Source organism: Paenibacillus polymyxa (assembly GCF_018614975.1).
Classification (GTDB): Bacteria; Bacillota; Bacilli; order Paenibacillales; family Paenibacillaceae; genus Paenibacillus; species Paenibacillus polymyxa_E.
Genome location: NZ_JAGGNR010000019.1, coordinates 1 through 57,671 on the forward strand (window position 1 = coordinate 1; position 57,671 = coordinate 57,671).

Consider the following 57,671-nt stretch of genomic DNA (forward strand, 5'->3'; position numbering starts at 1 on the left):
CCTTTGTGCTAAAAACAAGGCTAGTTTTAACCATGCGGAAGGATTCACTTCATGTTACGGCCTGTGGATTTGCTCGCACTTCGTGTTGAAGTTACTTTGTCACGGGGCTTCAACCTTAGGATTTCTCCACCAGCTGCCCGTCAGCTACGAGGCGACTTGGCTCTTACCTCGACCGGACTTTCACCGGCTAGTTGTGTCTAGCTTGGCTAGGCGCGCAAGCAGAAAAAACCCCTTGCATAGCAAGGGGTTTAAGAGTATGGGCCCTACAGGACTCGAACCTGTGACCAATCGGTTATGAGCCGACCGCTCTAACCAACTGAGCTAAGGGCCCTGAACAAAAATGTATAACGTGCAGATGATGGCTGTAAATCATCCAGTAAAACTAAATTGCGGGGGCAGGATTTGAACCTGCGGCCTTCGGGTTATGAGCCCGACGAGCTACCGGGCTGCTCCACCCCGCGTCAGTAAGAAATATTAAAACAGCGACTTAATTAATATACACCATTCTATCCTAATAAGTCAAGGGGTAATGTCAGGGAATAAAACGCACACCATAACGACCTTTACGTGAACGATAAACTTCGACTTCTGCCGGTTCATTGTGACCGTAGATCCACCCGTCCTGCTCCATTCGTTTGGCCAAACATCCTGCCTGAAATTTGGTTGCATACAACTTGCTGAAATATACCCAGTGCATACCGCTCGTCCTTTCCGGAGTCGTCATTTATTCCTGCTTTTTGTAGAATACCCCATTTTCATAAAAATAGCCGGCTAAAGATTAAAATCTTCAGCGGCTATCCATAACTTATGATATGACTACTTCATCCAATCTCATTGAAACGTAGCTTTAGGATCCTTTTTCAATTTTTCCAGCATCTCGTTTCCTTTAGCTGCCCACTCACCAAGCGCTTCTTTTGGTGTCTTTTTGTTCTCTAGTACTTGGTTGAAATATTCCATACCTTTTTCATTTACTTGCCATAAGCCTGGGGATTTTTGATACATTTTATCCAGATTGGTATTTGTTGGCGGAACCGGCTTCAGCGCATAGAATGCTTGAATGTTATAATCCAGGCCATCTTTGGGCTTAATAAAGCTCTTTCTTGATACCATCTCATAGCTGCTACGTGCCTTGATCTTGGCCCAATCTTCACTGTTCATGTACTTGATCAGTTCCCATGCATCATCCGGGTTCTGAGCCGAACTGTTAATTGCCATAAGGTTGCTCAGGTAGATACTACCTCCAATCTCAGGAGCTTCCGGGTGAACTGGAGGTGTCACCACCTCCCAATCCACTTTCGTAAAGTCTTTCATTTTATCCGCATTTTTATTGGCATCAATTAATTGATTAATATAGCTGTAATCACCAATAACCATGGCTGCCTTGCCGCTCAGGAACAGGTCACCCTGTACTGGATCATAACGTCCACTTGGATCCTGATCCTGTGGTTCGTCGCCTTTAGGGATCACTTTGTCAATGGCAAGTTTGCTGATGGTGCTCCACACTTTCTCCCATTGAGGAGAATCCACTGTCATCTTCTCCGCTTTATCATCAAACGTTTTCAGTTGCAAAGAGCTATAGTACTGTTGCATGGAGTGGTAAGGCGAACCACCCTGATATGTGGTGAAGGAGAAGCCAAATACGTGATCTTTACCCTCGCCTTTTATAAGTCGGGTACCCAGATTAAAAATATCGTCCCATGTCATGTTATCCGTTGGCGGTTCCACGCCTGCTTTTTCAAATATGCCCTTGTTATAGAACAGAGCCGAGGAGGAAAACGTTGGTGTCAATGCATAGATGCTCTGATCCCCAAGGTCCTTAATTCCCTCCAGTACACTAGGCACGATATCACTGGTATCAAACTTATCTTCCTGCATCAGTGGGTCCAACTGTTTCACCAGATTCTCCTGAATTAATGATTTCACTGTAGCGGTATCGGCCACGATAACGTCAACCGGGTTATCCCCAGTCATAATCTTCTTCAGACTCTCCATCGTATCCGGGACTTCCGGCTGTTCTTCCGTGTTACCATACCCATACATACTGCTCTGATCAACAGCAGCTACAATCTCGATTGTTACATTGGGATGTGTCAGTTCAAAAGCATCGGTAAATTGCTGACGGAAGTAACTGTCATCCTGTCCTCCCCACAATGTAGCCACACGTAATACACGCTGCTCCGTATCCTTGGCCTCACTTGCCGTACAGCCGGCAATCAGCGGCAGTGCTAGCGTTGCAGTAGCGATGACAGCCAGCACACGTTTTCCCCACATACTATTCTTCATTTCCCAGTTCCCCCTCTTAATTATCTTGGCGGTGTAATGACAATACGTTCACCGTCAAATTCCAATGTAGCCCGGTTATCAATGGATAAGGCCTCAAGATACTCTTTTGGCACCTGAAGTCGTCCTGCACGGTCAATAATGACAAATGCTTCATGGATGTCTGGCATACCCGCCTCGGACAAGTTATGCTCATCATCCAGATTCGGGTTGCGCTTCACAAACTCGGTACTGGTCAAGCCGTCCCGAATCGCAACGATCCGGTCCACCTTGCCAGCAAGCGTCAAGTCATGGGTAACGATGACAATCGTAACGCCGAGTTCCTTGTTCATTCTTCGGAAAATGCCCATGATTGTATCACATGTCTCGGAATCGACCGAACCGGTAGGTTCATCTGCAAGCAGAATTTTGGGACGATTGGATAATGAGATCGCAATCGCTACCCGTTGTTGCTCTCCTCCTGACAATTGATGCAATTTGTTATGCATCCGATCCTTAAGGCCTACCCATTCGAGCAACTGTTTCGCGTAAGCACGATCACGCTTGCCTCCCAGAATCATGGGAGTCTCCACATTTTCCAGTGCAGTGAGATAAGGCAGCAAGTTACGACCGTTATTTTGCCAGATAAAACCTACCGTATGACGTTTGTATTCGACCAATTGGGCATCTGTCATCTTGAGCAAATCCCAGTCTCCCACAACCGCGGTACCAGCCGTAGGGCGATCAAGTCCGCCCAGAATGTTCAGCAACGTGGATTTACCGCTACCGCTATTACCGATGATCGCCATCATTTCACCTTGATTAACAGTCAGGTTGAGACCCTGAAGGGCAACGACTTCCACATCGCTGGATTTAAAAATTTTGACAAGTCCTTCGCATTGGATCACGTTTACCTCTCCTCTCCCATTTTGACCGCCTGGTGAACCCGCAGCCTGCGAATCTGCCAGAGCAACATCGTTGCACCAATGACCAGCATCACTACGGTGACCCCATACAGTTGCAACATATCTTGCTGTTCAAACACAATCCGGAACGGAGGTACCTGAGCAGATACATTATCCGTCGTTTGCAGGAATGGCAGGAATAAACGACTGGATACCTGACCAATCCCAATACCTAGCAGGATCGATAGCCCCGCTGTGAATACCTGCTCCAGCAGCAGCATACCGCTCAATTGTGCCCGGGATAACCCCATGGCTCGTAATACACCAAACTGCACAACACGCCCGGATAAATTGAAGAACCAGTACAGCACGTATCCGATCAACGAGATAATAACCGATACCAGGAATCCAAGGCTCAGTATCCCGAATACGCCACCTCTTGACGGGTGTTTACCCTGTGATACCAATTCAGTGCGGACGTCACGCACAGAAGATAACTCAATTCCCTCTGCTGCAAGTTTCTCCATTAATGGAGTCACTTTGGCATCCGGTTCCATTTTCAGCCACACCTCATAAGGAATCAAAGGCACCTGATCATAGATATAATCCAGATTGGCAACGAAGAATGGCATCTGATCCGGATATTGGGCTGGCCAGTAAGGAATGATCCCGAACACGACGAATTCAATCGCCTGTCCCTGTACACCCATGGAGACGAGATCTCCCGTTTTGAGTTTGAACTTGTCAGCAAATTTGGAAGAGATCAATACAGCCCCTTCATATTTACCAAGCAAGTCAAGGTACTTGTAGGGATGTGCCGGGAACAGATCGTTGCGGAACCACGCCACTTGAGCAAAGTCCACATTATCAATTCCGACCAGCATCCCCTGCCCGCCCGATTTACCAGAGACGATAATATTGCCTTTGGTCTGCAGCACTCGTGCTGCATGTTCAACACCATCCAGGCTGCGGAAAACTTCAAAAGGAGGCTCGGAGTAAATCACTTTGCTTGGCTGCGAAGAACCGCCGCCTCCCGAGGCTCCGCCGCCATTTCCACCACCAGATGCGCCGCCACCTCCAGAACCTCCAGCACCGCCTCCTCCACCTTGCTGTCCACCACCTGAACCGCCGCCTTGTCCAGAACCAGTCGGCTTGATCTCAGGTGTTCCCTCCCATACCGTTTGCATAATTACATCAGAACCATAACGGTACAAGGTGCGCTCAGTGGAATTCAGATCAATCGTCCGAGCCGCAGCCGAGTTGTACACCCCAAGTCCCAGTGTCAATACAAGAAGGATCATCAACGGATAATAAGAAGATGATGAACGTGATAACTGCGTTAATGTCAGATACAGCGGGACCGGGAGAAACTTGCGACCGATCAACTGGATGAGCTTCAATATCCACGGAAACAAGCGCAGGAAGAATAGTCCAAGCGCAAAGATCGCGAGTGCGGGTACAAAAAACAGAAACGGCTGTACCTGCAACTGATCGGTTGTCATTCCGGTCTGGAAGGTCAGCATCTGACGTTCATAGAACAGGTAGTATCCATATCCAGCCAGACCCAGCAACACAACATCCAGGAACCAGCGTTGCCATACTGGAGCGCGGTCTGTTCGCGCTTGCCGCCGTTTGGCAGATACAATGGTTGCCCGTGCATAGGTTATTGCAGGGATAAGTGATGCGATGATCGCAACAAGCACCGCTGCTACGCCCAAGAGGATGGCTTCTTTGGATACGCCAATCGGAATGGACTTCCGATCTACGAACGAGAGAAAGCCACTTGCTGAACCGATACTCTTGGCCATAAACCAACCGAGAAACGGTCCAATAATCAACGCAATAACGCCCAGGAATATACCTTCAAGCAGGTAAAGAGAGAAGATCTGCCGAGCTGAAGCTCCACGGCTGCGCAATACCGCAATATCACTCTCTTGCTTCTGTAATGACTGTCTGGCGTTCATTGCAATAAAATAAAAGACCATCGCAATCATCGGTGCTGCCAAGGTAAACAACATGGTCTGCAATTGCAGACTCTGACTGCGGAACTGCTTGAGCAGATCACCGAAAGTAATGTCCACTTTTGTATCTTTCAGCCGCTGATACAGATCGATATCCAGCCTTTCCAGCATGGACGTGAGACCTGATAGCTGACTGGTTTGAATGTCTTTCAGGTCAAAGGCATAATACCAGCGTGAATTCTGAAGTGGAATGCCTTTTTCCTTCAGTAAAACATCATTAAAGACCGATTCATCCACATAGAGTCCATTCATCATGCCGTCAAATCCCTGTACCCAGTAAGGGCTGTTTGGATCATCTGCCTTGAAGGACCCCGTAATCTTCACACGTAACGTAATATCAAGGCCGCTATACACCGGATATTCCAGAATATCGCCGATATGCAGATCGTTACGATACATGCCCTCTTCCAACATGACTGCCTCGATAATATCGTCCTTAACCTGGTTGCCAGGTTTCACCCCGGCAGAGTAATTCACCTGTGCATCCAGCCCACTCATCGTACCCAGACTCATACTGCGCGCCCTGCTGGCATCCACTTTGGTTGGATCTTCCGGGCTCACCTCTGTGCTGCGAATAGATCTGGAATTCACATACGTATGAAAAGGAAACCCGATGTCGCGAGGAACATCCTCACGAATATAACGATCGACTTCATCCAGACCCCGTGTGTCTGTCTTGACTCCACCGGGTGCCTGATAACTCATAAGCAATGAACCGGCTGGCAATCCTTCACTGTTATCCTGCAGCGTTTGCGCGACGACCCGTTTCAACGCACCATCGGCATACATTGGAATACTGACGGTGAACGCTACCGCCACAATCAATCCGATCAGTGTGCTGAAGGTCATCCAGCGCGTGTTCCACATTTTGCGGAACAGCAGCCGAAGCAATGGCAGCCCCATTAGCGTCCCACTACTTTCTGGCCTACGGTCAGACCTTTCAGAATCTCGACATCTGTCGACGTCTGCTGTCCAACTTCAACGTCCACTTCACGCTTGCTGCCATCACTCTCCACCACTTGTACGTACGTTCTTGAACCGATGGAGCGTAAAGCGGATACAGGAATCACAATCGCGTTCTCGGTACGCTGCGTTACAATCGAGACTGATAGTGGTGTGCCACGTTCGACGCCTTTTGGCATTTTTGCAAGTGTAACGATAACATACTTATCCAGCGTTTCCTTGGTTGGAGGCGTAGCGCCTTCACCCGTCCCTTCGCCACTTCCGCTTCCCGATGCTTCCGCGGTAGGCATAACTTTAATTTTGCCAGCGACTTTACCGGCACCATTAATGTCCACTTCTGCCTTCATCCCGGCTGAGAACTTCTCCAGATCTTCCTTGGCAAAGGTTGCAGCCACAACCAGATTCGATGTATCCGCAATTGTAGCAATCGGATCATACGCTTTCACGGCTGCGCCCTTCTCAACCTGCACAGCAATTACGGTGCCACCGAACGGAGCTGTCAACGTGGCTTTACCCAGTTGTTCCTCCAGATCGGCCAGTTCCTGGCGCAGTTCCTCAAACGCAATCGTTGCTTCTTCGAACTCCACCGGGTCCATCTCATCCTTCTTGCGGAGTGTTTCTTTCATTTGAACTTCGGATTTGCGAATAGCCAGTTTCTTGCCACGAATCTCCTTCTCCACACTCTCCACATCGAGCACCGCGAGAAGCTGACCCTTTTTCACTTTATCCCCCGGTTTAACATTCAGCTCTTTGACATGCATGCCATCAAGCGTGAAGTACACTTTCTCTTCCCGCTGACTCATCATCTTGCCGCTGCCACTTACTTTTTTCTCCAACGTTTCCGTCCGGACTTCATACTCCGGTTTCTTGGAGATCGTTGGTGGTGTAATAGGCGGAAGCACTTCTTCCTCTGTTTCTGACGGCAGCAATGAGCAGCCGGACATCGTTGCAACCATTATCGCACCAAGTACAATAAGTGCTGCGCGTTTCCCCCTCTTCGGAGCGGCCCCTTTACTACTTGATAAATCTGCCGTCCGCCATTTCATAAACATGGTCCGCAACCTCCAAAATTGTAGGATCGTGTGTAGTCATACATATCGTTACTTGTTCTACTTCAATAATATTGCGGAATACGGCCATGACCTGAGCGCCCATCTTGGAATCCAGTTCCGCTGTAGGTTCATCCGCAAGCAACAATCTGGGTCTATGGGCAATCGCCTTGGCTATAGCCACCCGCTGTTGCTCTCCCCCGGACATCTCGAAAGGACGGTGCTTCACCCGTTTGGACAGTCCAACCAGATCCAGACAATGGTCAACCCTGTCCTTCCACTCCGCTCGCGGTACATCCGCCATGCGCAGCGACAGTTCTACATTTTCCCAAGCAGATAATAAGGGCATGAGTGCATACGCCTGAAAAATAAAACCGATCTCCTTGCGCCGCAAAGCGGTCCGCCGTCGGTCTCCCCAATCCTGAAGAGGCTGGCCGGAGAACAGAATGTCTCCACTTGAAGGCTGGTCCAGTCCACCGAGCATATTCAGCAGTGTAGTTTTGCCTGAGCCCGATCGCCCCTTCAGCATGACCAGTTGTTGCGGATTCACTTCCATATCAATGCCTTTGAGCACATGGATGATACGACTGCCTGTCTGGAAACTGCGATGCACGTTACGCACCTCCAGTACAGGTCCATCATATGGAGGCAGCAACTCCTTCTTTGGTTTGATCTTCTTCTGGGGTTCATCAACGGTAGTGACAGCAGCTGCAGCCACTTCATCCGAACCAATTCCACTTTCAGATAAAGATGCTTCACTTGTCGGGTGCGCTGGCTCACCTATGTATGTATTTCCCCCCGACTCCGTCGATGCCTCCAACGGTGTTTCCCCCTGTTGATGTTCATCGCCTGACTGGCTCTTGGCAGGTCTTTTTCTGAGAAATAAATTCTTCATGCCAGCAATCACGCTCATCCTTTCTTGAAATCCCGATCATTTTCTTCAAAAAACCTAAAATTAGAAATCTGTTCCATCCTACACTGAATTATAAACGACCGATCCCAACTAAAAGTTACAAGCTTTTTACAACGGTAGAGCGAAAAAGTTAATATTTTGATGAACAAACGAAAAAAGCACCCCAATGTATGGGATGCCTCTTGCATATTCGATGGTTTTGCCGCTATGACGGCAATCATTACAATTTTGATACCGTTTAACATTGAACACATATTGCATCATGCAATGATATTATTTACCAAATGAAGAAGGATCTTCACGCCAGGATTTGAGCAATTCAAAATCACTCTCCTGAATCGTTCCCTGAGCCAAAGCCACATCCATCAGAGCCGTATAATTGGACAACGTCTGAAGTGGAATTCCAGCATCTTCGAATGCTTTAACACCTTTATCCAGCTGGTAGCTGAAGATGGCAAGTACGGCGAGCGGTGTTGCACCTGCTACGCGTACGGCTTCGGCTGCTTTGATCGAACTGCCACCTGTAGAGATCAGATCTTCGATGACAACCACTTTCTGTCCTTCGGTAATCAGACCTTCGATCAGGTTCTCTTTGCCGTGTCCTTTCGCTTTATCACGAATGTAGGCCATCGGCAGATCCAGTTTCTGAGCCACCCAGGCAGCATGCGGGATACCTGCGGTTGCTGTACCTGCAATGACATCTGCATCCGGGTATTGGTTACGAATAATCGTTGCAAAGGCTTCAGCAATATCGTTACGAATCTCGGGGTAGGACATCGTTAAGCGGTTATCGCAGTATATGGGTGATTTGATACCGGATGTCCATGTAAATGGCTGCTGCGGACGCAACGCCACGGCTTTAATTTTCAACAGTTGGGAAGCAATATGATTCGGGATCTCATTTAGTTCGATCATGCGTTCAACATCTCCTTCAAAATGGTTTCTGCCGCTTCACGCGGATTGGGAGCGCCTGTAATGGGTCTGCCTACAACAATGTAATGGCTTCCTCTGGCGATGGCTTCACCCGGCGTCAAGACGCGTGTCTGATCTCCCAGACCACTACCCGCTGGACGAATTCCTGGTGTAACGGTGTGAAAAGCACTGCCACACGCTGCCCGAATGGCGGGCACTTCCAGTGGAGAAGCAACAACTCCATCCAGTCCGGCCTCTTGGGCCAGTCCTGCATAACGAACCACAGCAGCTTCCACGCTTCCCGGAATGCCAATCTCGTTATTCATCGTTTCCAGACTTGTACTGGTCAGTTGGGTGACTGCAATGATCTCGGGTCTGTGTAAGGAAGGGTCAGCAGCAATCGCCGCCTCAGCCCCTTCACGTGCAGCACGCATCATGATGGTTCCGCCCGCTGCGTGCACATTGAACATGTCTACCCCAAGACGCGTGATACTCTCAGCACCGCCACGAACGGTGTTGGGAATATCATGCATTTTCACATCCAGAAAAACGGAGTACCCTTTGGATTTAAGCTCCCGAATAAAGTCCGGTCCTGCTGCGTAGAACAGCTGCATACCCACCTTCAGATAACAGGGAATGCCCTGAAGAGCTTGTACCAATGCTTTTGCTTCTTCCGCTCCAGGATAATCCAGTGCCACCATCAGACGGCCAGCCATTTCATTGAAACTCGCTTGATTCATCACCAGCGCTCCCCTCACTTGCTCATTTTTCCATTTTTGCCCGATATAAAGGACATCCCGCCAGCCCGCAGGCTGACTGATGTCCTTCATCAGTACTTTTTATTTTATAAAAGCAGGCATGGCCTCCGAAGAGAAGTTGATCGTTTGCAGCATGATCAGCAGCGCACGAATCGTATCCAGTGAAGTCATACATACAATGCCGTTCTCTACTGCTTCACGACGGATACGGAATCCATCACGCTGTGGTGTTTTGCCTTTGGTCAGTGTGTTGAAGACAAAGTTTGCTTCGCCGCTGCGAATCATATCCAGAATGTTCGGCGAACCTTCACTTAATTTGTTCACAGTCGTTACCGGAATGTTCGCTGCTTCAAGCGCAGCTGCTGTTCCGCCGGTAGCCATGATTTTGTAACCCAGTCTGTAGAAACCTTCGAGCAAAGGAACCGCTTCGTCCTTGTCTTTGTCTGCTACAGTGACAACAATCGCTCCAGTTGCCGGAATTTTCATTCCTGCGCCGATGAGACCTTTGAACAACGCTTTAGCGTAATTCGGGTCACGACCCATAACCTCACCTGTGGATTTCATCTCAGGTCCAAGGGTTGGTTCAACACGACGCAGCTTCGCGAAGGAGAAGACCGGAACTTTGACAGATACATGGTCCGACTCAGGCCACAGCCCGTCAACATAACCAAGATCTTTCAGTTTCACACCCAGAATGGCTTGTGTTGCCAAGTTCGCCATTGGAATGTTGGTTACTTTGCTCAGGAATGGTACGGTACGGGATGAACGCGGGTTCACCTCGATAATGTATACTTGGCCATCATGGATAACAAACTGAATGTTAACCAGCCCGACCGTTTTCAGTTCTTTCGCAATTTTGATTGTAATCTCTACAATTTTCTCTTTCAGATCCTGGGACAGGTGTTGAGGCGGGTATACCGCGATGGAATCACCGGAGTGAACCCCTGCGCGCTCGATATGCTCCATGATCCCCGGAATCAATACCGTTTCACCATCACAGATGGCGTCAACCTCAACCTCTTTACCCATCATATAACGGTCGATCAGAACCGGATGCTCCGGATTGATTTTAACCGCCTGCTCCATATACGTGAGCAATTCTACATCCGAGTATACGATCTCCATGGCACGACCACCAAGTACGTAGGAAGGACGGACCAACACAGGGTAACCCAGACTTTGAGCTGTTTCTACCGCATCATCGATCGAAATGACCGTTTTACCTTTTGGCTGTGCAATCTCCAGACGGGAGAGCAGACGCTCGAACTTCTTGCGGTCCTCCGCCTCATCGATGCTTTCCAGGTCCGTTCCGAGAATGGTTACACCTGCATTACGCAGTGGTGCTGCCAGGTTGATGGCCGTTTGACCACCGAACTGTACGATAACCCCTACTGGTTTCTCCTGTTCAATCACATTCATGACATCTTCGAAGAAGAGCGGTTCAAAGTACAGACGATCGGATGTATTAAAGTCCGTAGACACCGTCTCCGGGTTATTATTGATAATGACTGCTTCATATCCTGCTTTTTGCAATGCCCATACTGCGTGTACAGTAGAATAGTCAAACTCAATCCCTTGACCGATCCGGATTGGTCCTGAACCCAGCACCACAACTTTTTTCTTGTCTGAAGGGATCACTTCATTCTCTGTCTCGTAAGTTGAGTAGTAATATGGCGTTGTTGCTTCGAACTCAGCTGCACATGTATCTACCATTTTGTACACTGGGCGCAGGTTCTCTGCTTCCCGACGAGTTCTAACTTCCGCTTCAGTTGTTAATGTGCCTCCTGGTTGACCTTGCGCACGCAGTTCAGCAATGGCACGGTCTGTGAATCCAAGGCGTTTCGCTTGATACAGAATGTCAGAAGACAATTCGGATTCTTCGCGAATGCGATCTTCGAATGCGATCAGACCTTCGATTTTGTCCAGGAACCACCAGTCAATCTTGGTCAGATCCTGTAGCTGTTGCAACGTATAACCTCTGCGGAATGCTTCGGCAATCAGGAAGATACGCTCATCATCTGCTTTGATCAGACGCTCGTTCAGGGTAGCTTCATCCAACGTTTCGGCATCCTTCAGGTAGAGGCGATGAACGCCAATTTCCAGGGAACGAACGGCTTTGTGAATCGACTCTTCGAATGTCCGTCCAATAGCCATTACTTCGCCTGTTGCTTTCATCTGAGTTCCCAGTTTACGGTTCGCCGAGATGAACTTGTCGAACGGCCAGCGTGGGATTTTGCTCACGATATAATCCAGCGTAGGCTCGAAGCAAGCATACGTTTGGCCTGTTACCGGGTTCACGATTTCATCCAACGTGTAACCCATAGCAATTTTGGCAGCCATTTTTGCAATTGGATAACCCGTTGCTTTGGAAGCCAGAGCTGATGAACGGCTAACCCGTGGATTGACTTCGATAACATAGTACTGGAAGCTGTGTGGGTCCAGTGCAAACTGTACGTTACATCCACCCTCAATGTTCAGGGCACGGATGATTTTCAGGGAAGCTGAACGCAGCATTTGATATTCACGGTCCGACAGGGTTTGGCTTGGTGCTACGACGATACTGTCGCCTGTATGAACACCTACCGGGTCAAAGTTTTCCATGTTGCAGACAACGATACAGTTATCGTTTTTGTCCCGCATAACCTCATACTCGACTTCTTTCATGCCTGCTATGCTCTTCTCGACCAGACATTGCCCAATTGGGCTGTAACGAATTCCCGCTACCACAGTCTCGCGCAGCTCTTCTTCGTTCGCACAGATTCCGCCGCCTGTTCCACCCAGCGTATAGGCTGGGCGCACGATGATTGGATAACCAATCTCATTTGCAAATTCAAGTGATTCTTCAAGTGTCGTTACGATTACACTCTCCGGTACAGGTTGCTCCAGTTCACGCATCAGATCACGGAACAGATCACGGTCTTCTGCTTTCTCGATGGAGGTCAGCTGTGTGCCGAGCAATTTCACATTTTCACGTTCCAGAACTCCCGCACGCGCCAGTTCCACAGCCATGTTCAGACCTGTCTGACCACCCAGTGTTGGCAGCAAGCCGTCTGGACGCTCCTGACGAATGATTTGGGTTACAAAATCCAGTGTGATTGGCTCGATGTAGACTTTGTCAGCCATGTTTGTATCCGTCATAATCGTCGCCGGGTTGCTGTTAATGAGTACAACTTCCACGCCTTCTTCTTTCAGTGCCTGGCAAGCTTGTGTACCGGCATAGTCGAACTCGGCCGCTTGACCGATGACGATTGGACCGGAACCAATCACCAGAATTTTTTTGAGATCTTTGTTAATCGGCATGTTATTGTGCTCCTTTCACTGCGGCTGCCAATACGGCTTGACGCGGCTTTTGCGGGTTGGTGATTTTGTGCTCTCGAATCATCTCGATGAAGCGGTCGAACAGATAACTGCTGTCGTAAGGACCCGGGGCTGCTTCAGGGTGATACTGAACCGAGAATGCCGGGAATGATTTATGTTTCAGACCTTCAATGGTCTTATCGTTATTGTTGATATGCGTAACTTCCAGATCGGTACTCTTCACAGACTCTTCGTTTACGGTAAATCCATGGTTCTGGGATGTGATGAAGCAACGTCCGCTCTCCAGTTCTTTCACCGGGTGATTTCCTCCGCGATGTCCAAACTTGAGTTTTTCGGTGTCTGCTCCTGCCGCAAGTGCGAACAACTGGTGACCCAGGCAGATGCCGAAGATCGGGTATTCGCCAAGCAGTTCACTGATCATGTTAACTGCGTGAGGTACGTCTTTCGGGTCCCCAGGGCCGTTGGACAGTTGAATGCCGTCCGGGTTCAGGCGACGAATCTCGTCTGCTGTTACATCGTGTGGAACAACAACAACGTCACAGTTACGTTTGCTGAGTTCGCGCAAGATTCCTGTTTTGGCACCATAATCCACGAGCACAATACGCTCAGCCGTTCCCGGGCTGTTGTATACATGCTCCGTAGAAGTCAATGGCACCTGGTTACGCAGCTCGGCGATAGTGGTGTCTCCCATCATCTCCAGCAGTTCTTCCACAGGCTTCGATCCTGTTGTGAGAATTCCCTTCATTGTGCCGTGGTGACGAATCCGGCGAGTCAACATGCGTGTATCAATTTCGCTGATTCCTACGATGCCGTATTCCTTGAGCAGATTGTCTACGCTATACTCCGCACGCCAGTTGCTTGGCGTTGGCTCATGACGACGCACAACGAAACCGTGTACGTATGGACGAATCGACTCAAAGTCATCACGCGTAATGCCGTAGTTTCCGATCAGCGGATACGTCATGGTTACGATTTGACCGCAATAGGAAGGATCCGAAAGCACCTCTTGATAGCCTGTAATTCCCGTATTAAAAACGACCTCACCTGTCGTTTCACCTTCAGCACCGAATGCTTTCCCGGTGAACAGTGTGCCGTCTTCCAACAATAATCTTGCCTGTGCCTGCATCCCATTTCACTCCTCTGTGTTTATCAACGTTGAATATTTTGAGTTGAACATGGTAGACGTTACGTTTGGTGCGGCTCCGTGGTCAGAAAACCTTTGATCGCTGTTATCCCCGGATTACTTTGATCCCATTCTTCAAATGGAGTAATCCGGTGATAAAGGCGACCGCTTTGCTTCTTCGGGTTCTTTCTGCCCACTCCGCAGTTACGTTGGTGTCCATGTTCAAAAGCATTATTCAACTTTTCTTTGTTTTGTATATTGGACTCTCGGCATGAGCTGCCTCGAGTTAGTTGTAAAGATGGTACTGGTGTAAAAGTTGTAAATTTAGAGTTATAAAGGCTTGTTTTTTTGAAGAATTCAAGATATAAGGTCTAATGATTTATTGAATTACTATGGTACTGTTTTATTGTTGTACAGTGTTGCTCCACACACTTTTGCCATCCACCCATGTTTGTACAGCCCAACCTTTCAGTTTCCAGCCTGTGAATGGGGTATTTCTTCCTTTGGTTGCAAACGTTGCAGGATCAACCGCTTTTTCCTCGTTCAGGTCAATCATCGTGATATCTGCTGGTGCTCCCTCTTCCAGTTTGCCAGTATCCAGTCGGAATACACGTGCCGGATCAGCTGTCATGCGTTTCACCAGGAAGTCCAAGCTCCACAGTCCTGTTTCCACAAACTTGGTGTACAGCAGCGGAAAGGCTGTTTCGAATCCTACGATTCCGAAAGGGGCCAGCTCCATGCCTTTGGCTTTCTCTTCTACACTGTGTGGCGCGTGGTCAGTTACGATCATGTCCAGCGTGCCATCCAGCAATCCTTCGATACAAGCCTGCACATCACGTGGTGAGCGCAGTGGGGGGTTCATTTTCCAGTTGGCATCCATGCCCGGGATATCTTCATCCGATAACACCAGATGGTGCGGACACACCTCAGCAGTTACTTTAATGCCGATGGACTTCGCGAGACGAATCAGTCGAACCGATTGCTCTGTACTTACGTGACAGACGTGGTAATGGACTCCCGTTGCTTCTGCGAGCAGGATATCACGGCCAACGTGAATGGCCTCGGATTCATTTGGAATTCCTTTGATGCCGTGACGTTTGGAAAACTCACCTTCCGTCACATATCCACCAACAACCAGTGAGTCATCTTCACAGTGTGCGATCACTGGCATATCCATACTTGCCGCGAGGCTCATGGCATCTTTCATCATTTGAGCGTTTTGTACGCCTACACCGTCATCGGTGAATCCAATAGCGCCTGCTTCTTTCAAGGCGGCAAAATCGGTAAGTTCACGACCCAGTTCGTTTTTTGTAATGGCTGCATAAGGCAACACTTTAACCAGATCAGCTTCTTTGGCCTTATCCAGTACCAGCTTCACAACTTCTGCTGTATCTGTTACTGGTCTTGTGTTGGGCATGCAAGCGATTGTTGTAAAACCACCTTGTGCTGCTGAACGGGCACCTGTCTCGATCGTCTCTTTGTGCTCGAATCCAGGTTCACGCAGATGCACGTGCATATCGATTAATCCCGGAATGACCAGTTTGCCTGATGCGTCTGTTACACTCTGCGCTGATTTTTCCGCATCCAGTACAGCTTGGTCTTCCAGACCAACGATCTTTTTAATTTTACCTTCATCTATAATGATGGTTTTCCGTTCAAGTTCCCCTTTTTGGTTCAAGATGTTCGCGTTTTTTATAATCTGTAGCATAATTGCCCTCCGCTTCGGTTCTGTCCGGCTTACCAGGCAAGCCGGATGATTTTCTTTATCGTGTACTCTCTTATTGCTCTATAAGAACTACCGTACCGTCAGCCTATGACCCACAGCCAGACCCTGTTACAGTTTCATCGCACGTTCCATAACCGCCATGCGGATTGGAACGCCGTTTGCCATCTGCGGGAAGATCCGCGATGCTTCACTCTCCACAACCGCGTCATCTACCTCGACGTTGCGATTCACAGGAGCAGGGTGCATGATAATGGTGCTTGGTTTTAGGCGTGATGCCCGTTCTTCCGTCAATCCGTAGTGTTCGCGATAATCCTCAGCTGAAGTAATTAAGCCATGTTGATGACGTTCAAGTTGAACACGGAGCATCATGACTACATCTGCATCCAACGCTTCTTCAAGACCGACATAAGGAGCATGCTCTGCGAGTTCCGGTGCCTGCATCGTTTGCGGAGCACAGAAGCGTACATCCGCACCAAACTTTTGCAGTGCCCACAGGTTGGAACGAGCTACACGGCTATGCAGGATGTCACCAATGATGGAAACACGCAAGCCTTTCAGTTCGCCAAATGCTTTCCTCATCGTGTAGAGGTCCAGCAACGCCTGTGTGGGATGCTCATTGTTGCCGTCTCCGGCGTTCACGAGCGGAACACTCACTTTCTTAGCCAGTTGTTGCAGAACGCCTGCCGGTTTCAGCCGGATCACGCCTGCATCAATGCCCATCGACTCAAGTGTTCGTACCGTATCGTAGATGGACTCTCCTTTTTCCACACTGGATGCGGCTGCCGCAAAGTTCAGCACTTGTGCGCCCAGGCGTTTCTCTGCCATTTCGAAGGAGAAACGGGTACGCGTGCTGTTCTCGAAGAACATGTTCGCAACGAAGCGTGATTCCAGTACAGGAACCAGTTTCTCTTTCTGCGCTTCCCAGTGATCCGCTCTGTTCAGAATGGATTCGATTTCTCCTCGACTAAGTTCCTTCAGTCCAAGCAAGCTTCGGTCTCTCAATGCTGTCTGTGTAATCATTATGCTTGCTCCCCCCGGTTCTGAGTGATTTTGACTTCGTCCTGTCCGTCCGTTTCCATGAGTGCTACTTCGATCTCCTCTGATTTGGAAGTCGGTACATTCTTGCCGATAAAATCAGGTCGAATCGGAAGTTCCCGGTGTCCGCGGTCTGCGAGTACAGCCAGCTGAATGTTCTGCGGTCTTCCACAGTCCATCAGGGCATCCATCGCTGCGCGAATCGTCCGTCCGGTATAGAGCACATCATCGAACAAAATCACTTTTTTGTTATGGATCGAAAGTGATTCAGGTGTCATAATCAACATTTCCTTGCGATTCGCTTTATTTTCATCCAAGCGGTCATCGCGGTAAGGAGTCACATCCAATTCTCCCCAGGGTACTTTGGCGCCTTCGATTTCTTCAATCTTGGCCGCGATCCGTTCTGCCAGGTAAACCCCGCGTGTACGGATACCGACCAACACACAATCGTCAATTCCTTTGTTTTTCTCCAATATCTCATGGGCAATCCGTGTTAATGCGCGGCGGATCGCCGTCTCATCCATAATGACATGTGTCTCTGTGCTCATGCGTTCAGCCTCCTCAGGATTTCCCTTCAGCATCATGGCCCCGTGACGAGGAGAACAAAAAAGACTCCTTGCCGTGTTTATTGGCAAGGAGTCTCCGAACTTCAGACCGCTCTGAAGAAAGTTTACTCTCGGGGATGCATCGCTTTATTTGCCGCAGCAAAAAACGATGTATCGTTCACGTTACCTTGCCAGTCTCACGGGACTGATTTAAAGGTGCTATTCATGTCGTTCATATTGCAGAACCTCACAGGGTTCTGTAATCAATATGTCCGTTTGTCTTCATGAATTATGACAGAAAGACAACCCTCTGTCAACACCTCACCATCGCAGGTGAAAATCCTCTGCTACGTTCTTCTTAGAATCAGCAGTTAGGCCAAAAAACATCCATACACAATACATCTCATTGGTTACTCATAATTATACAACATTTCTGCATATTTATCCATAGGCAAATGAGAAATTTGATATAACCAAAATAACCCTCTACCTGCATCCACGGATGCGGTAAAGGGTTAAGAATACTTTTAATGGACTGAGTCTGAATCTTGGAAGAGCATACGATATGACGATATATATTATTACCAGCCGTAATAAGCGCGGATAACATAAGCAGAATGATTAGTGCGTTTCTCCCCAATCCCGGACGAAGGCTGATGACAAAACCTCCACCCAACAGGAAGAACGCAAACAGATAGTGTCCCGCATACAGGTACCATTTCCTGTAGCCGGTGAGGACACCGTACTTGTTCGTGATGATAACAATTGTAATAACTCCCTTCAAAAACAACTTCTGTATATAACAAATAACGTAAAGATCTAATCATATGTTGCTTGTATAATTTTGTAAAGGGAGTAAATGAAAAAAATTTAATATGGGCATAAAAAAGAGACCGTTACCGGTCTCTTCTCGTTTTAATATGATTAATCTATAGGGTACTACAATTAAAATTCGAATTGCACGTCGCTCAGACGACGCTTGATCTCGGAAATAACACGTTTCTCTTCCTCTTCACCCTTGGCTTCAAAGGTTACGGAGAAACGAACAAAGTTACCGGCATCATCCCAAGGTACGGATGAGATCAGTTTCTCACGGATCAGGAATTGGGAGAAATCTTCGCCGGATTCGAAGCGACGTCCGCCAACCACACCTTTTGGTGCTTCAACATACAGGAAGAATGAACCTTTAGGTTTTTCTGCCTGGAAGCCCAGTTCGTTCAATGCGGCAACGAGCATGTCGTGACGACGGGAATATTTCTCTGCAATTTTTTCAGTGATCTCAGGGTGGTTCAATCCATAAGCAGCAGCCTTTTGAATCGCGATGAACTGACCGGAGTCATTGTTGTCCTTCACGTCACTGAATGCTTTGACTACAAGCGGGTTACCCGCTACAAATCCGATTCTCCAACCCGTCATGTTGTAGGACTTGGACAGAGAGTGCAGCTCAACGCCCACATCCTTCGCACCAGGTACCGACAGGAAGCTGAACGGTTTTTTGCCATCATACGTCAACGCTGCGTATGGAGCATCATGTACAACCACAACATTGTATTTCTTAGCCCACTCCACGACTTCAGTGAAGAACTCCACCGTCGCGCTTGCACCTGTTGGGTTGTTCGGGTAGTTCAGATAGAGCAACTTCGCACGTTTTGCGATGTCTTCCGGAATAGCCGTCAGATCAGGCAGGAAGTTGTTCTCTTTTGTCAATTGAATGTTGAACACTTCTCCACCCAGATACTTCGTATGTGTGCCCATAACCGGGTAACCTGGAACGGTCATGATCGTCACATCACCCGGATTGATGAAGCATGAAGGCATCATCGCCAAAGCCGGTTTGGAACCAATGGAGTGCACGATTTCAGTATCTGCATCTATATCTTCTACGTTAAATACGTTTTTCAGGTAGGAAGCAGCAGCAGCCTTGAATTCAGGAATACCATTATCGGCATAACCACGGTTCTCAGGTCTGGAAGCTTCTTCTGCAAGTGCAGCGACAATGCCTGCATCAGCCATTTCGTCCGGTTCACCTACACCAAGGTCAATCAGTTCCACATCGGGAAAATCTTGTTTGGCCGAAGCTTTGGCACGTTTGATTTTCTCGAATTTATAAATGTTCGTGTCTTTACCATAGTTGGAGCCACCGATACGGTCGGCAAAATTAGTCTGAATGTAAGTTTCTTGATATTTATCGATACTCATAACGTTGTTCATCTCCTCATTTGACGCAAATTTCTACACTTTAATATGAAGCATTTGCGTGATCAAAGCCATGGACAAAGTATCCGAACATTTGTACTTTTTTGGAACTGTTAACGACTGCGTAACGAGGCAAGCACGTCTTCCATATCTTGCGGAATCGGAGCTGAAAATTCAAGGTATTCTCCCGTTGTTGGATGCACAAATCCAAGAATGGCCGCATGAAGTGCCTGTCCTTGCATTTTGATGCCTTTATTCCGTCCATAAGTTGGATCTCCTACAAGCGGGTGACCGATAAATTTCATGTGAACCCGAATCTGGTGAGTACGTCCTGTCTCCAGTTTCAATTCCAGCAAGGTGTAATCATTAATCCGCTCTGTAACGGTAAAATGCGTAACGGCATGTTTACTGTTACGTTCTGTGACCGTATACATTTTGCGGTCATTGGTATCGCGTCCAATCGGTGCATCGATGGTCCCTTGATCATGGTTAAGATGACCATGAACAAGCGCAATATACCGTCTATTCACCGTATGTTCCTTCAACTGAGCAGCCAGTGATGCATGCGCACGATCGTTCTTGGCAGCCATAATCAGGCCAGATGTATCCTTATCGATACGATGCACAATACCAGGACGCAACTCTCCATTAATACCCGAGAGGTCTTTGCAGTGATGCATAAGTGCATTAACGAGGGTACCCGACGTGTGTCCTGGTGCCGGATGCACCACAAGACCACGCTGTTTGTTGATCACGATCAGGTCGCTGTCTTCATATACCACTTCCAGCGGAATATCTTCGGCAATGATCTCCACAGCAGCTGGTTCTGGAATCTGTAACTCAACCAGATCCCCTTCGGATAACTTGGCATTGGCTTTGACTACAGCACCATTTACCGTAACCATTCCGTCTCCGATCCACAATTGAACCTGGGAGCGAGATACGTTATCCACGGCTTCCGTAATATATTTGTCAATTCGTTCTTTTTTATGTTCAGCGGCAACGGTCCATTCCATACGTTCATTGCCATTCATTAGTTCTTCGTCGTTAATCTGTTCCTTATTCGGATTACTCATGATGTTCATTCCCTTCAATCTTCGCGGCTGCTTTTTCGCGCCGTCCTTCAAGCAATGTCTCCACTATGATCAACCCTACACCGATGCAGATTGCCGAATCGGCGATGTTAAAAATGGGAAACGTATAACTTCCAAAATTAAGTTGTACAAAATCTACAACTTCTCCGGTCAATGCCCGGTCAAGGAAGTTGCCAATTGCTCCACCAAGCACCAAACTAAGCGCCACAGGCAGCAATTTGTGTGGAGTATCTTTTACCTTTTGCAAATACCAAATTAAGGCAACGACCACAATCAACGTAACGACAATAAAGAACCAACGCTGGTCTTGCAGAATGCCAAAAGCTGCTCCTGAGTTACGATGTGATGTGATGACAAAGAAATTGCCGATGACCGGAATTTCTTCTCTGAGTTCCATCCGGGTTGCGATCAGATACTTGGTTCCCTGATCCAATAAAAATACGATAAAAGCGAGGATATAATACACCACGTTTGTTTGTCACTCCGTTCTTGTCTTTTCCAAACGATACCAGGCTTACGCCAGACTTGTTTATTGTAGCACAGCTGTTTGGAAATCGTCCACGACGCGCTACATCGCAATGCTTATGGCAAAAACGATAACATTTCCCTTCTGTAATCTTGCCCTTAATGGCACATCCTACAATAGAGTCAAAATCCGGATTCCAGCATGAAAGCAGAAAGGGGAAAATCATGTCACATTTTACTACCGAACAACTGCAATTTCTACGTTCCCAACTGATGTCCGATAAGCGCGATATTGAACATAGACTTTCGGAAAACGAGCATTATGGCCTTGGAGACTCCCTTAAACTACAGACAGGTGAATTATCACCGATTGATAATCATCCTGGTGACATAGCCACGGAGGTGTATGAACGCGAGAAAGATATTTCCCTGCTGGAACATGATGAGTTCCAATTGGAGCGAATCGATTCTGCACTGCACTCCATCGAAGAAGGACATTACGGTACATGTGCGGTCTGCCAGCAACCCATCCCTTATGAACGCATGGAAGCTGTTCCCTACACCAAATACTGCAAAAAACATCAACCGGAAACCGTTGTCTCTGAGAACCGTCCTGTAGAGGAAGAATTCTTTGCCCCGGCATTTGGTCGAACCAGTCTGGACGAGCGAGATGATCAAAATGGCTTCGATGGTGAAGACACCTGGCAGATTGTTGAGAGCTGGGGCACATCGAACTCACCAGCCATGGCTGAAGGACGTGATATTGACAGCTATGATGTTATGGCTATTGAAGCCACAGATGAAGTGGAAGGCTGCGTTGAAGCGTACGAAAGCTTTGTTGCAACAGACATCTATGGTCATGACGTCTCCATCGTGCGCAATCGGCAATATCGCCAGTACCTGGAGAACCGTGAAGGTGACGGCCTGCTGGAACCCGATATGGAGACGGATGACATGTATTAATTGCACCTTGATACAATCGCTACATGGCTTAGTAGGTGGTCAGTTCCAGCTGCCGTTGTACAATTCGAACAATATCAGCGATGTAGTCACCAACAATAGGGAGATTAAGTGCCCCAAGCAGCTGCAAAACATAGATGATCGTCGCTGCGAAAAAGGTAAACCCAATCGCAATCCCCACACCACGGGCTGCTCCAGACAACAAGTTTAATCCAATCAGCTTCCAGGGTCTGTTCAAAAGTTCCGTGTATTGCGCAATCCGGGAACGCTCCAGTTCATTAGCCAGTCGGTTAGTCAAGGTATGTAACTCTTCAATTTTGTCATGTGAAGTTAGATCATCTGATGTTGATTTTGAAATGGATGCCGTTTGCTTTTCATCATGTTCGCTCATGTTTGCTCAGTTCCTTTGATCAATATAGATTGACTGCACTATAGAATCATTGCCTTTTTGCATAAAAAACAAACGAGCCCAGAACCAGGGAAAATGTCCCTGCCTCTGCGGCTCGTTTGTTTATACTCTATATTCTGTCCTAATTGGATGGGACAGGCTCCGAATTACGCTTCGATGTAAATACCGATTGATTTGCCTCCGGCTTCAACGCGTTCCATGGACTCATTCGAGCCAAATGTAACTTCGGTTACGAGAACATTTTCACGCAACACATCATCAAACGCCTGAATAGCTTCCTGAAGGGATGCATCCACATCCAGTGTCAAACGTACTCTTTTCTCAATTGGCAAGTCCAGTCGTTTCCGGGTATCCTGCACAGCACGAACCACTTCACGGACCCAGCCTTCCTGTTCCAGTGCTGGCGTGATTTCGGTATTGAGCGCAACCGTCAGACCGTAACCTGATGCAGAAGCAAAACCTGATTTGGCCTGTTTATCAACCAATAATTCTTCGCTCGTCACTTGCAGCTCTTCGCCTTCCGGTGAAACGATGTTCAGCACACCCTCCGAAACCACTTTACGCGTCTCATCGGCCGACATTCCCTTGAAGAGGTTTTGCAGGAATCCTACGTTTTTACCGTATTTCTTACCTGCAACTTTCAGGTTCAGTTTCAATGTAAAGTCAACGAATTCCGCATCATTATGCTCTGTACGGATTCCTTTCACATTGATCTCTTCCTTGATGATCTCTTCATAACTTGCCAGGTCAAAACCTTTATCCAGGGATACAATCAATTCGGACAGTGGCTGACGTGTCTTGATGCCTGTTTCGTTACGAACGTTACGGGCAAGTTCAACCACGCGGCGAGCCGTCTCCATATCCTGTTCCAGTCCTGCATCAATTAGCGCTTCATTAGCTACCGGATAGTCTTCCATGTGCACACTCTCACCTGTTGCAAGGTTCAGATAGATGTCTTCTGCCAGCATCGGTGTGAACGGAGCAACCAACTTCGCAGTAGTCACCAGTACTTCAGTCAATGTACGGTAAGCATCCAGTTTATCGTCTGTCAGGCCACTTCCCCAGAACCGGTCACGGGAACGACGGATATACCAGTTACTCAGTTCATCAACAAATGCTTCAATCGCTTTGGAAGAGTTCAGATAGTCGTTAACCAGCAACGCTTTTTCTACAACCAGGATCAGGCTGTTCAGTCTCGAGAGAATCCAGCGATCCAGCTTGTGTGCAGACAGTTGGAACGGGTGCTCCTGTGGATCAAATCCATCAATGGTAGCATAAAGCGTCAGGAATGCATGGGTGTTAACCAGCGTATCGACCATTTTAGATTTGGCTTCGCCTACGATACCTTTGGAGAACCGTTTGCTGTTCCACGGTGCACTGTCAGACAACAAAGCCCAGCGGAATGCATCTGTACCGTACTCTTCAATCACTTCCCAAGGATCGATAACGTTACCTTTGGATTTGGACATCTTCTGTCCGTTTTCATCAAGAACGTGTCCTGTAGCCATAACCGCTTTGTAAGGCGCTTTACCTGTCAAAAGGGTGGAAACCGCCAGCAAGCTGTAGAACCAGCCACGAGTCTGGTCAATTCCCTCACAGATCATATCAGCAGGATACTGCTGTTCGAATACTTCTTTATTTTCAAATGGATAGTGCTGCTGGGCAAACGGCATCGAACCGCTGTCGAACCAGACATCGATCACTTCCGGTGTACGTTTCATTTCATATTTGCCACAAGAGCTCATGACTTTAACGTCATCCACATATGGTTTATGCAGCTCAAGATTCTCAGGCACGTCGCCTACCGCACGAGCACGTAATTCAGCAATGCTGTGTGGAGCAAATTGTTCGCCAGTCTCCTCACATACCCAGATGTTCAGCGGAGTTCCCCAATAACGATCACGGCTGATATTCCAATCCACCAGATCCTCAAGGAATTTCCCGAAACGACCTTCACGAACGTGACCCGGGTACCAATCCACTTCACTGTTGTTGGCAATCAATTGGTCCTTGATGGCTGTTGTTTGGATAAACCAGCTGTCCATTGCATAGTACAGAAGCGGTGTATCACAACGCCAGCAGAATGGATAGCTGTGCTCATATTTTTCTTTGCTGAACAAACGTCCATTTTCAGACAGATATCGCACGATATCAATATCACAATCCTTCACGAAACGTCCGGCAAAGTCAGTAACCTCAGCGACAAATTTACCTTCCAGATCCACCATGTTCACAAAGCTGATCCCATTCTCACGGCATACACGGTAGTCATCTTCACCATGGGCAGGAGCCATGTGTACGATACCCGTACCACTTGCATCCGTTACAAAACCTGCGCCCAAAATGATGTTGGCTTTCTCAGCCTGTACGTAGTTGAACGGAGGATCATACGTTTTTCCAACCAGATCGGCACCTTTCAGTGCACCAATGATTTCATACTCACCTTTGGTATCTTTCATCACTTTGTCAACCAGATTGGTAGCCATGATGTACACTTCGTCACCTTGACGAACACGGGAGTAGTCCATATCCGGATTCACGGCAAGTGCAACGTGTGAAGGCAGTGTCCAAGGTGTTGTCGTCCAAGCCAGTACAAATTCTCCGCTGTCATCCAGTTTGAATTTCGCTGTAGCGCTCAGGTCTTTGACGTCTTTGTACCCTTGTGCAACTTCATGGGAACTCAGTGTGGTCTGGCAAGATGGGCAATACGGGCTCACACGATGCCCCCGATACAACAGGCCTTTCTCATGAATTGTCGCCAGGATGTTCCATACACTCTCGATGTAGTTGTTATCCAGGGTGATATACGGGTTATCCATATCCGTCCAATATCCGATACCTTCTGTCAAATCACGCCATTGTTGCTCGTACTCGAATACGCTCGCTTTACATTCGTTAATGAATTTCTCCACGCCGTAATCTTCGATTTCCCATTTGTGGGAGATGCCAAGCTTTTTCTGTACACCCAGCTCTACAGGCAGACCATGTGTATCCCAGCCCGCTTTACGAACGACGCGGTAACCCTTCATCGTGTTATACCGTCCAACGAAATCCTTGATTACGCGTCCCAGTACGTGACCGATATGTGGTTTACCGTTCGCTGTAGGAGGCCCTTCATAAAATACGAAGTTTGGTTTGCCCTCCCGGTTTTCGATGGATCTTCTGAATGTATTCTCCGTTTTCCATTTATCTAACACGCGTAATTCTCTGGCACGTGCCTTCTCTTTGACGTCAACTCGTTGCATGGTGATCATCTTCCTTTCAGCTGTGTTGAATTGTGGACCGTGCACAAAAAGCGTTTCAATCCCCCTAAATCCCCCTTGCTAAGGGGGACCCCATAGGCGCTCCGCCCTCTGGACACCCGGGATGAGTTGTCGGTGGCGGATTGGTGGCGCTTATGGGCGAGGGGGATGTGCGTAGTGGCGGCCATTTTGCCGCTGTTCCCTGCGTGAACGCCGCATGGCCTTACCGTGAGGCGGGTGTTGCCGGGCGCTTCGCTCTCCCGGCGGGTCGGCTCTCTCCTTGAGGTCCCTGCGGGCCTCATGGACGTTCGCCTTTTTTGGACACAAAAAAGCCCCGTCCCTGGAAAGGGACGAGGCTATACTCGCGTTACCACCCTAATTCTGTTCATCACAAACCACAACCAAGCAAGCCTGGGTATGCTCTGTCATCAACAGCGCTTATGCCCCGCTATACTACAGCAGGGTGCCGTTATAACGTACGGCTTACGGTTCGGCTTACACACGGCATTCAAGCACACCGCTTCAGCGTCACTTCTCCGGGGAGATATTCGGCTATAACTCATCCATTGGTTTGCACCAACCACCAACTCTCTGAGGGATGAGATCATAACGTACTGAACCCGTCATGGAATCACTATTCATTATGAATATAGTTATAGCCTCTTTGCAGACAAAAGTCAACCAGGCGATAGACTAATAAATTTCCTTCATCTCACGCTCACGGTCACGCACTTCCTGCTCCCGGCTCTCCAGCACTTCCCAACCATCCTGAGTCAACAGTTCAAGCTGCGCTTCAACAAGCGTGCGGAAACGGGCACGATAAATCGATGCCTGCTTTTTCAGTTCTTCCACTTCCAAAGCAATTTTACGTGATTTGCCCAACGATTCATTGACGATCCGGTCTGCATTTTTCTCTGCTTCCTTCACGATCAACTGCGCTTCTTTCTTCGCATTACTCTTCACATCATCGGCAGCTTCCTGTGCAATGATGATCGTTTTGCTAAGTGTTTCTTCAATTGTGGAAAAATGATCCAGCTTTTCCTGAACGGACAGCAACTGATTGCTCAGCTCTTTGTTCTCGCGAATGACGCCTTCGTAATCTTTGATGACTTGATCCAGGAATTCATTGACTTCATCCTCGTCATACCCGCGCAAACGTCGGGAAAATTCCTTGTTGTGTATGTCCAGCGGCGTTAATGGCATGCTGTCCACCTCCTGTTAAAGTTCCTTCCCGTCCAGAGAAGGTTTGCAGCATAAATCTTTGACTTAATGTATATCGGATACACCGCGTATTTTCTACACCTTTATGATAAACATTTCGACAAGAAAGGGGATTTTCCTGCAACAGACTCAGGCAAATTTGCCGATTTTCACTCGGCAACGCCCTTTTTTGGTCATCCCATCCTGTTCCATAACCTTGAAACGACCGAATCCCTGAATGGAAACGACATCACCCGCTTTTAGCGATTTGGAGGGATCTTCCTCAACCTTCCAGTTCACACGACAGCGACCGGCTTTGATTGGCACCAGCACCTTACTGCGACTAAGCCGATACACATCTGCACAGATTCCATCCAGACGAAGAGAAGCGACCGTAATGTCCATCGTCTCCAGTTTGTTCTCTGACCATCGCATCTGATCCAGAGGAAGTAACTCTGTGAACACATGTAACCGATGCACCTGGTTCAGTTGAAGCGATAAAAAAGCGCCGGTTTCCGCCGCCACCACTGTATGGCAACCGTCCTCCAGCACTTGGATATCCCCGATCTTTCCTCGTTTCATCCCAAGCCCGAGCAGGGAACCCATATAGTCCCCATGCTCCAGCTCCGAGATTTTCTGATCATCAGACGTAATACTGAGCACCTGCATTCCCATATCTTCATCATCCAGATACATATAATCAGCTGCAACCAGCGCACGCTTGCGTTCAGCAGCCTCGTAACCACCGTCCAGACGAATCTGAACATCATTTCGACGATTGGCAAGAGTTTGTAAAATAAAAACCTGTCTTGGATCAAGAAAGTCAGTTAACTTCATGTCATGATACTTACCTGCCTGCTCAACCCAATCCGATGCTTTATCTACAAAATCCCGCTCATCATGGCTAAAATGTTCATAAATTTCACCGCTCATCTATGTCACCCTACCCTAATAGTCCGTGTTCAAAAAGATCGGTTTTCAGTACCGAGAAGATGGGATAAAGCTAGAAATGGAGTAGCGGAGCGTAGAGAAAACTACGTGAGCAACTACAATGTTTCCGAAGGAAACATACTTCGTAAGCCTCCCGCTTATTTCGGCTGAATTCCATATTCGATGCTGACGATGCCACTAGGCATCCTTCGTAATCAAAAGCGGACTTTTTGAACAACCTCTAATATGCAAAATACCGGAGTATGGAGATTAGCCCGCTAAGCGCCAGTTGAAGAACGATCAGCGCCACAATCGGGGAAATATCCAGCACACCGAACAAAGGCGGTATAAATCGACGGAACGGACTTAGATATGGTTCCACTAATTTACCCAACCATTCACCGATAAAGCTCTCCCGTGCATTGGGAAGCCATGACATCAATATGTAGACGATGACCATGTAGAAGTAAATTTGGTATAGCGCAGACAACACAACCTCGATCTGATACAAAAACGGCTCACCTCATTCTGTTATAATCTTGCTCGCTGTCAGCCAGTATTTCCGTAATTGATCCCTGAATTTCAACCGTATCTGGCGTACAGAGAAAAATGTTTCCGCCGATTTTGGAAATACCGCCACCCAATGCATATACCGTGCCACTTAAAAAATCAATCACGCGCAGCGCTTGGTCCTGGCGTATCCGTTGCAGGTTTACCACAACAGTACGATGCGAACGCAGATGGTCGGCAATTTCCTGAGCCTCGTCATAAGAACGCGGTTCATACAGGACAACTTTAACATTTTTCTGGGAATGAATGCTCACCACATTATTCCCCCTTTGGTTTCTACGTTTATCGAGACTGGAGGTTTCAGCTTCCTGCTGTTCAGACTCATTTTCCTCCTGCGCAGCCATCCGTTCACGTTCCACAATCTCTTCCTCTTCCTGAAGTCCAAGGAAATTCATAAATTTATTCATTACGCCCATCGTGAACCCTCCTCTTTTCCTACGAGAATCGATCCTAGCCGTACCCAGGTTGCACCTTCTTCAATGGCCACTTCAAAATCATTGGACATCCCCATTGACAGCTCAGTCAATGGCTCTGTTGTAAGGGCTTGTCCATTCAATTGATCTCTCAGCTCACGCAATCCACGAAATACGGGACGCGTCAGCTCCGGATCTTCCTCGTGAGGTGCCATGGTCATCAGGCCGACGACCTTGAGATTGTTGAACGAACGAATATCACGCAAAAAAGAACTTGCCTGTTCAGGCTGTAAGCCATACTTGCTCTCTTCACCCGAAATATTCACCTGCAAAAACGTTTCCACTTGGATACCAAGTGAAGCTGCTTTCTTATCCAACTCCTTCGCCAATGACAAACGATCCAGTGAATGTATGTAACGAAACTTGCCAATCACGTCTTTCACCTTGTTTGTCTGCAGATGACCGATAAAATGCCAGGTACCCTGTTGACCAAAAGCTTCCCATTTGGCCTGTGCATCCTGCCACCGGTTTTCTCCAATATGCTCAAGACCATGATCCAGCACCGATCCCGTTGTTTCAAGTGAGACATATTTCGTGACCGCAATCACATTCACATCATCACGATGACGGTTACTGCGCCGACATGCATCCTCGATCTTCTGATTTACCTGTTGTATACGCTCCTCCAATGACACAGAGGGTCACCTCTCTTCCAGCCCAATCCAGCTCGCCATCCGCCCTGTAACGCCATTTTCCTTCCGATAGGAGAAAAATAGTTCGGGATGACAACTTGTACACCATGTTGTACATTCGATATGATCCGGCATTATTCCTGCTTTCATCATAATGTGTCGATTACATTCTTTCAAGTTTAACATCGTTTTACCGTTATTCACGGCTCGATATGCTTGTTTAGAAGCAGAATCCTTGTATTCATCATTAACCGGGGAATCATCAAACCAAACCCGTACATGCTGCATGACCACCTCATCCACTTCATAACAGCAATCCCCAATCGACGGACCGATTGCAGCTCGAATGTCCTGCCTACGGCTGCCATACTCCCGTTCCATCGTCTCCACCATGGATAGGGCTATACCCGAGACCGTACCTTTCCAGCCGGCATGAGCAAGACCTACCGCCTGCTGCACAGGGTCATAGAAATAAAGTGGAACACAGTCTGCATAGAAAGAAGCCAGCATCACACCAGGCACATTCGTGACCAATCCATCCGTATCCTGCAACGCAGATTGACGATCAAATAATCCTCTGCTCCGATCTTCACCGGTAATTACAGCTACATGTTTGCCATGCACCTGCTCTCCACAGGTCCATGCTTCTGCTGCAAAGCCAAGCTTCTCGGTTACAAGCCTGCGGTTGTTAAGTACAACTTCAGGGTCATCCCCCACATGATAAGCACAATTGAGCGTGGCATACGGAACTCTTCCGACTCCACCATGCCTCGTCGTAAACCCGACTGACAGCTGTTCAAATTGCTGTGTCCAAGGCTCAACATATAATATTAACGGATCAGGACCGAAATCTGAATTTGGGTTCTTGGTCCGTTCAAGTAATTCTTTATCCAATACAAAGGGTTCCATTATCTCACCTCACCACTTCCAGTGTACCAAATGAGCCACATTCTGTCTCATTTATATCGTTCGACGCTGATTACGGTCTGATCGTTCAATGCGTTCCACACGCTCTGTGCGGTTATGCTGCTGTTCGTCATACAGGCGCGCTTCGCGATCACGCTCGTCATACGTATTTTCCTTCACCTCATCCATCTTCACCAGAATCACATCTGAACCAATCTTCACGATATTTCTCCAGGGAATCACCAGATCCGTCCCCCCGCCAAAAAGACCCATAAAACGGCTGTACCCTGGGACTACAATCGCTTCAATTCGTCCCTGCTTCAGATCCAGCTCCAAATCACTGATCTGACCGAGGCGTTTACCATCCGTAATGTTAATGACATCCTTTGTCTGAAAGTCCGAGATTTTCATGCCTCGTGCCGCTACTTCGCTCGTATTTACTTTCATTCATTTCCGCCCCCTGTTATTCCTCTTCTGCCCGTTCTTCACGCTTCTATACAATATATGTTTCAAGGGCGAAAAATGTCCTGTTTTTCATCGAATGTGGAAACGGTCCAAAACAAAAAGACGACCAACGGTATATACTGCCCCGATTGATCGTCCGCCTGCCTTTGCATCGTGTTACGACTTTACATGTTTTTGCATCTGCTGTATCGCTGATTTCTCCAGACGTGATACCTGAGCCTGGGAAATGCCAATTTCATCAGCCACTTCCATCTGGGTTTTCCCTTCGAAAAACCGCATCGACAGAATCATTTTTTCCCGCTGACCAAGACGATGCATCGCTTCACGGAGTGCAATTTCCTCGATCCATGACACATCTTTGTTTCTGTCATCGCTGATCTGATCCATAACATAGATCGGATCTCCACCATCATGATAAATCGGTTCGAAGAGCGAGACCGGGTCCTGAATGGCGTCCAATGCAAAAACAACATCTTCCTTCGGCACATTCAGTACTTCCGCAATTTCGAATATCGTCGGTTCCCGGGAATTTTTATTCGTCAGGCTGTCACGGACCTGAAGCGCTTTGTAAGCTATATCCCTCAAAGAGCGAGATACCCGAATCGGGTTATTATCACGCAGGTATCGACGGATTTCACCGATAATCATCGGCACCGCGTAGGTTGAAAATTTGACATTCTGGGATAAATCAAAATTATCAATGGCTTTCATCAGGCCGATGCAACCAACCTGGAACAGATCATCGACAAACTCCCCCCGATTGTTAAAACGCTGAATGACACTGAGTACCAAACGCAGGTTGCCATTCACTAATTTCTCTCTTGCTGAGCGATCATGGTGTTGCTGAAGGGAATGAAACAATTCCCGCATTTCAGTATTGGTGAGGACAGGCAATTTTGCGGTGTCCACGCCACAAATCTCGACTTTGTTTCGGGTCATCGTGATTTACCTCCCAAGGAGAAACATTAATGTACATTATCTCCGGGGCAGGCTTTTTTATTCGTACTTGGCACCCTTGCCAGTAATACCCATTCTGACCAATGATGTATTTCAGACCATTTTATTGAACTCTTTGCGGAGTCTTTTAATGATTCTTTTTTCGAGACGAGAGATGTAGGATTGGGAGATTCCCAGTAGATCCGCTACATCTTTTTGCGTCTTTTCTTCCCCATCCGTCAGGCCAAAACGGAGCTCCATAATCATTCGCTCGCGCTCCGTTAATTTTTCCAGTGCCTTGTGCAAAAGTTTCCGGTCTACCTGCTCTTCAATATTCCGATAGATTGTATCGTTTTCTGTACCCAATACATCGGATAATAATAGTTCATTTCCATCCCAATCAATGTTAAGCGGTTCATCAAAAGAAACTTCAGTTCGGATCTTACTATTACGTCTCAGGTACATCAGAATTTCATTTTCGATACAACGTGAAGCATAGGTTGCCAGTTTAATTTTCTTTTCCGGGTCAAATGTATTAACTGCCTTGATCAATCCGATAGCTCCAATGGAGACCAAATCTTCAATGTTGATTCCTGTGTTTTCAAATTTCCGTGCAATGTACACCACCAGACGCAGATTGCGCTCAATAAGCATCGCGCGAATGGCAGAGTCTCCCGAGGATAATTTTTGCAGTAAAAATTCTTCTTCTTCCCTTGTCAAAGGCGGCGGAAGTGCCTCACTTCCCCCAATATAATAGATCTCTTCGCTTTTGAGCCCCAACAAAAATAACAGACGGTAATATTGCAGCTGCGCCACCAGTTTCCATTTCACAAGCATGTACGTTCCTCCTATACCACATTCAGCGGCTTTTCTGTTGCTCCCGCAGAGAGAGCCGTAGACTGCGCAGAAGCAGCGTCTTGCACAAGTTCAGGATGAATCACGGCCTGGTATTTCCCATCCGACGACAAAACACCTCCATCCAGCCCAATGAGTACCCTTGTCGTCTCATAACATGTTTCCTCCATCGTCACCTTCACCCGGTCCGGCTTCATTGCCAGCATAAACGCAGTCCCTTTGTTAATGCCCCGATAAGGCACTAGCCGCAGTCGATCCTGCCACTGAAAACTTTCCTGATCAAGCTCCAGAATAAGGTTGTCCGGCGCCTCGTCCTTGAGTCTACCTTTCCATGAAGCAGGTAACATGTCTTGCCATAACGAAACCTCCATCACCATGACCGGCATACGCGATAAGGGATCTGTAAGTTGATTGCCCGTATCCAGAAGGCCTGTACAAGAAATGACTACCTCATCGATGCAAACCTCAACTTTGCCCAAATAGGTCGTCATGCGATCCGTTTTCCGTTTTGAGCTCTGCACAGCTTTGAATAAAAACAGGACAGCAAAAAATACGATAAACGTGAACCAGAAAGCAATTTTCAGATCAAATGACATACCGCCAGAAGCCGTGAACCAAATGCCGTTAAACAACTCACCGGAGCTCTGAAGCATGTAATGCACACCCAGAATACCTCCGGCAGCGACAAAATTAATCACATAGAAGGTACCGAGCGTCCTCGCAAAAGCCTGCAGACCATTAAAACCAAAAGCAATCGTAAGCATGACCAGTGAGAAACCGAACTTAATCAAAAAAGTGAACATAAAATCAAACTCCGGTACAAACATCATGACCACATATAATGCACCCACAATGGCTGACAGCAACCATCGCCACCAAACCAGTTTTGTCTTGCGCATCCAGGCGGTCATTCCGATGAGTGCACCGTCAATACACAGGTTTGTCAAAAAAATTAGATCCACATAAACAACCAAAGTCTTCACCTGCCTGCGCGCAACATATCGAAATACCGGTACCCGATATCCTGATATTCATGAGCATATTCACAAGTATACGGAGCCCCCTGCTCAAAGTCTGTCTAATCATGGGGGTGTGGTTCCAACTTTTTTTGTCGGAATTGCTCAGGCCGTTTGTTCAGAATTTGTTCATTGCTGTATGCTATGATATCTAAATAAACAGAAAAAACCCGGTCACTCCATAAGGAGTACCGGGTTTCCAATAAATTGATTTGGTATTAATCGTTGTTATTATTGCGTGAACGATTGCGTAAAAATGTCGGAATGTCCAGCTGATCATTGCTCGGCTGATTTCCAAAAGGACGCAGGTTCGGTGAACGCGTATCTGTCGTCTCCGCTGTTGCTGGAGCTGGCTTACGTCCTGGTGGTGGTGGAGCAGGTTTATCTTCAAAACCAGTTGCAATAACCGTAACCTTAATCTCCTCTTTCAGGTCTTCGTCAATGATGGCACCAAAGATCATGTTTACTTCCGGGTCGGAAGCAGACGTTACGATCTCTGCCGCTTCGTTCACTTCATACAGGGACAGATTAACGCCACCCGTAATGTTCATGATTACGCCGCGAGCACCTTCAATGGAAGTCTCAAGCAAGGGACTCATAATGGCTTTCCGTGCTGCTTCTGCGGCACGATTCTCACCTGTTGATTCACCAATCCCCATAAGGGCAGAACCACGTTCATGCATAATCGTTTTGACGTCAGCAAAGTCAAGGTTGATCAGACCCGGTACAGCGATCAAATCAGAGATACCTTGTACCGCTTGACGAAGTACGTTATCCGCTTGACGGAACGCTTCAAGCATAGGTGTCTTTTTATCTACGATTTCAAGCAAACGATCATTAGGAATAACGATCAGTGTGTCGACTTTTTCCTTGAGAGCTTCAATACCTTGCTCTGCATGGCTGGAACGTTTGCGTCCTTCAAATGTAAATGGACGAGTTACGACACCCACTGTAAGTGCACCACACTCTTTGGCGATTTCAGCAATAACCGGAGCCGCACCTGTACCTGTACCACCGCCCATACCGGCTGTAACAAATACCATGTCTGCACCTTTCAACGTGTTCATGATCAGATCGCGGGACTCTTCCGCTGCTTTTTTACCTACATCCGGGTTGGCGCCAGCACCAAGACCACGAGTCAATTTATCACCGATTTGCAATTTATGCTCGGATTTCGCCAGGTGTAACGCCTGCGCATCCGTATTCACCGTAATAAATTCAACACCTTGTACACCATTTTCAATCATACGGTTGACTGCATTGCTTCCGCCGCCGCCTACACCGATGACTTTAATTTGAGCCAAGCTCTCCATCTCGAAATCAAATTCCAACATATTATTCCATCTCCCCCTCAATGTGCATGGATGGCCCGTCCAATTTTTGATTTGAACCGAATCAATTTCATATATCAACGAACGAAAGCGTTTATTTTAGTACCGGCGCATTCAGACGGCTTCAAGAATGTATGAAATGGATCCAACCTGTTATATAAATTCGCTGAACATATTCTTCAGCCGCTCGAAGAGACCGGGTTTTTGCTCCGATTCCTGTGCTGCATTTGGCTTCGGACGGTTGGTCGGTTTCTTGTTGTTAGTATTGTTGTTGTTATTTCCACCGCCGTTATTGATCGAGGGACGAATACGCAAACTGCGAATTACACTGTGTAATATGCCGACTCCGCTTGTAAACCCAGGGTCACGCACACCAATATAATCCGGAACTGCAACTCGTACCGAAGCAGCAAGCTCATGCTGAGCAACCTGCAGAACCCCCGGCATAGAGACTGTACCTCCCGTTAGTATATAACCTCCAGGAAGCTCGTTGTAACCAAGACGCTTCACTTCTTGGGATATCATCTGGAATATTTCCTGAACCCTAGGTTCAATAATTGCTGCCAGATCCTCCTGTGAAAACTCCTTGTCTACATTACTGCCAATTCGGGTGACTTTGAACATCACATCCGCGGCAGCATCATCCAACCAGGCGCAGCCATATTTCAGTTTCACCTTCTCCGCCTGATCCGTTAACGTGCGTAAGCCATAGGCGATATCATTTGTTACGAATTCCCCACCTATAGGCAACGTTGATGTTGCAACAAGACTGTCTTCTTCAAAAATGGCGATGGTTGTTGCACCTGCTCCGATATCAACAAGCACTGAACCCATCGTTTTTTCATCTTTAGACAAAGCCAGTTGACCCGCTCCAAGCGACATGAGAACCAGATCGCTTACTTTCAGACCCGCTTTTTCCACGCAGCGCAAAAGATTATGTATCGCGGTTTTTGCACCCGTTATGATTGTTGCTTCAACTTCCAGACGAACACCAATCATACCACGGGGGTCCTGTATGCCCTCCAAGCCATCTACAACATATTGCTTGGCGACAACATCAATAATTTCCCGTTCCGGCGGAACTGCAATGACTTCGGCTGCTTTCAACACCCGTTCCATGTCTTCTTCTCCGATTTCACGGTCCTCGTTAGACACAGCCACGACGCCGTGACTGCTCATCAGTCCGATATGATTTCCCGAGATTCCAACATACACTTCGGATATTTGAATACCTACCATACGTTCTGCATGATCCACTGCGTTGCGAATCGACTGCACCGTCTGATCGATATCTACGATTACACCTTTGCGAATTCCCTCCGAGTCGGCAGATCCAACTCCTATAATATTAAAGGTTCCATTATTCATTTCCCCAATAATAGCGCGAATTTTGGATGTACCGATGTCCAAACTAACAATGATGTCATTGTTGCTCAAGTCTGTGGCACCTCCTGACTCCAATAGTAAATTACGTTCGAATTTAAACACTCTTAAAACATATTCAACACACTTCAGGCTTTCCCTCTTTTTTCTACAATGTTTTTGGGTGTCAAAATCTGGTTGCCAGACATAAAACCTTGAAGAAAAAAGAAGGAGGCAACTCATGTGCCATAAGCTCAAGTGTATCATTTTTTCTTCATCTCAGAAAGAACAAGTTTCATTGCTCTGACGGGGTCAAACCCCGACCTGCCTAGGCTTTATATTCAGTCCAGCCTCACAGTGGCAAAGATCAGGGGGTTGCTCCTGGTTCAGCATCATCTTCCGGGTCATCCGGAATGAAAGGGACATAGGTATCTGCCTCAAGCATGGTGATTTTCCCAGGCCGTTCGGTCTCAATCACCTGATTCAGATACTCCACTTTATCCGATAAAAGAGACACGGTTGTAATCACTTCAAACTGCGATTTGGTATACATCCGAATCTGATCCGGAAATGAAGGCGTTGGGTTCGGAATAATTTCCGAAATATCCGTCGTCAATTCATTTGGAATTTTAGCCAGTGTCTGGCTCAGTTTGGCTTTGAGTGGATCATCAGCCTTCCATTGAGTCAATATGGGCTTCTCCACAGCAACACCAATTGTTGCCGGAACCGTCAAGCTTGTCCCACTGGCTAATATCGCTTTTAGGGTACCGTCAGAACCAAGCTCATAAGCAACCGTGGCATATTCCTGAACCTTGATATGGATAATACCCGGAAATTGCTTGTCCACAGTAACGGTGGAAATCGCCTTGATGGTCTTGAGACGCTCAATAACCTCGGCAGTACTTGTCCCAAAAAATTGTTCGCCTTCCTTCAGCCCGCTTTTCTCCAGCAGTTCTGAAGTTGCTGTATATACATTACCCGTAATTTCAATTGCCGAAATCCGACTCATGGAAGAACGAAAGAATAATACAGCGAGCAATACAATAAATAATAATAAGAGAATAATTACAATTTTGCGGCTTGTGTTTCCTTTTGGCCGATTCTTCTTCAGAACCGGAATTTGACTTTTAGGCATAAGTAGCGCTCCACAAAGCCTCAGGTCCCCTCCCTTCAAGAAGGGGACGCCAAGGACGTTAATTGGCAAAATCCAACTGTTTCGAAACGGGCGACTGTCGCTCAACCGATGCTCCAAGACTTTGGAATAACTTCTCGATCTGATCGTAGCCCCGGTCAATATGATGCACTTGCTCCACAACCGTTTTGCCTTGAGCAGCCAGACCAGCAATTACCAGAGCTGCACCTGCACGAAGATCGGTTGCTTCTACTGTAGCCCCGTACAGACGGGGAACACCACGGATAAATGCTGCGTTCAGATCGACTGAAATATCAGCCCCCATCACATTCAGTTCATCCACATGTTTGAACCGGCCCTCGAATACCGTTTCCTTCATCACACTGAATCCGTCTGCCAGACTGAGCAGCACCATGATTTGCGATTGCAAATCTGTCGGAAACGAAGGATACGGAGAAGTCACAATACGGTCTACTGATTTGGGACGGCTCATACAGCTCACCGTCATTATATCATTGCAGACTGTGATTTGAACACCAGTGCGCTTCAATACATGTATAAGTGAAGTAAGATGCGCAGGATTGCAGTGTGTAAGCGTAACATTGCCTCTTGTTGCTGCTGCTGCAATCATTACGGTTCCGGCAACGATTCGATCCGGTATAATCTCATAGGAACAAGGCTTCAGTTTCTCAACGCCATTGATCGTAATTGTATTCGTTCCTGCACCAATAATGCTTGCACCCATAGCATTCAAAAAGTGTTGCAGGTCCTGTATTTCAGGTTCTCTTGCCGCGTTACAAATGGTTGTCGTCCCTTTAGCCATAACGGCTGCCATCATGATATTCTCAGTCGCTCCCACACTCGGGAAATCCAAATGAATATCTGTACCCACCAGATTGTGCCCATGACAGATAATCTGTTGGTCCTGCTCTTCAATCAAGGCTCCGAGCGCTTCCAGGCCCCGGAGGTGAAGATCAATTTTGCGTTCTCCAATGGCACAACCGCCTGGCTGATACACTGACACTTGCCCAAACTTAGCCAGCAATGGTCCCATCAAAAAAATGGAAGAGCGCATCTGCTTCATTAGATCTTCTGGCACATCATATGACCGGATAGACGAGGTATTAATCGTCACTGTTCCCTGTTCATGCCGACACGTGCATCCAAGCCGTTCCAGGATATACAGCATCACTTCAATGTCCAGCAAGTGTGGAACGTTATGCAGTGTAACTTCTCCATCTGCCAACAAACTTGCGGCCATAATCGGTAAAGCGGCATTTTTTGCTCCATGGATGCGTATGGATCCTGAGAGGGGTTTCCCGCCTTCAATCACCAATTTGTCCAATGTATCACCTCCGGGGTTTACCGCTCACCCACTACGAAGACTTCCGGTACCAGGTTAATACCGTTTTGAGATGATATAGTGCTCTGAATCTGCTGCATTAGGGTGATAACGTCCTCTGCTGTTGCTTGGCCTGTATTAACAATGAAATTGGCATGCATGGTGGATACCTGTGCGCCTCCCTGAGTCATTCCTTTCAGCCCAGCTGCTTCAATCAGTCGGGCTGCATGATCACCCGGTGGATTTCGGAATACACTACCTGCACATGCCATCTGCAGTGGCTGTGTGCAGCGCCGGCGATCTTTGTAAGCCGCCATGGTCTCCGAAATGACGTTGCGCTCTCCATGCTGGAGTTCAAATGTAGCTTCCAGCACAATGCCTCTCCGATCATGCAGAACAGAGTGGCGGTAGGCAAAATCCATGTCCTCCTTGCTGTAACGTACCAATTCCCCTGTCTCCAGTACAATCTCAGCGAATTTGAATATCCGTGACACATCCGATCCATGCGCGCCTGCATTCATGTACACAGCTCCACCGACAGTGCCGGGTATACCGCTGCCGAATTCCAGACCGGTCCATTCCTTTTTGGCAGCAACCACACTGAGTTTAACAAAAGAATGCGCCGCTCCGGCGGTTACACCGCCTTCGTGAAATTCGGCATAATCAAAGCCCTCGCCTAGTTTCACCACAACACCACGTATTCCTTTGTCTGACACCAGCATGTTTGAGCCCCGTCCAAGTTGCATCCACGGAATCTGATACGTGTGAAGCAATTGAACGAGATTCATCATCTGCTCTTTATTCTCGGGAATGACCAGTGCATCCGCAGGACCGCCGATCTTCCATGTGGTGTATTTGGCTAGCGATTCGTTTTCAAGAACTCTGCCAACATTATTCTGGGATAGTAACGATATCCACTGATGCATGTTTGCTTCCTCCTTTGCTTCAAAACCGATGAGCACGGTATGTTCTGTTGCTACAGACCGTGTTCTGGCGCCATGGAACGATGGTCACGATTTATACGGTATCTTATGTCAGCCCCGTCTTGTGTGTGACAATCGCCCACAAAGGCACTTTATCGGCGTGCAGCAAGACGCTGAATTTCATGAACAAGCACTTCAGCTGCATCGGGTTTCCCCAGTTTCCGGGAAGCTTCAGCCATTCGTTTGCGTCCCGATTCATCATTCATAATCTTGGCGATGGCTTCATACAGGGCTTTGCCTGTAAGATCCTTCTCCAGCATCGTGAGTGATGCGCCTCCACCCTCAAGCGTGCGTGCATTGGCTTCCTGATGATTATTAGTCACGTTAGGTGACGGAATCAGGATAGAAGGAATACCCAGTGATGTAATCTCCGCAAGGAATGATGCACCTGCGCGGTTTACAATCAAGGATGTGCAGGCAAGCACCTCAGGCATATTATGCACGTAAGGCAGGACATGCAGGTGGTTTGGCATCGTACCCAATGAGCTGCGAATGGCTTCACGCGTTTCATCAAAATAGGTATCACCTGTCACGTAAACCACATGTACATCGTCCAGTTGTTCCAGCATTTGAGCCATTTCCACCATGGCCTGATTGATTGCTTTAGCTCCGCGACTTCCACCAACTACGAGAACAACACGGCTGTTCATCGGTACACCTAACGTGGCAAAACCACGATCACGGCTAGCCTGAGCTACGGTAGTCGCTCGCGGATTACCAGTGTAGATCACCTTTTTTGCGCCGGAAAACGATTTTTCAGAACCTTCAAAGCTAACGGCAACTGTGTCCACATAACGCATCAAAAATTTGTTCGTCAGACCAGGAATGGCGTTCTGTTCATGAATTATACTCGGAATTCCCAGTTTTGTTGCTGCATATACCACAGGTCCACATACATATCCACCTGTACCAATCACAACATCCGGTTTGAATTCCTTCAGCATTTTTTTGGACTTGCGTACACCTTGAATGAAACGCATGACCGTTTTCAGGTTTTCGATGGACAATTTCCGTCGAAAGCCCGTAATATCAATGGATTTAAAAGGAATATTTTCTTGGGGAACCAGCTTGCTTTCCAGCCCTCTGGTTCCTCCGATGTATAGAAATGTCGAGTCCGGATTCTCCGCCTCGCATTGTCTTGCTATGGCAACGGCCGGATAGATATGTCCACCCGTACCACCACCGCTTAGAACGACTCGCATCGCATAGTCACCTCGCATAACGGGATAAATTCACTAAAATGCCCAGTGCTGTGAGCATGAGGGTCAATGATGATCCGCCGTAACTGATCAGAGGCAATGTAATACCCGTAACAGGCATCATGCCAATGACAACACCAATGTTAATAATGACCTGTACGGCGACCATACCTACGATACCAACACCAAGCAGACTGCCGAAGGCATCCGGAACGGTCATGGCTACACGCATCCCTCTCCACACCAGCACCAGAAACAACAATAATACAATCATTCCACCTATAAAGCCGAGTTCTTCGGCCAAAATACTAAAAATAAAGTCCGTTTGCGGTTCAGGTACATAACTGTACTTCTGCCGGCTCATACCCAGTCCCAATCCCGCCAGTCCACCAGGACCAATCGCGTATAACGATTGAATGATCTGATATCCGGCACCCAGCGGATCGGACCACGGGTCCAAAAATGCTGTGATACGCTGCAACCGATAGGGTGCTGCTGCAATCAAAGCTGCAAACCCCGCTACGCCGCCAAGAGCAAGCAAGCTCAGATGTTTCATTCGCGCTCCGGCTGTGAAAATAATAAGCATCGATGCGCCCATCATCACGGTGCCAGTCCCCAAATCAGGTTGCAGCATAATAATTCCAAAAGCCAACCCGATCAATCCCAGCGGTGGCAGAAGCCCCGATGTGAAGGTTTTGATTTTGCCCGGTTCCTTGCTCAGCCAGTGAGCGAGAAACAGAATCATGCCCAGCTTCATAAATTCTGAGGGCTGAATACCGAACGAACCAATGCCCAGCCAACTTCGTGCACCACCACGAACCACACCGATTCCAGGAATGAGCACCGCAATGAGCATAATAAAACAGGCAATCAATATAGGCTTGGCATATTTCCTCCACACCCGGTAGTCTACGTTAGCAGTTACGAACATGGCCACAAGCCCAAGCACCGCAAACAGGGCCTGTCTTTTTACAAAATAAAATGAATCGCCATAGTCATGAAAGGCAAGCACCGAGCCCGCACTATATACCATAATAATGCCGATGGCAAGCAATGCCAAAATACAAATCAGCAACCAAATATCTGGTGCCGGTCGCGTCTGTTTCATCAGGAGGCCACCCCTTGCATGGAAGTAGGGGCTTTTCCACCCCCCTACTTACAAGTTATGCGCCGCCTCTTTAAAAATGCGTCCCCGCTCTTCATAGGAAGCAAACATGTCCCAACTTGCACATGCCGGGGATAACAAAACGACATCACCGGCACTGGCAAGCTTCGATGCTTCCTGCACAGCAACGGTTAACGTCAGGGCAGCGTTCTCCTCATTATCGACGACCTTAATTTGCTTTAATCCGGCAAGTTCCGCGACCTTGGCAATTTTTGTCCGTGTCTCTCCAATTGCAACGACAGCTTTTACCCGTTCCTGAAACAAGGGTAACAACTCCATCATGTCTGACCCACGATCCAGCCCTCCGGCAATTAATACGACCGGTTCCTTGAACGAATTCAGGGCCATGACCGTAGCCTTTGAATTGGTTGCCTTGGAGTTGTTGTAGTATGCAGAGCCATTATGCTCCAGAACATATTCAAGTCGGTGTTCAACCGCCTTGAAATCTGCAAGCGGCGCAGCCAGTACCGCTGGATCAGCTCCTGCAGCTACGGCAATCGCCACAGCAGCCATTGCATTTTCCACATTAAATCGTCCAGCTATGCCAATGTTCTCAATGTCGATGATGATGTGCTGATCTCCGTTTTCATCCACGTAAATTACCTGACGCTTCACATCATCCTCTTCGCCATCCACATAAGGAGGATCTGCATACACACCTGTTTCCAATTTCTCGGTCATCGAGAAGGGGATCAATCTGGCTTTGATATAAGGAACCAGACCACGACATACCGCATCATCCCAATTCAGAATGGCTACGTCGTCAGGCTGCTGATTGGCGAACAGTTTGGCTTTGGAAGCCACATAATCATCCATGTTCCCGTGATAGTCCAGATGCGTCTCTGCAACGTTAAGTAAGCTGGCAATCCGAGGACGGAAATCAACCGTTCCTTTGAGTTGGAAACTGCTAAGCTCAACAACCATCCAGTGATCTGGAGAAGCTTGCTCTGCTGCTTCAGAGAGAGGTATTCCAATATTACCGGCGACAATGGGCTTGAGGCCGGCATGTTCCAACATTTTTCCCACCCAAGTGGTTGTTGTTGTCTTGCCGTTGGAGCCTGTAATACCGATCATGGGTGCAGCACATAGATGATAGGCAACCTCTACTTCTGTCACCACCTCAATGCCCAATGCCAGCGCTTGCTGCACAGGAGCTGCATGGTATGGGATACCCGGGTTTTTGACGACCAGCTTCACACCACTGTGAATCAGATCATCCGGATGTCCTCCGCATACAACAGAAATTCCCAAAGCCTCCAATTCGGAAGCTTCGGGACATTGATCTCTCTCCTTTTTATCATTCACTGTAACCTTCGCTCCGGCACGATCCAGCACTTTGGCGACCTGTACGCCGCTTTTGGCCAATCCAAGCACGACAACTTGTTGTCCGCGATATGAATCAGGATGGTTCATGATTTACAACCCCTTGTTGAGATAAAGTCCAAGAGCGGCCAAAATTGCGCCTACCGCCCAAAAGGTAATAACAACCCGCCATTCTGACCAACCACTTAATTCAAAGTGATGGTGAATGGGGCTCATTTTGAATACACGCTTGCCACGAGTCTTGAATGATACCACTTGAATGATGACAGACAGGATCTCGATAACAAAAATCCCTCCAATGATGACAAAAAGAAGCTCTGTTTTGGTTACAATCGCTACCGCACCAATTGCACCACCAATACCCAGAGAACCGGTGTCTCCCATAAACACTTTGGCAGGATGTGCATTGTATACCAGAAAACCGAGCACGGCTCCGATCATCGCTGCTGCACACACTGCTGCCGGCATCGACGTGGCTTGCATCGCCACAATAGCAAACGCGCCAAAGGCAATCGCACTAACCCCTGACAGCAAACCATCCAGACCGTCGGTAAAGTTAACCGCATTCGTAATGGCAAGCATCATGAATACGACAAACGGATAATAGAACCATCCGGTCCAGTCAAACGAGAATGACGTACCCGGAATAGAGATGGCTGTGCTGTGTCCATTCTGGATCAGCAAGAAACACATCACTGCACTGAAGAACAATTGGCCCAGCATTTTTTGTCTGGCCGTCAGTCCCAGCGAACGTTTAAACACAATTTTGATGTAATCATCCAGGAAGCCAATCAACCCGAAGCCCAGCGTAGCCACGAGCAAGACATAAAAGTCTGTATTCTTGACTGCCGAAAATTTCAAAAAGGCCAATGTGAACGCAACTAAAATGACGACTCCACCCATTGTAGGTGTTCCGCTTTTTTTCAAATGGCTCTGAGGCCCATCTTCCCTAACTTGCTGTCCGAATTTCATTCGACGTAACAGCGGAATCAGGAGCGGTGCGGCAATCACCGCCAGAATAAATGAAACACCGATTGTTAACAGTAATACCTGAAAATCCATGGGTTCACCCCTCTAGTCTACTCGATTCTGTAATGGTGCTATTTGTAGTGCTTCGACCACGTCCTCCAGCTTCATGCCTCTTGAGGCTTTGAACAAGACAACGTCTCTCGGATGTAGTTTCTCCAGTAGATAACGGGTCATTTCTTCTTTATCTATAAAAGCATGCACAGCCTCTGCCGGCATATGCTTTCTTGCTCCTTCAGCAATATGTGCTGATAGCGGACCATATACGAGCACCATGTCCATTTTGGCAGATGTAATATACTCACCAATTCCAAGATGCAGATCCTGCTCCTGAGGACCGAGTTCAAGCATATCACCAAGCACAGCCACTTTCATGCGGTATCCTTTCAGACCTTCCAGTACATCGATTGCGGCCTTCATGGAGGTTGGACTTGCATTGTATGCATCATTCAGCAGGGTTAGACCACTAACGCCTTGAGTAACCTCAATGCGCATGCCTGTCAGTTTCAAGCGAGACAATCCCGTGGCAATCTGTTCCGTAGTCACTCCAAAATGACGTGCAACAGCTAAGGCAGCCAAACAGTTAACGACATTATGCGTTCCCAGCAGAGGTAGCGTAAATGCATGTTCTCCCGACTGTTTGGTGGTGAAAACTACTCCATTTTGTGCATTCATAAGTCCCGTAGGATAGTCATCATTATCGGTTTGCAGACCAAATGTAAACCGCTGCAATCCATTGGGTTGTTTCGTTTTGGGCTCTTCAAGGACTTGTGCAATTAAAGGCTCGTCTCCGTTGTAGATCAGTAACCCGCCAGGCTTCAACCCCGCAGCAATCTCGGCTTTGGCTCTGGCAATCTCCAATCTGGACCCCAGCTGAAGCAGATGAGATTCACCAATATTGGTTATAATCGCTACATCTGGCTGCGCAATAACCGACAGATCGTTAATTTCCCCGCGACCACTCATACCCATCTCCAAAATGATAATCTCGGTATCCGGGTCCATACTTAATACAGTCAGTGGTAAACCAATGTGATTATTGAAGTTGCCTTGCGTCTTATGCACTTTGAACGTCGTTGAGAGAATGGCATCCACGATGTCTTTCGTTGTTGTCTTGCCGTTGCTGCCTGTAATGCCGACTACAGCCGCTTTATTCTCCGTTAGATAAGCAGATGCGAGTGCTTGCAGTGCGACAAGTGTGTCGTCAACAACAATGACAGCTCCTTGTGGTGGAATACCATGATCCTTTTGCCAGATCGCCCCTGCAGCCCCCTTCTCTAAACAGGCTTGCACAAATTCGTGTCCGTCAAACCTTTCACCCACTAGCGGGATAAATAAACTGCCTTCCAGAGGTTTACGCGAATCGGTAAATACCCCTTCGACCATTACATTGTCATGAGCGGCAACGTCACTTAATGTTCCTCCACACATCTCGGCCAATTGTGCCAATGTTCTTTTTATCAATTGGATTTGCCCCTTATCGCGTCTTTGGCTATGATTCGGTCATCAAAATCGGTTTTGGTTGTGCCGATAATCTGATAGGTCTCGTGACCCTTGCCCGCAATCAATACTACATCGGCTGGGCTTGCCATTTCAATAGCTTCATGAATCGCCTCGCGCCGATCCACAGTCATCGTATAACGTTCAGCAGGAACGGATTCTTCAATCAGGCCCTGTTCAATGTCTTGGAGAATCAGATACGGATCTTCTGTCCGTGGATTATCGGAAGTGACCAGCACGAAATCACTATATTTTGCCGCAATTTTCCCCATGAGAGGTCGTTTGGTACGGTCTCTGTCACCACCACAGCCAAACACGCAGATCACACGTCCTTCGGCAAATTCCTTCACCGTCCTCAGCACGTTCTCCAACCCATCCGGTGTATGGGCATAATCGATAATAACAGCAAATGGCTGTCCTTCGTCCACTCCTTCAACACGTCCATCCACGCCGGGAACCGTCTCCAGACTACGCTTGATCTCTTCCAGCGGAATGCCTTCCACCAGTGCTGCTGAGATTGCTGCCATTGCATTGTACACATTGAATTTGCCTACCATGCGCAAGCGAATATCCGTGCTGCCTGCAAATGTATCCACGTGGAAAGAAGTCCCCTGAGAGGTGATTGAAATTTGAGATGCGCGTACATCCGCATCTTCTCCCATGCCATATGTAATGACTTCAGCCGCAGTCACAGAGATGAAATAAGCAGCAGCCGGATCATCTGCATTGATGACAGCGAATTTACGCTGTGAAGCATCTTCCGTATATCCGTTACCCAATCGTGCGAAGAACAAGCCTTTGGCCCCACGATATTCCTCCATGGAATGGTGGTAGTCCAAATGATCCTGCGTCAGGTTAGTGAACACCGCAGTCCGGAAATTCGTTCCCTTTACACGACCTTGTTCAAGTGCGTGTGAAGAAACTTCCATAACACAGCAGTCCGTACCCTTCTGAACCATGTCATGCAGACTACGCTGCAGATCAAGCGCCTCTGGTGTTGTTCCTGACATCGGGAAGGTACGACCGTCATATCGCATTTGAATGGTACCGATCAATCCCGTCTTGCGTCCATAATCGCTCATGATTTTTTCAATCAAATAGGTGGTCGTTGTTTTTCCGTTCGTTCCCGTTACACCAATCATATTCATCTTCTGGCTTGGCGAGTCAAAAAAGAAATCTGCCAAAACAGCCATCGCAAATCGGCTGTCCTTCACCAGCAATTGTGGTACAGGCAGATCCAGCTGCCGTTCTACCACCAATGCAACTGCACCGGCATTTACAGCTTTTTCTGCATAATCATGACCATCCACCGTATGTCCCGGAAGACAGATAAACAGATCACCCGGTTTTACCTGCCGGGAATCTGTCTGAAGGTTTTGGCATTCTGTATTTGATTCGCCCACAAGGCGGGCGGTGGTCAGCATCGATGCAAATTGTTTTAAAAGCACATGAATAACCTCACTTTTCCAATTATACTTCTGTTTTAACATATGTCTGTATTTATTAATATCGTCAATACAACCAAATAATGAAACGCACCTGGATGAATTTTGTTGCGCTAGAAGCCTCAAACTACCCCTAAGCCCCTTTATTCATCCTTTGTGTGATCATGTGCATCGTTCAATACATTCCCCATATAAATGCGGATGGTTGATCCCTGATCTACCCTAGCGCCAGGCTTAGGTGCCTGATTAATCACGTATTTACCACTGCCAGACTTCGCCAGCATAAAATTCATATTCAGATCTTCGTACAAATCTTCAACTGTAGCTCCTGTCAGGTCTGGGACTGTCACGATTTTGGTTTCACCATACTTGTATTCTTTGGCGACCTGATCCTTCCGAACAGGGACATTCATATAATGCAACGCATCTTCAAGGATGTTCTGTACAATCGGGGCGGCAACCACACCTCCGAATTGAATACCTTTGGGATTATCAACTGCGGTATAAACCACAATCTGAGGGTCATCTGCCGGAGCAAAACCGATAAAGGATACGATATGCTCCGTAGAGGAATAACGTCCGTTGATAACCTTCTGGGCTGTACCTGTTTTGCCACCAACCCGGTATCCATCAATGAATGCCGGACGCCCGGTACCTTTGGCGACAACACTCTCGAGTGCTTCACGTACTTGTTTGGATGTATTCTCCGAAATCACTTGGCGAACGAGTTCCGGCTTGGCTTCTTCCATGACTTCTCCCGTAACGGGATGGACCCAGGCTTTCGTAACATAGGGCTTGTAAAGTTTACCCCCATTGATGGCTGCTGACACAGCTGCTACTTGCTGAATGGGCGTTACCGATACACCTTGACCAAAAGCCGTCGTTGCAAGCTCGACAGGCCCCACTCTGGATAGTTTGAACAGAATTCCACTGGCTTCTCCGCTGAGGTCGATCCCTGTTTTGGTGCCGAAGCCAAAGTCTTTAATATAGGAGAAGAGCGATTCTTTTCCCAGCCTCTGCCCCAAAGCCACAAAGCCCGGGTTACATGAGTTCTCCACAACTTGTAAGAAGGTCTGACTTCCATGGCCGCCCTTTTTCCAGCAACGCAGACGGGCTCCACCCACCTCAACATATCCGGGATCAAAAAATTGATCCTGTTGCAGATTGACCTTTTTCTCTTCAAGCGCTGCTGCCAAAGTAATGATCTTAAACGTGGAGCCCGGTTCGTAGGTCATCCAGATCGGTAAATTGCGATTGTATATCTCCGCTGGATATTGCTGATAATCGGCAGGTTCGTATCCCGGCCTGCTGGACATCCCCAAGATTTCACCCGTTTTGGGATTCATCGCTATGGCCAATGCTGAGTTCGCCTGGAACTTCACCATAGCCTGATCCAGTTCTCTCTCCATGATGGACTGAATGGATTTATCAATGGTCAGCTTGAGGTTAAGGCCGTCCTTCGGTTCCACATACTTCTCGGATGAGCCCGGCATTAGCCTTCCGGCCGCATCGGACAAGTAGGACACACTGCCATTCAAACCATTCAGCTTATCATCATACTTCTTCTCGACACCCGTTAAGCCCTGATTATCAATGCCCGTAAAACCAAGAATATGGGCAGCCAAATCATCATAAGGATAAAAACGTTTATTGTCCTCAGCAACAACGATACCCGGAAGCTTCAAATCACGGATGCGCTGAGCTTTCTCCATCGTAATTTTGCGGCCGCCGGGTTGTAGTCGTACAATGAGTTCTCGTTTCTTGATGGTTGCGAGCACTTTTTCTTCCGTCATCCCAAGCAATGGGGCCAGCGCTTTAGCTGTCGTTTCAGCTTCTTTAACCTGAGCCGGAATGGCCATAATGGTCGGTGTTGTCACATTATAGGCCAGAGAGGTTCCATTTCGATCCAGGATCTCCCCTCGCTTGGCTGAGTAAGGAATATTACGCCGCCAGGATTCTTCTGCTTTTGCTGACAATTCAGGGCCTTCCCCGAGCTGTACATAAGCAAGCCTGATCATCAAGGCCGAAAATAACAAAACTAAAATCATTAAACTCCATAGCAATCTGCGCCGCAGATTTACGCTTGATCCCTTCACGAAAAGATCCCCCCACTCGTCCCAAAATCATGACATTCGTTCCATTCATGAATATTCAGGACAACCGGGGGTTAGAACAAGCTGTCAGAGCTCCCTAAGGAAGCGAAGCTCCGTTTGTGGCTGGATCGTCAGAGGATTCGGATTCATTGGCAGGAGCCTTGTTGTTATCTGTTTCGTCTGTTTTACCTTCTCCGCCCGAAGCTTCTTGTTCCTTCACTTCATCTTCTGACGACGGATCAGAAGAGATTGGAGCCTCATCGGCTATACCTGTCACTGCAGCTTTGGCAGTTTGCAGGTTCAACTGTACGGTTCTCTGCTCACCTGCGACCTGCTCGGTTTGCTTCACGACATAGCCCTCACCCTTGACTGTAACCCCCACTTTCATGAGAGAAAGTACCTCAAGAGCATCACGGAGAGATTCACCTGTTAGATCGGGAATCTTCATCTTGCTGCTTTCTTCAGTTAGCAGATAGATTCGTTGGCCTGGATTCATAGAGGCGCCAGCAACCGGATACTGCCGAATTACATTATCACCTTGACCAAGAGTCACATAAGCAATACCTGCGCCTAGAAGCTGGCTTCTGGCCTGTTTGGCTGTCTTGCCACTCAGATCAGGCGCCTTGGCTTGCACGACAGAGACTTCTTTTGACTTTTTGTCAGGAGTTTTGGCTGTATCTTTGGGTACTCCCATGTATTGAAGCGTTTGGCTAACGATTTTTTTGAATACAGGGGCAGCTGCAGTTCCTCCCCCGATATTGGTACCGGCAGGTTGGTCAATGACAACTAGTATAGCAATCTTCGGATTATTCACGGGTGCGAATCCAATAAACGATACAACGTCTTTTGACTTGCTGTATGCTCCGTTAACAACCTTTCTTGCCGTACCTGTCTTACCAGCTACACGGTAACCTTCAATATAGGCGTTACGACCGGTACCAATCGTTTGGTCTGCAACCACTTGTTCCAGATAACCGCTCACCAGCTTGGAAGATTCCTTGGAAATCACCTGACGAACCACTTTAGGTTTGATCACTTCCGTTGTCCCATCATTCGGGTTCTTGATCTCCTTCACCAGATGTGGCTCCAACAATTTGCCGCCGTTGGCAATTGCAGAGATGGCTGCAACCTGTTGAATTGGTGTTACCTGTACAAGACCATGCCCATAGGCAGCCGTGGCAATCTCGGATTTGTATACAAGTGGCTTGATCGGTGACGCTGACTCATTCGGCAGATCAATACCTGTCTTTTTACCAAAACCGAATTCGTCTATGTAATGACGCAGACGTTCACCACCAAGCATGTTATAACCCAAGTTAACAAAGGCAATGTTACTTGACCTTTTGACACCTTCAAGATAAGATATCCAACCATAGGCATGTCCATTATCACTAATTGGGAAACCACCGATATACATACGTTTGGATTCGAAACTTGCATTGGGGTCGAAAAGTTTTTCTTCTACAGCCCCTGCCAGCGTAACTATTTTGAATGTACTACCTGGCTCATAGATGGATTGCGTAGCATGATTGATAAAATTCTTTTGATCAGGTGTACTCCCATACGAATTCGGGTTAAAGGTTGGCCAATTCGCCATGCCTAGAATCTCCATCGTGCTCGGGTCTGCTGCAATGACCGTCATACTCAGTGGATTATACTTGGCAACGGCTTCTTTCATTGCATCCTCAATGTAGAACTGGATCGTGTCGTCGATGGTTAGCGTAAGGTTTTTACCGTTCTGAGGTGGCAGATAGTTATCCTGTGAATCCGGAAGTTTAATGCCTTTGGCATCCTTCTGATAATTCAGATATCCATCTGTGCCTGTCAGTGCTTCATCATAGGAGACTTCAAGTCCATTGACAGCTTTCCCGTCACGGCTCATATATCCCAAGAGATGAGAAGCAAGTGTTTCTTCAGGGTAAAAACGCTTCGACTCCTGAGCCATGACAATTGCATTACGAGCCTTGTACTCTTCTTGTAATTCCTCACGCAGTTCGTTGACTTTTTCCGCAAGCTCAGGACTTATCTTATATCCTTCACTGCGTACTTCACGTTGCTGATAGAATTCATCCTTGGCATTTTTGGCTGTGACCAAAGCACGCATCTCACTCTCATTTTTCCCAAGAAGGGCAGAGAGTTTCTCCGTAACAACATCCTGAATTCCGAGTTCATTAATTAATAACGGATTAACAGAAACCGTATACGCAGGCGCATCAGTAGCCAAAATGTTACCATTTCGATCCGTAATCGTTCCGCGTGCAGCTTTAATCGTCTGTTCCCGCTCTATCAGAATAGCCGCCCGTTCCTGCCATTTACCGCCATTCACAACTTGAATGAAAAAGATTCGGGTTACGAGTACAAGAAAAAAGAGGGTAATACATCCCCCTATAAGCAACGTGCGCATCTTTATTCTTTTTATCATCGGAACACCTCTTTACTTACTGCTTGCTGTATTTGAGGACGACTCAGTACCAGTTGATTTCGTACTTGTTGAGCGAGGTACATAAATGACATCCTTACCTGAAGCTTCAACGTAACCCAGTTGTTTTGCATTTTCGATGACCTGGTTGTTCAATGTTTCTTTTTCCACCTGCAGGTCTGCAATCGTCTTTTCATACCCCTTGATATCCGAAATAGTGGACTGCGCCTGCTTGTTCAGATCATAGATCTGAGCATAACGAGACATCAAGGCTCCTCCAACAAGGATAACTGCAACAAGGGTAATCAGATACAAAATCTTCTCGCGTGCCGGAAGACCCGTACGACGGGTCACCACTTTGGTCGTTTCTTTGTATCGTTGCTGGGTCACACGTTCCTGGGACACTTTTTCTTTTACAGCGAGATTACCACGTGTATATGCCATACTCCGATTCTCTCCTCCACTCTTGATCTACAATTTCTCAGCTACGCGCAGCTTGGCTGAACGAGCACGTGAATTTTCGGTCAATTCCGTTTCCGTTGGAATCAACGGTTTTCTGTTAACTAAACGCAGGGTCCCCTTGCCGCCGCATACACACAATGGAAAATCGGGTGGACATGTACATTTTTCCAGATAACTGCTGAAAATCTGTTTACATATCCGATCCTCAAGGGAGTGGAAGGTAATAACAGATACACGTCCTCCTGGTGCCAGACAACGAACAGCCTGATGCAAACCTTCTTCAAACGCACCCAACTCATCATTGACGGCAATACGTAATGCCTGGAAGCTGCGTTTGGCAGGATGTCCACCAGTACGGCGAGCTGCCGCCGGGATGCCTTCCTTGATCAGCTCCACGAGTTCTCCTGTTGTCTCAATGGTAGACTGCGCTCGTTTTCCGACGATAACACGGGCAATTCTTCTCGAAAACTTCTCTTCACCATAGCGATACAAAATTCGAGCAATCTCTTCTTCTGGCCACTCATTCACAATCTCTTTGGCCGTCAGCATTGCATCCTGGTCCATTCGCATATCGAGCGGAGCATCGTGATTGTAGCTGAAACCACGTTCTCCTTCATCAAATTGCGGAGATGACACACCCAAGTCGTACAAAATACCATCGACCTGTGGTGCACCATCCTTCATTGGTACATCCAGATCCTTGAGTACCTGTTCCAGATCTCGAAAATTGGTTTTCACCAATGTTACACGTTCTCCATAAGCAGCGAGTTTCTCGCGAGCATTATCCAAAGCCCAATCATCCTGATCAAGTGCGATCAGACGTCCCCCTGGACCGAGCTTGGAAGCAATCACGGAGCTATGTCCGCCACCGCCTAAAGTGCAGTCCACGTATATACCGTCCTGCTTGATGTTTAATCCCTCTGTTGCCTCTTCTTTGAGTACGGTTATGTGGTGAAACAACCTGCACCCCTCCTGACTTTATAAATCAAAATTAAAATCGACCAGCTTTTCGGCAATGTCGTTGAATGCTTCTTCGGATTGATTGAAATAACTCTCCCATATGCCTTTGCTCCAAATCTCCACCCGGTTCGACACGCCAAGAACAACACAATCCTTGTCCAGCTTGGCATACTCTCTTAAATTACCCGGCAGATTTACCCTGCCCTGTTTGTCCAGTTCACATTCGGTTGCACCCGAGAAAAAAAATCGGGTAAACGCACGTGCATCAGATTTCATCAATGGCAGTGCTTTGAGCTTCTGTTCCATGACCCCCCACTCCTCCATGGGGTACACGAAAAGACACTGGTCCAAACCCCGTGTGACAACGAAAGAAGGTCCCAGAGATTCGCGGAATTTGGCCGGAATGATAACCCGACCCTTATCATCAATGCTATGTTGGAACTCCCCCATAAACATTGGCCCACTCACTCCTCACCCGTTTCTCCCACTTTGCCCCACTTTCCACCACCTAAGCATAATAGATTCGCACAAAAAAATCAAAACCCTTCTTGCATGACTTGATTTTTTAATTTTTCAGCATAAAAAAACGTCCTTGATCCTGTCATTCAGGATCAAAGACGCTTCCCGTAAACGGGCAATCGTATGTCTACCCACACATGAGCCATATCACCAATAAACCATTATATATCTATTGAATCATTTCATCAGCTTGTAATTATTGGGTAGTGCTTAAAATTTCCAGCTATCCAGGTATTTCTCTTGCTCAGCTGACAAGGAGTCGATGCCAATATTTAGGCTTTCAAGTTTATAGCTGGCAACCTGCTGGTCAATATCATAAGGTACATTAACAACGTTTTTACCCAAGTTTTCATAATTCTCACTCACATAACGCAGACCAAGTGCCTGCAAGGCAAACGTCGTATCCATGATTTCGGCAGGGTGACCATCTGCTGCACCCAGGTTCACAAGACGACCTTCTGCAAGAAGGTACATTTTACGACCATCTTTGAAACGATATTCCTCAATGTTGCGACGAACTGTGCGAATCGATTCGGAACGTTTAGCCAGTTCAGGTTTATTCACTTCAACATCAAAGTGACCTGCATTACTCAGGATCGCTCCGTCCTTCATTACATCGTAATGCTCACCTGTGATAACATCCTTATTGCCTGTAACTGCGATAAAGAAATCACCCAATTGGGCGGCTTCCACCATCGTCATGACCCGGAACCCGTCCATGTGTGCTTCTACTGCTTTGATTGGATCGATTTCGGTTACGATCACATTCGCACCAAGACCTTTGGCGCGCATCGCTACACCTTTACCACACCAGCCATAACCTGCTACCACTACGTTTTTACCAGCGATAACCAAGTTGGTTGTACGAATAATCCCGTCGAATGCAGATTGTCCAGTACCGTAGCGATTGTCAAACAGATACTTGCAGTATGCGTCATTAACCGCAACCATCGGAAACTTCAATTGGCCTTCTTTCGCCAATGCTTTCAGACGAATAATACCCGTTGTCGTTTCTTCTGCTCCTCCGCGAATTGTTGCTGCGAGGTCAGGGCGCTCGGATGCAATAATGGTTGCAAAGTCTCCACCATCATCAATAATGAGATCAGGCTTCACCTCAAGCGCACGCAGTTGCAGTGATTTGAATTCCGCAGGCTCCGGATTGTACTTCGCATACACCGTAACGCCGTCTTCCACCAATGCTGCGCAAACATCATCTTGTGTAGACAATGGATTGCTATGCGTAATTGTTACTTCTGCACCACCCGCTTGAATCACTTTTGCCAAGTAAGCTGTTTTCGCCTCCAGATGAAGACAAATGGCAACCTTCAAACCTTTGAAGGGCAGATCCTGTTCGAACTGGCGACGAATGCGGTTTAACACCGGCATGTGTGCTTCTACCCAATCAATTTTCAGGTGCCCCTCTGAAGCGAGTCCCATATCTTTAACAATACTGTTTTGCAATGCAGGTGTAGTCATATCATATCCTCCTCGTTTTTGTGTTTCTTCTATTATAAAGGGCTCTATAGTACAATAACCTTGTGCTCTCCAAGGAATTCGCTTGAGGCCTTAATCAGTTCATCGATCCACTCGGTGCCATAACGATTCAGGTAAAAGAGTGCATTATGTACTCGTTCCTGTGGTTTGCCCGTTGGGAATAAGGAGTTCTGAATGCCGTTCCAGTGCCTTAGACTGACATTATGTTTGTCTTCGATAGCTTTGTGAGTCTGCTGTTTCAGATACTGCATTTGCTCGTTGATTTTACTCAAATTGGTATCGCCTATTCGTTCCAGCCCCGGATGAATCTCCGCGATCTCATCTAGCAACGGTCCATATAGATCAAGAAACGCTTCCTGAACCTTGTCAAACTGTTCATCTACCTGGAACGTCTCCTGCTGTGCGAGCCACTGCTCCTTCTTTTCTTCCATATGATATTGAACATCCTGAAAAGAAAGTCCATATTGTTTCATACGTTTGTGATGAATATCTTCCATAATGGTGAAGGACAACCGCGGCAACAGAATCGGCATTTGCAGTCCGAACTGACGGAATGCTTCCCGAGTCAAACCCCAATATGCAATTTCACCTTGCCCCAAAATAACAGCGGCTACAGGCAGCACGGAATCTTGCATTAATGGTCGTGTCAATACGTTGTTACTGAAGCGCTCCGGATGTTCTTCCAGTTCCTGAAGCAAACGCTCCTCTGTGAAAGAAACCAAACCTTTGCGATCACTATATAACCCGTCCTTCAACAACAAGAGCAGTCGCGTACCTTCATGAATGTAGAACAGATTGGCTCCATCCTCCGCTACTTCGGCAGGCATAGCATAACCAGCTTGTTGTACCAGCGAAGCTCCTTGTGTGTATGCGCTGCGCAGCACTTCATTTTTGCGTATCAACCGCTCAAACACGGGCTGCTCCAACCTGCGTAACTCTGGATCTGATGCATCCATTAGAACAAGTCCACTGCTGGCAAACAAAGCAGATATCATCCGGGCAAATGCATCACTCAGATTTGAACTGGATTGATGGATCTCTGTGATGCATTTCATCAATCCTGGTTTATGTATCGTATCAGGTAACAGATGTTCTACCTGTTCGAGTACATTCATCCACTGCTGCGTATCCACATGAACATTACTCACAGAATCCCTTCCTGCGAATCGTCCTTGTAACTTGACCTTTTTCATGTCTCCCTGATGATCAGGTAGATACGTATGATTAACTTCATCCCAGTCATGGTCTTCACCGGCAATCCAAAACACTGGAACTACCGGGCGTTGAAGTCTTTCTTCCGCTTCACGCGCAGCTGCCACTACGCTGGCGGCTTTGTATATGACGAACAGTGGTCCGGTGAGCAGACCGCTCTGCTGTCCTCCTGTAACCACTAGTGCATCTTGTTCTGCAAGACGTGTGATGGACGCATGAACCTCTCCATGGTCGTTCACCCGCTTATTATATATACGTAAATACTCTGCCAGATCACGACGATCAATACGTGTGTTTTCCGATTGGTCCAGCCACTCGGCACGCGCCTGAAGTCCTGATTCCCAGCGAATGTCATACTCGTAAAGGCCACGCGCAGCATCTCTTGAACAGATATAATCTTCTGCAAGTCTTGATCCGCTGCGGAGTGCCTCGGTAATACCGTTCATGAGGTCTGCCTCCTATTCTACTTCAAAGAGCCTTTCTTAATTGTACCGAATTCAAGGCCGCTTCGTCAAAAGAAAGTAATTAAAAAACGAAAAAACCGCCGAACGAGTCGGCGGCACTTAAACATCAATAATAGCATATCGCTTTAATATTCCTGTTATACGTAAGGTTCTGCAACCCAGTGACCTTTGGAAACCTCAATTAATTGAGCATTTTCCAGGTTGTATGGGTCATTTGCAGGACCACCAGATCCATTCTGTAGTGGACTCATATGCTCTTCCGGCAGCAAGATGCGACGTTTGTTCGCTTCCACTTCCGGATCAGGTACAGGGATTGCTGAAAGCAAGGTTTTGGTATAAGGGTGGACAGGGTTCGCATACAGTT

48 protein-coding genes, 2 tRNA genes and 1 other annotated feature (1 of these 51 running past the window's edge) are annotated in these 57,671 nt (G+C 47.5%); of the genes, 1 reads left to right on the forward strand and 49 read right to left on the reverse strand.

The window, feature by feature from the left end:
• Positions 1-257 precede the first annotated feature (257 nt).
• The 18 genes from J7E78_RS17450 to lspA form a co-directional block, all read right to left on the reverse strand.
• A tRNA-Ile gene (locus J7E78_RS17450) sits at positions 258-331 on the reverse strand.
• Positions 332-387: 56 nt separating this feature from the next.
• A tRNA-Met gene (locus J7E78_RS17455) sits at positions 388-461 on the reverse strand.
• A gap of 71 nt (positions 462-532) precedes the next feature.
• A complete protein-coding gene (locus J7E78_RS17460; protein WP_047843730.1) occupies positions 533-724 on the reverse strand; it encodes a hypothetical protein in 192 nt (63 codons plus the stop codon).
• A gap of 107 nt (positions 725-831) precedes the next feature.
• Positions 832-2,283: an ABC transporter substrate-binding protein gene (locus tag J7E78_RS17465; RefSeq protein ID WP_215077491.1), complete on the reverse strand. Its 1,452-nt coding sequence runs from the start codon at positions 2,281-2,283 to the stop codon at positions 832-834.
• Positions 2,284-2,303: 20 nt separating this feature from the next.
• The gene (locus J7E78_RS17470) at positions 2,304-3,167 is read right to left on the reverse strand and encodes an ABC transporter ATP-binding protein (protein WP_036614799.1); all 864 of its coding nucleotides are present in this window, start codon (positions 3,165-3,167) and stop codon (positions 2,304-2,306) included.
• 2 nt (positions 3,168-3,169) lie between these two features.
• Positions 3,170-6,088: an ABC transporter permease gene (locus J7E78_RS17475; protein ID WP_215077492.1), complete on the reverse strand. Its 2,919-nt coding sequence runs from the start codon at positions 6,086-6,088 to the stop codon at positions 3,170-3,172.
• Entirely contained in the window at positions 6,088-7,200 is a 1,113-nt protein-coding gene (locus tag J7E78_RS17480) for an efflux RND transporter periplasmic adaptor subunit (RefSeq protein WP_215077493.1), read from the reverse strand. Before J7E78_RS17480 ends, J7E78_RS17475 begins: the two co-directional genes overlap by 1 nt.
• A complete protein-coding gene (locus J7E78_RS17485; protein ID WP_215077494.1) occupies positions 7,163-8,110 on the reverse strand; it encodes an ABC transporter ATP-binding protein in 948 nt (315 codons plus the stop codon). Before J7E78_RS17485 ends, J7E78_RS17480 begins: the two co-directional genes overlap by 38 nt.
• A 273-nt stretch (positions 8,111-8,383) precedes the next feature.
• Positions 8,384-9,025: an orotate phosphoribosyltransferase gene (gene pyrE, locus J7E78_RS17490; protein ID WP_215077495.1), complete on the reverse strand. Its 642-nt coding sequence runs from the start codon at positions 9,023-9,025 to the stop codon at positions 8,384-8,386.
• Positions 9,022-9,762 carry an orotidine-5'-phosphate decarboxylase gene (gene pyrF, locus J7E78_RS17495; RefSeq protein ID WP_285229453.1) on the reverse strand — a complete coding sequence of 247 codons (741 nt, stop codon included), beginning with the start codon at positions 9,760-9,762 and terminating at the stop codon, positions 9,022-9,024. Before pyrF ends, pyrE begins: the two co-directional genes overlap by 4 nt.
• Positions 9,763-9,861: 99 nt before the next feature.
• Positions 9,862-13,080, reverse strand: a complete 3,219-nt coding sequence (gene carB, locus J7E78_RS17500; RefSeq protein WP_215077496.1) for a carbamoyl-phosphate synthase large subunit — start codon at positions 13,078-13,080, stop codon at positions 9,862-9,864.
• A 1-nt stretch (position 13,081) separates the two neighbouring features.
• On the reverse strand, positions 13,082-14,224 hold the full coding sequence (gene carA / locus J7E78_RS17505) for a glutamine-hydrolyzing carbamoyl-phosphate synthase small subunit (RefSeq protein WP_215077497.1): 1,143 nt from the start codon (positions 14,222-14,224) through the stop codon (positions 13,082-13,084).
• Positions 14,225-14,624: 400 nt separating this feature from the next.
• Positions 14,625-15,929 carry a dihydroorotase gene (locus J7E78_RS17510; protein ID WP_215077498.1) on the reverse strand — a complete coding sequence of 435 codons (1,305 nt, stop codon included), beginning with the start codon at positions 15,927-15,929 and terminating at the stop codon, positions 14,625-14,627.
• 126 nt (positions 15,930-16,055) lie between these two features.
• Positions 16,056-16,967 (reverse strand): aspartate carbamoyltransferase catalytic subunit, encoded by a 912-nt coding sequence (locus tag J7E78_RS17515; RefSeq protein WP_215077499.1) that lies wholly within the window; start codon positions 16,965-16,967, stop codon positions 16,056-16,058.
• Positions 16,967-17,530, reverse strand: a complete 564-nt coding sequence (gene pyrR / locus J7E78_RS17520) for a bifunctional pyr operon transcriptional regulator/uracil phosphoribosyltransferase PyrR (RefSeq protein ID WP_017687330.1) — start codon at positions 17,528-17,530, stop codon at positions 16,967-16,969. Before pyrR ends, J7E78_RS17515 begins: the two co-directional genes overlap by 1 nt.
• Positions 17,531-18,472: 942 nt before the next feature.
• Entirely contained in the window at positions 18,473-19,726 is a 1,254-nt protein-coding gene (locus tag J7E78_RS17525) for an LL-diaminopimelate aminotransferase (RefSeq protein WP_215077500.1), read from the reverse strand.
• 110 nt (positions 19,727-19,836) lie between these two features.
• A complete protein-coding gene (locus J7E78_RS17530; protein ID WP_371129030.1) occupies positions 19,837-20,799 on the reverse strand; it encodes an RluA family pseudouridine synthase in 963 nt (320 codons plus the stop codon).
• Positions 20,792-21,286 carry a signal peptidase II gene (gene lspA / locus J7E78_RS17535; RefSeq protein ID WP_017687321.1) on the reverse strand — a complete coding sequence of 165 codons (495 nt, stop codon included), beginning with the start codon at positions 21,284-21,286 and terminating at the stop codon, positions 20,792-20,794. Before lspA ends, J7E78_RS17530 begins: the two co-directional genes overlap by 8 nt.
• A gap of 221 nt (positions 21,287-21,507) precedes the next feature.
• Here lspA and J7E78_RS17540 point away from each other — a divergent pair, with 221 nt between their 5' ends.
• Positions 21,508-22,245, forward strand: a complete 738-nt coding sequence (locus tag J7E78_RS17540) for a TraR/DksA C4-type zinc finger protein (RefSeq protein ID WP_215077501.1) — start codon at positions 21,508-21,510, stop codon at positions 22,243-22,245.
• Between the two features lie 28 nt (positions 22,246-22,273).
• Here J7E78_RS17540 and J7E78_RS17545 read toward each other — a convergent pair whose 3' ends face one another.
• The 31 genes from J7E78_RS17545 to J7E78_RS17695 form a co-directional block, all read right to left on the reverse strand.
• Positions 22,274-22,633, reverse strand: a complete 360-nt coding sequence (locus tag J7E78_RS17545; RefSeq protein ID WP_215077502.1) for a DUF5665 domain-containing protein — start codon at positions 22,631-22,633, stop codon at positions 22,274-22,276.
• Between the two features lie 164 nt (positions 22,634-22,797).
• On the reverse strand, positions 22,798-25,896 hold the full coding sequence (gene ileS, locus J7E78_RS17550) for an isoleucine--tRNA ligase (protein ID WP_215077503.1): 3,099 nt from the start codon (positions 25,894-25,896) through the stop codon (positions 22,798-22,800).
• A gap of 340 nt (positions 25,897-26,236) precedes the next feature.
• Positions 26,237-26,529 (reverse strand) — a binding site (T-box leader).
• Positions 26,530-26,586: 57 nt separating this feature from the next.
• The gene (locus J7E78_RS17555; protein WP_215077504.1) at positions 26,587-27,096 is read right to left on the reverse strand and encodes a DivIVA domain-containing protein; all 510 of its coding nucleotides are present in this window, start codon (positions 27,094-27,096) and stop codon (positions 26,587-26,589) included.
• Positions 27,097-27,243: 147 nt separating this feature from the next.
• Positions 27,244-28,026, reverse strand: coding sequence for a YlmH family RNA-binding protein (locus J7E78_RS17560; protein ID WP_215077505.1), 783 nt, complete (start codon positions 28,024-28,026; stop codon positions 27,244-27,246).
• Between the two features lie 238 nt (positions 28,027-28,264).
• Entirely contained in the window at positions 28,265-28,534 is a 270-nt protein-coding gene (locus J7E78_RS17565) for a YggT family protein (RefSeq protein ID WP_215077506.1), read from the reverse strand.
• Positions 28,535-28,541: 7 nt separating this feature from the next.
• Positions 28,542-29,009, reverse strand: a complete 468-nt coding sequence (locus tag J7E78_RS17570; RefSeq protein ID WP_215077507.1) for a cell division protein SepF — start codon at positions 29,007-29,009, stop codon at positions 28,542-28,544.
• Complete coding sequence (locus J7E78_RS17575; RefSeq protein ID WP_215077508.1) at positions 29,000-29,701, reverse strand: YggS family pyridoxal phosphate-dependent enzyme; 702 nt, start codon at positions 29,699-29,701, stop codon at positions 29,000-29,002. The genes J7E78_RS17570 and J7E78_RS17575 overlap by 10 nt, the downstream gene beginning before the upstream one ends.
• Before the next feature lie 6 nt (positions 29,702-29,707).
• Positions 29,708-30,607 (reverse strand): peptidoglycan editing factor PgeF, encoded by a 900-nt coding sequence (gene pgeF, locus J7E78_RS17580; protein WP_215077509.1) that lies wholly within the window; start codon positions 30,605-30,607, stop codon positions 29,708-29,710.
• Positions 30,608-30,658: 51 nt separating this feature from the next.
• Positions 30,659-31,051, reverse strand: a complete 393-nt coding sequence (locus J7E78_RS17585; RefSeq protein ID WP_251035120.1) for a YlmC/YmxH family sporulation protein — start codon at positions 31,049-31,051, stop codon at positions 30,659-30,661.
• A gap of 174 nt (positions 31,052-31,225) precedes the next feature.
• Positions 31,226-32,008: an RNA polymerase sporulation sigma factor SigG gene (gene sigG, locus J7E78_RS17590; protein ID WP_017687309.1), complete on the reverse strand. Its 783-nt coding sequence runs from the start codon at positions 32,006-32,008 to the stop codon at positions 31,226-31,228.
• A 111-nt stretch (positions 32,009-32,119) separates the two neighbouring features.
• The gene (gene sigE, locus J7E78_RS17595) at positions 32,120-32,842 is read right to left on the reverse strand and encodes an RNA polymerase sporulation sigma factor SigE (RefSeq protein ID WP_017687308.1); all 723 of its coding nucleotides are present in this window, start codon (positions 32,840-32,842) and stop codon (positions 32,120-32,122) included.
• Positions 32,843-32,853: 11 nt separating this feature from the next.
• A complete protein-coding gene (gene spoIIGA, locus J7E78_RS17600; RefSeq protein WP_215077510.1) occupies positions 32,854-33,834 on the reverse strand; it encodes a sigma-E processing peptidase SpoIIGA in 981 nt (326 codons plus the stop codon).
• A gap of 260 nt (positions 33,835-34,094) precedes the next feature.
• Positions 34,095-35,210 (reverse strand): cell division protein FtsZ, encoded by a 1,116-nt coding sequence (gene ftsZ, locus J7E78_RS17605; protein ID WP_017687306.1) that lies wholly within the window; start codon positions 35,208-35,210, stop codon positions 34,095-34,097.
• A gap of 150 nt (positions 35,211-35,360) precedes the next feature.
• Positions 35,361-36,644: a cell division protein FtsA gene (gene ftsA / locus J7E78_RS17610; RefSeq protein WP_215077511.1), complete on the reverse strand. Its 1,284-nt coding sequence runs from the start codon at positions 36,642-36,644 to the stop codon at positions 35,361-35,363.
• A 292-nt stretch (positions 36,645-36,936) separates the two neighbouring features.
• On the reverse strand, positions 36,937-37,704 hold the full coding sequence (locus tag J7E78_RS17615) for a cell division protein FtsQ/DivIB (protein ID WP_091014077.1): 768 nt from the start codon (positions 37,702-37,704) through the stop codon (positions 36,937-36,939).
• Positions 37,705-37,762: 58 nt separating this feature from the next.
• On the reverse strand, positions 37,763-39,046 hold the full coding sequence (gene murA, locus J7E78_RS17620) for a UDP-N-acetylglucosamine 1-carboxyvinyltransferase (RefSeq protein WP_215077512.1): 1,284 nt from the start codon (positions 39,044-39,046) through the stop codon (positions 37,763-37,765).
• Between the two features lie 17 nt (positions 39,047-39,063).
• Complete coding sequence (murB, locus tag J7E78_RS17625; RefSeq protein WP_215077513.1) at positions 39,064-39,969, reverse strand: UDP-N-acetylmuramate dehydrogenase; 906 nt, start codon at positions 39,967-39,969, stop codon at positions 39,064-39,066.
• Between the two features lie 149 nt (positions 39,970-40,118).
• Positions 40,119-41,228 (reverse strand): undecaprenyldiphospho-muramoylpentapeptide beta-N-acetylglucosaminyltransferase, encoded by a 1,110-nt coding sequence (murG, locus tag J7E78_RS17630; protein WP_215077514.1) that lies wholly within the window; start codon positions 41,226-41,228, stop codon positions 40,119-40,121.
• A 7-nt stretch (positions 41,229-41,235) separates the two neighbouring features.
• Positions 41,236-42,333, reverse strand: coding sequence for a stage V sporulation protein E (gene spoVE / locus J7E78_RS17635; protein WP_074095851.1), 1,098 nt, complete (start codon positions 42,331-42,333; stop codon positions 41,236-41,238).
• Positions 42,334-42,381: 48 nt separating this feature from the next.
• Entirely contained in the window at positions 42,382-43,803 is a 1,422-nt protein-coding gene (gene murD / locus J7E78_RS17640) for a UDP-N-acetylmuramoyl-L-alanine--D-glutamate ligase (protein WP_215077515.1), read from the reverse strand.
• Positions 43,804-43,806: 3 nt separating this feature from the next.
• Positions 43,807-44,775 (reverse strand): phospho-N-acetylmuramoyl-pentapeptide-transferase, encoded by a 969-nt coding sequence (gene mraY / locus J7E78_RS17645; RefSeq protein ID WP_047843751.1) that lies wholly within the window; start codon positions 44,773-44,775, stop codon positions 43,807-43,809.
• 12 nt (positions 44,776-44,787) lie between these two features.
• Complete coding sequence (locus tag J7E78_RS17650; protein WP_311517650.1) at positions 44,788-46,200, reverse strand: UDP-N-acetylmuramoyl-tripeptide--D-alanyl-D-alanine ligase; 1,413 nt, start codon at positions 46,198-46,200, stop codon at positions 44,788-44,790.
• Positions 46,200-47,687 carry a UDP-N-acetylmuramoyl-L-alanyl-D-glutamate--2,6-diaminopimelate ligase gene (locus J7E78_RS17655; protein ID WP_311517648.1) on the reverse strand — a complete coding sequence of 496 codons (1,488 nt, stop codon included), beginning with the start codon at positions 47,685-47,687 and terminating at the stop codon, positions 46,200-46,202. Before J7E78_RS17655 ends, J7E78_RS17650 begins: the two co-directional genes overlap by 1 nt.
• Positions 47,688-47,827: 140 nt before the next feature.
• Positions 47,828-49,780 (reverse strand): stage V sporulation protein D, encoded by a 1,953-nt coding sequence (locus J7E78_RS17660; RefSeq protein ID WP_036614879.1) that lies wholly within the window; start codon positions 49,778-49,780, stop codon positions 47,828-47,830.
• A 94-nt stretch (positions 49,781-49,874) separates the two neighbouring features.
• Entirely contained in the window at positions 49,875-52,199 is a 2,325-nt protein-coding gene (locus J7E78_RS17665; RefSeq protein WP_215077517.1) for a penicillin-binding transpeptidase domain-containing protein, read from the reverse strand.
• 12 nt (positions 52,200-52,211) lie between these two features.
• A complete protein-coding gene (locus tag J7E78_RS17670; RefSeq protein ID WP_215077518.1) occupies positions 52,212-52,640 on the reverse strand; it encodes a hypothetical protein in 429 nt (142 codons plus the stop codon).
• Positions 52,641-52,667: 27 nt separating this feature from the next.
• Positions 52,668-53,618 carry a 16S rRNA (cytosine(1402)-N(4))-methyltransferase RsmH gene (gene rsmH, locus J7E78_RS17675; RefSeq protein ID WP_036614882.1) on the reverse strand — a complete coding sequence of 317 codons (951 nt, stop codon included), beginning with the start codon at positions 53,616-53,618 and terminating at the stop codon, positions 52,668-52,670.
• 18 nt (positions 53,619-53,636) lie between these two features.
• Entirely contained in the window at positions 53,637-54,074 is a 438-nt protein-coding gene (gene mraZ / locus J7E78_RS17680; RefSeq protein WP_017687291.1) for a division/cell wall cluster transcriptional repressor MraZ, read from the reverse strand.
• 273 nt (positions 54,075-54,347) lie between these two features.
• Entirely contained in the window at positions 54,348-55,613 is a 1,266-nt protein-coding gene (locus tag J7E78_RS17685) for an adenosylhomocysteinase (RefSeq protein ID WP_215077519.1), read from the reverse strand.
• 44 nt (positions 55,614-55,657) lie between these two features.
• Positions 55,658-57,289 carry a bacillithiol biosynthesis cysteine-adding enzyme BshC gene (gene bshC, locus J7E78_RS17690; RefSeq protein WP_215077520.1) on the reverse strand — a complete coding sequence of 544 codons (1,632 nt, stop codon included), beginning with the start codon at positions 57,287-57,289 and terminating at the stop codon, positions 55,658-55,660.
• A gap of 155 nt (positions 57,290-57,444) precedes the next feature.
• On the reverse strand, positions 57,445-57,671 hold the 3' end of the coding sequence (locus J7E78_RS17695) for an ABC transporter ATP-binding protein (protein ID WP_215077521.1). Its footprint extends 1,543 nt past the window's final position; only the last 227 of its 1,770 coding nucleotides appear in the window; its start codon lies beyond the right edge, outside the window; it ends in the stop codon at positions 57,445-57,447.

What these genes read in the sequence shown, in the direction of transcription:
- J7E78_RS17460 (WP_047843730.1), bottom strand. Translation starts at nt 724, where the DNA reads ATGACGACTCCGGAAAGGACGAGCGGTATGCACTGGGTATATTTCAGC.
- J7E78_RS17465 (WP_215077491.1), bottom strand. Translation starts at nt 2,283, where the DNA reads ATGAAGAATAGTATGTGGGGAAAACGTGTGCTGGCTGTCATCGCTACT.
- J7E78_RS17475 (WP_215077492.1), bottom strand. Translation starts at nt 6,088, where the DNA reads ATGGGGCTGCCATTGCTTCGGCTGCTGTTCCGCAAAATGTGGAACACG.
- J7E78_RS17480 (WP_215077493.1), bottom strand. Translation starts at nt 7,200, where the DNA reads ATGTTTATGAAATGGCGGACGGCAGATTTATCAAGTAGTAAAGGGGCC.
- J7E78_RS17485 (WP_215077494.1), bottom strand. Translation starts at nt 8,110, where the DNA reads ATGAGCGTGATTGCTGGCATGAAGAATTTATTTCTCAGAAAAAGACCT.
- pyrE (WP_215077495.1), bottom strand. Translation starts at nt 9,025, where the DNA reads ATGATCGAACTAAATGAGATCCCGAATCATATTGCTTCCCAACTGTTG.
- pyrF (WP_285229453.1), bottom strand. Translation starts at nt 9,762, where the DNA reads ATGAATCAAGCGAGTTTCAATGAAATGGCTGGCCGTCTGATGGTGGCA.
- carB (WP_215077496.1), bottom strand. Translation starts at nt 13,080, where the DNA reads ATGCCGATTAACAAAGATCTCAAAAAAATTCTGGTGATTGGTTCCGGT.
- carA (WP_215077497.1), bottom strand. Translation starts at nt 14,224, where the DNA reads ATGCAGGCACAGGCAAGATTATTGTTGGAAGACGGCACACTGTTCACC.
- J7E78_RS17510 (WP_215077498.1), bottom strand. Translation starts at nt 15,929, where the DNA reads ATGCTACAGATTATAAAAAACGCGAACATCTTGAACCAAAAAGGGGAA.
- J7E78_RS17515 (WP_215077499.1), bottom strand. Translation starts at nt 16,967, where the DNA reads ATGATTACACAGACAGCATTGAGAGACCGAAGCTTGCTTGGACTGAAG.
- pyrR (WP_017687330.1), bottom strand. Translation starts at nt 17,530, where the DNA reads ATGAGCACAGAGACACATGTCATTATGGATGAGACGGCGATCCGCCGC.
- J7E78_RS17525 (WP_215077500.1), bottom strand. Translation starts at nt 19,726, where the DNA reads ATGAGTATCGATAAATATCAAGAAACTTACATTCAGACTAATTTTGCC.
- J7E78_RS17530 (WP_371129030.1), bottom strand. Translation starts at nt 20,799, where the DNA reads ATGAGTAATCCGAATAAGGAACAGATTAACGACGAAGAACTAATGAAT.
- J7E78_RS17540 (WP_215077501.1), top strand. Translation starts at nt 21,508, where the DNA reads ATGTCACATTTTACTACCGAACAACTGCAATTTCTACGTTCCCAACTG.
- J7E78_RS17545 (WP_215077502.1), bottom strand. Translation starts at nt 22,633, where the DNA reads ATGAGCGAACATGATGAAAAGCAAACGGCATCCATTTCAAAATCAACA.
- ileS (WP_215077503.1), bottom strand. Translation starts at nt 25,896, where the DNA reads ATGCAACGAGTTGACGTCAAAGAGAAGGCACGTGCCAGAGAATTACGC.
- J7E78_RS17555 (WP_215077504.1), bottom strand. Translation starts at nt 27,096, where the DNA reads ATGCCATTAACGCCGCTGGACATACACAACAAGGAATTTTCCCGACGT.
- J7E78_RS17560 (WP_215077505.1), bottom strand. Translation starts at nt 28,026, where the DNA reads ATGAGCGGTGAAATTTATGAACATTTTAGCCATGATGAGCGGGATTTT.
- J7E78_RS17570 (WP_215077507.1), bottom strand. Translation starts at nt 29,009, where the DNA reads ATGGGCGTAATGAATAAATTTATGAATTTCCTTGGACTTCAGGAAGAG.
- pgeF (WP_215077509.1), bottom strand. Translation starts at nt 30,607, where the DNA reads ATGGAACCCTTTGTATTGGATAAAGAATTACTTGAACGGACCAAGAAC.
- J7E78_RS17585 (WP_251035120.1), bottom strand. Translation starts at nt 31,051, where the DNA reads ATGAAAGTAAATACGAGCGAAGTAGCGGCACGAGGCATGAAAATCTCG.
- sigG (WP_017687309.1), bottom strand. Translation starts at nt 32,008, where the DNA reads ATGACCCGAAACAAAGTCGAGATTTGTGGCGTGGACACCGCAAAATTG.
- sigE (WP_017687308.1), bottom strand. Translation starts at nt 32,842, where the DNA reads ATGCTTGTGAAATGGAAACTGGTGGCGCAGCTGCAATATTACCGTCTG.
- ftsZ (WP_017687306.1), bottom strand. Translation starts at nt 35,210, where the DNA reads ATGTTGGAATTTGATTTCGAGATGGAGAGCTTGGCTCAAATTAAAGTC.
- J7E78_RS17615 (WP_091014077.1), bottom strand. Translation starts at nt 37,704, where the DNA reads ATGCCTAAAAGTCAAATTCCGGTTCTGAAGAAGAATCGGCCAAAAGGA.
- murB (WP_215077513.1), bottom strand. Translation starts at nt 39,969, where the DNA reads ATGCATCAGTGGATATCGTTACTATCCCAGAATAATGTTGGCAGAGTT.
- murG (WP_215077514.1), bottom strand. Translation starts at nt 41,228, where the DNA reads ATGCGAGTCGTTCTAAGCGGTGGTGGTACGGGTGGACATATCTATCCG.
- spoVE (WP_074095851.1), bottom strand. Translation starts at nt 42,333, where the DNA reads ATGAAACAGACGCGACCGGCACCAGATATTTGGTTGCTGATTTGTATT.
- murD (WP_215077515.1), bottom strand. Translation starts at nt 43,803, where the DNA reads ATGAACCATCCTGATTCATATCGCGGACAACAAGTTGTCGTGCTTGGA.
- mraY (WP_047843751.1), bottom strand. Translation starts at nt 44,775, where the DNA reads ATGGATTTTCAGGTATTACTGTTAACAATCGGTGTTTCATTTATTCTG.
- J7E78_RS17665 (WP_215077517.1), bottom strand. Translation starts at nt 52,199, where the DNA reads ATGATAAAAAGAATAAAGATGCGCACGTTGCTTATAGGGGGATGTATT.
- J7E78_RS17670 (WP_215077518.1), bottom strand. Translation starts at nt 52,640, where the DNA reads ATGGCATATACACGTGGTAATCTCGCTGTAAAAGAAAAAGTGTCCCAG.
- mraZ (WP_017687291.1), bottom strand. Translation starts at nt 54,074, where the DNA reads ATGTTTATGGGGGAGTTCCAACATAGCATTGATGATAAGGGTCGGGTT.
- J7E78_RS17685 (WP_215077519.1), bottom strand. Translation starts at nt 55,613, where the DNA reads ATGACTACACCTGCATTGCAAAACAGTATTGTTAAAGATATGGGACTC.
- bshC (WP_215077520.1), bottom strand. Translation starts at nt 57,289, where the DNA reads ATGAACGGTATTACCGAGGCACTCCGCAGCGGATCAAGACTTGCAGAA.